62 protein-coding genes and 1 riboswitch (2 of these 63 only partly in view) are annotated in these 57,258 nt (G+C 40.2%); of the genes, 41 read left to right on the plus strand and 21 right to left on the minus strand.

The annotated features are described in order from the left end of the window. Nucleotides 1-635, minus strand: the 5' portion of a protein-coding gene (locus LC040_02235; GenBank protein ID WLR51743.1) for a LysR family transcriptional regulator. 289 nt of this gene lie to the left of the window's left edge; the window shows 635 of its 924 coding nt (coding positions 1-635); it begins with the start codon at nucleotides 633-635; the stop codon falls past the left edge of the window. A gap of 169 nt (nucleotides 636-804) precedes the next feature. Here LC040_02235 and LC040_02240 point away from each other — a divergent pair, with 169 nt between their 5' ends. From LC040_02240 to LC040_02270, 7 genes are all read left to right on the plus strand, one after another. Beyond that, nucleotides 805-2,106 (plus strand): ArgE/DapE family deacylase, encoded by a 1,302-nt coding sequence (locus LC040_02240; GenBank protein WLR51744.1) that lies wholly within the window; start codon nucleotides 805-807, stop codon nucleotides 2,104-2,106. A gap of 15 nt (nucleotides 2,107-2,121) precedes the next feature. Then, entirely contained in the window at nucleotides 2,122-4,101 is a 1,980-nt protein-coding gene (locus LC040_02245) for a TRAP transporter permease (protein WLR51745.1), read from the plus strand. Between the two features lie 33 nt (nucleotides 4,102-4,134). Continuing rightward, nucleotides 4,135-5,187, plus strand: a complete 1,053-nt coding sequence (locus LC040_02250) for a TAXI family TRAP transporter solute-binding subunit (protein WLR51746.1) — start codon at nucleotides 4,135-4,137, stop codon at nucleotides 5,185-5,187. Between the two features lie 200 nt (nucleotides 5,188-5,387). Then, nucleotides 5,388-5,603: a hypothetical protein gene (locus tag LC040_02255; protein ID WLR51747.1), complete on the plus strand. Its 216-nt coding sequence runs from the start codon at nucleotides 5,388-5,390 to the stop codon at nucleotides 5,601-5,603. Between the two features lie 15 nt (nucleotides 5,604-5,618). After that, nucleotides 5,619-5,936 carry a spore coat protein gene (locus tag LC040_02260; protein WLR51748.1) on the plus strand — a complete coding sequence of 106 codons (318 nt, stop codon included), beginning with the start codon at nucleotides 5,619-5,621 and terminating at the stop codon, nucleotides 5,934-5,936. A gap of 136 nt (nucleotides 5,937-6,072) precedes the next feature. Continuing rightward, entirely contained in the window at nucleotides 6,073-6,669 is a 597-nt protein-coding gene (gene wrbA / locus LC040_02265; protein WLR51749.1) for an NAD(P)H:quinone oxidoreductase, read from the plus strand. Between the two features lie 357 nt (nucleotides 6,670-7,026). Continuing rightward, nucleotides 7,027-8,247, plus strand: coding sequence for a S8 family serine peptidase (locus LC040_02270; GenBank protein ID WLR53175.1), 1,221 nt, complete (start codon nucleotides 7,027-7,029; stop codon nucleotides 8,245-8,247). Nucleotides 8,248-8,296: 49 nt separating this feature from the next. Here LC040_02270 and LC040_02275 read toward each other — a convergent pair whose 3' ends face one another. After that, the gene (locus LC040_02275; GenBank protein ID WLR51750.1) at nucleotides 8,297-8,548 is read right to left on the minus strand and encodes a DNA alkylation repair protein; all 252 of its coding nucleotides are present in this window, start codon (nucleotides 8,546-8,548) and stop codon (nucleotides 8,297-8,299) included. 87 nt (nucleotides 8,549-8,635) lie between these two features. On the opposite strand from LC040_02275, the gene LC040_02280 reads away from it, so the two are divergent. Continuing rightward, nucleotides 8,636-9,607 carry an MBL fold metallo-hydrolase gene (locus LC040_02280; GenBank protein WLR51751.1) on the plus strand — a complete coding sequence of 324 codons (972 nt, stop codon included), beginning with the start codon at nucleotides 8,636-8,638 and terminating at the stop codon, nucleotides 9,605-9,607. Nucleotides 9,608-9,672: 65 nt separating this feature from the next. Here the strand turns inward: LC040_02280 and LC040_02285 are convergent, their stop codons facing one another. After that, the gene (locus tag LC040_02285) at nucleotides 9,673-10,407 is read right to left on the minus strand and encodes a sulfite exporter TauE/SafE family protein (GenBank protein ID WLR51752.1); all 735 of its coding nucleotides are present in this window, start codon (nucleotides 10,405-10,407) and stop codon (nucleotides 9,673-9,675) included. Nucleotides 10,408-10,427: 20 nt separating this feature from the next. After that, the gene (locus LC040_02290; GenBank protein ID WLR51753.1) at nucleotides 10,428-11,906 is read right to left on the minus strand and encodes a multicopper oxidase family protein; all 1,479 of its coding nucleotides are present in this window, start codon (nucleotides 11,904-11,906) and stop codon (nucleotides 10,428-10,430) included. Nucleotides 11,907-12,063: 157 nt separating this feature from the next. Here LC040_02290 and LC040_02295 point away from each other — a divergent pair, with 157 nt between their 5' ends. Next, complete coding sequence (locus LC040_02295; GenBank protein ID WLR51754.1) at nucleotides 12,064-12,675, plus strand: methyltransferase domain-containing protein; 612 nt, start codon at nucleotides 12,064-12,066, stop codon at nucleotides 12,673-12,675. Nucleotides 12,676-12,730: 55 nt separating this feature from the next. Here the strand turns inward: LC040_02295 and LC040_02300 are convergent, their stop codons facing one another. Further along, complete coding sequence (locus LC040_02300) at nucleotides 12,731-14,737, minus strand: heavy metal translocating P-type ATPase (protein WLR51755.1); 2,007 nt, start codon at nucleotides 14,735-14,737, stop codon at nucleotides 12,731-12,733. Between the two features lie 262 nt (nucleotides 14,738-14,999). On the opposite strand from LC040_02300, the gene LC040_02305 reads away from it, so the two are divergent. From LC040_02305 to LC040_02330, 6 genes are all read left to right on the plus strand, one after another. Next, complete coding sequence (locus LC040_02305; protein WLR51756.1) at nucleotides 15,000-16,964, plus strand: methyl-accepting chemotaxis protein; 1,965 nt, start codon at nucleotides 15,000-15,002, stop codon at nucleotides 16,962-16,964. 192 nt (nucleotides 16,965-17,156) lie between these two features. Further along, entirely contained in the window at nucleotides 17,157-18,413 is a 1,257-nt protein-coding gene (locus tag LC040_02310; protein ID WLR51757.1) for a S8 family peptidase, read from the plus strand. Between the two features lie 239 nt (nucleotides 18,414-18,652). Beyond that, nucleotides 18,653-19,594: an Rpn family recombination-promoting nuclease/putative transposase gene (locus tag LC040_02315; GenBank protein WLR51758.1), complete on the plus strand. Its 942-nt coding sequence runs from the start codon at nucleotides 18,653-18,655 to the stop codon at nucleotides 19,592-19,594. 22 nt (nucleotides 19,595-19,616) lie between these two features. Next, entirely contained in the window at nucleotides 19,617-19,817 is a 201-nt protein-coding gene (locus LC040_02320; protein WLR51759.1) for an Rpn family recombination-promoting nuclease/putative transposase, read from the plus strand. Between the two features lie 250 nt (nucleotides 19,818-20,067). Continuing rightward, nucleotides 20,068-21,126: an SDR family oxidoreductase gene (locus LC040_02325; GenBank protein WLR51760.1), complete on the plus strand. Its 1,059-nt coding sequence runs from the start codon at nucleotides 20,068-20,070 to the stop codon at nucleotides 21,124-21,126. An 11-nt stretch (nucleotides 21,127-21,137) separates the two neighbouring features. Further along, on the plus strand, nucleotides 21,138-21,938 hold the full coding sequence (locus LC040_02330) for an alpha/beta hydrolase (protein WLR51761.1): 801 nt from the start codon (nucleotides 21,138-21,140) through the stop codon (nucleotides 21,936-21,938). Between the two features lie 90 nt (nucleotides 21,939-22,028). Here LC040_02330 and LC040_02335 read toward each other — a convergent pair whose 3' ends face one another. Together LC040_02335 and LC040_02340 are read right to left on the minus strand one after the other, a co-directional pair. Next, complete coding sequence (locus LC040_02335; GenBank protein WLR51762.1) at nucleotides 22,029-22,961, minus strand: S-layer homology domain-containing protein; 933 nt, start codon at nucleotides 22,959-22,961, stop codon at nucleotides 22,029-22,031. A 74-nt stretch (nucleotides 22,962-23,035) separates the two neighbouring features. Then, a complete protein-coding gene (locus LC040_02340; protein ID WLR51763.1) occupies nucleotides 23,036-23,323 on the minus strand; it encodes a hypothetical protein in 288 nt (95 codons plus the stop codon). Nucleotides 23,324-23,474: 151 nt separating this feature from the next. Between LC040_02340 and LC040_02345 the strand changes: the two genes are divergently transcribed. Beyond that, nucleotides 23,475-23,897 carry an organic hydroperoxide resistance protein gene (locus LC040_02345; protein WLR51764.1) on the plus strand — a complete coding sequence of 141 codons (423 nt, stop codon included), beginning with the start codon at nucleotides 23,475-23,477 and terminating at the stop codon, nucleotides 23,895-23,897. A gap of 111 nt (nucleotides 23,898-24,008) precedes the next feature. Continuing rightward, nucleotides 24,009-24,176: a hypothetical protein gene (locus LC040_02350; GenBank protein WLR51765.1), complete on the plus strand. Its 168-nt coding sequence runs from the start codon at nucleotides 24,009-24,011 to the stop codon at nucleotides 24,174-24,176. A gap of 18 nt (nucleotides 24,177-24,194) precedes the next feature. Here LC040_02350 and LC040_02355 read toward each other — a convergent pair whose 3' ends face one another. Together LC040_02355 and LC040_02360 are read right to left on the minus strand one after the other, a co-directional pair. Continuing rightward, nucleotides 24,195-24,680, minus strand: coding sequence for a hypothetical protein (locus LC040_02355; GenBank protein ID WLR51766.1), 486 nt, complete (start codon nucleotides 24,678-24,680; stop codon nucleotides 24,195-24,197). A gap of 89 nt (nucleotides 24,681-24,769) precedes the next feature. Beyond that, the gene (locus LC040_02360; GenBank protein WLR51767.1) at nucleotides 24,770-26,104 is read right to left on the minus strand and encodes a Na+/H+ antiporter NhaC family protein; all 1,335 of its coding nucleotides are present in this window, start codon (nucleotides 26,102-26,104) and stop codon (nucleotides 24,770-24,772) included. Between the two features lie 295 nt (nucleotides 26,105-26,399). Beyond that, nucleotides 26,400-26,506, minus strand: a riboswitch (SAM riboswitch). A gap of 196 nt (nucleotides 26,507-26,702) precedes the next feature. Here LC040_02360 and LC040_02365 point away from each other — a divergent pair. The 9 genes from LC040_02365 (at nucleotide 26,703) to LC040_02405 (ending at nucleotide 37,954) form a co-directional block, all read left to right on the plus strand. Continuing rightward, entirely contained in the window at nucleotides 26,703-27,029 is a 327-nt protein-coding gene (locus LC040_02365) for a nucleoside triphosphate pyrophosphohydrolase (protein ID WLR51768.1), read from the plus strand. A 338-nt stretch (nucleotides 27,030-27,367) separates the two neighbouring features. Then, the gene (locus LC040_02370) at nucleotides 27,368-29,008 is read left to right on the plus strand and encodes a DEAD/DEAH box helicase (protein WLR51769.1); all 1,641 of its coding nucleotides are present in this window, start codon (nucleotides 27,368-27,370) and stop codon (nucleotides 29,006-29,008) included. Next, the gene (locus tag LC040_02375) at nucleotides 29,005-30,822 is read left to right on the plus strand and encodes an ATP-binding protein (GenBank protein WLR51770.1); all 1,818 of its coding nucleotides are present in this window, start codon (nucleotides 29,005-29,007) and stop codon (nucleotides 30,820-30,822) included. The genes LC040_02370 and LC040_02375 overlap by 4 nt, the downstream gene beginning before the upstream one ends. Nucleotides 30,823-30,825: 3 nt before the next feature. Beyond that, nucleotides 30,826-31,734: a phospholipase D-like domain-containing protein gene (locus LC040_02380; protein WLR51771.1), complete on the plus strand. Its 909-nt coding sequence runs from the start codon at nucleotides 30,826-30,828 to the stop codon at nucleotides 31,732-31,734. 121 nt (nucleotides 31,735-31,855) lie between these two features. Continuing rightward, nucleotides 31,856-32,734: a DUF4007 family protein gene (locus LC040_02385; protein WLR51772.1), complete on the plus strand. Its 879-nt coding sequence runs from the start codon at nucleotides 31,856-31,858 to the stop codon at nucleotides 32,732-32,734. After that, nucleotides 32,731-36,165, plus strand: a complete 3,435-nt coding sequence (locus LC040_02390) for a hypothetical protein (protein WLR51773.1) — start codon at nucleotides 32,731-32,733, stop codon at nucleotides 36,163-36,165. Before LC040_02385 ends, LC040_02390 begins: the two co-directional genes overlap by 4 nt. 13 nt (nucleotides 36,166-36,178) lie before the next feature. Continuing rightward, nucleotides 36,179-36,991 carry a hypothetical protein gene (locus LC040_02395; GenBank protein ID WLR51774.1) on the plus strand — a complete coding sequence of 271 codons (813 nt, stop codon included), beginning with the start codon at nucleotides 36,179-36,181 and terminating at the stop codon, nucleotides 36,989-36,991. A 78-nt stretch (nucleotides 36,992-37,069) separates the two neighbouring features. After that, nucleotides 37,070-37,471: a hypothetical protein gene (locus tag LC040_02400; GenBank protein WLR51775.1), complete on the plus strand. Its 402-nt coding sequence runs from the start codon at nucleotides 37,070-37,072 to the stop codon at nucleotides 37,469-37,471. A 108-nt stretch (nucleotides 37,472-37,579) separates the two neighbouring features. After that, nucleotides 37,580-37,954, plus strand: coding sequence for a DUF3895 domain-containing protein (locus tag LC040_02405; protein ID WLR51776.1), 375 nt, complete (start codon nucleotides 37,580-37,582; stop codon nucleotides 37,952-37,954). Nucleotides 37,955-38,001: 47 nt separating this feature from the next. Here LC040_02405 and LC040_02410 read toward each other — a convergent pair whose 3' ends face one another. Then, nucleotides 38,002-38,778, minus strand: a complete 777-nt coding sequence (locus LC040_02410; GenBank protein WLR51777.1) for an acetoin reductase — start codon at nucleotides 38,776-38,778, stop codon at nucleotides 38,002-38,004. Between the two features lie 298 nt (nucleotides 38,779-39,076). On the opposite strand from LC040_02410, the gene LC040_02415 reads away from it, so the two are divergent. Next, nucleotides 39,077-39,610, plus strand: coding sequence for an N-acetyltransferase (locus LC040_02415; protein WLR51778.1), 534 nt, complete (start codon nucleotides 39,077-39,079; stop codon nucleotides 39,608-39,610). A 128-nt stretch (nucleotides 39,611-39,738) separates the two neighbouring features. Here LC040_02415 and LC040_02420 read toward each other — a convergent pair whose 3' ends face one another. The 3 genes from LC040_02420 to LC040_02430 all read right to left on the minus strand — a co-directional run bounded on the left by LC040_02420 (nucleotide 39,739) and on the right by LC040_02430 (nucleotide 41,653). Continuing rightward, nucleotides 39,739-40,173: an Hsp20/alpha crystallin family protein gene (locus LC040_02420; protein ID WLR51779.1), complete on the minus strand. Its 435-nt coding sequence runs from the start codon at nucleotides 40,171-40,173 to the stop codon at nucleotides 39,739-39,741. Between the two features lie 86 nt (nucleotides 40,174-40,259). Next, entirely contained in the window at nucleotides 40,260-40,553 is a 294-nt protein-coding gene (locus LC040_02425) for a hypothetical protein (protein ID WLR51780.1), read from the minus strand. 155 nt (nucleotides 40,554-40,708) lie between these two features. After that, entirely contained in the window at nucleotides 40,709-41,653 is a 945-nt protein-coding gene (locus LC040_02430; protein ID WLR51781.1) for a hypothetical protein, read from the minus strand. A gap of 233 nt (nucleotides 41,654-41,886) precedes the next feature. On the opposite strand from LC040_02430, the gene LC040_02435 reads away from it, so the two are divergent. The 4 genes from LC040_02435 (at nucleotide 41,887) to LC040_02450 (ending at nucleotide 43,878) form a co-directional block, all read left to right on the plus strand. Continuing rightward, the gene (locus LC040_02435) at nucleotides 41,887-42,399 is read left to right on the plus strand and encodes a hypothetical protein (protein ID WLR51782.1); all 513 of its coding nucleotides are present in this window, start codon (nucleotides 41,887-41,889) and stop codon (nucleotides 42,397-42,399) included. A 170-nt stretch (nucleotides 42,400-42,569) separates the two neighbouring features. Further along, nucleotides 42,570-43,511 carry an Rpn family recombination-promoting nuclease/putative transposase gene (locus LC040_02440; protein WLR51783.1) on the plus strand — a complete coding sequence of 314 codons (942 nt, stop codon included), beginning with the start codon at nucleotides 42,570-42,572 and terminating at the stop codon, nucleotides 43,509-43,511. A 22-nt stretch (nucleotides 43,512-43,533) separates the two neighbouring features. Then, on the plus strand, nucleotides 43,534-43,686 hold the full coding sequence (locus tag LC040_02445; GenBank protein WLR51784.1) for a hypothetical protein: 153 nt from the start codon (nucleotides 43,534-43,536) through the stop codon (nucleotides 43,684-43,686). A gap of 21 nt (nucleotides 43,687-43,707) precedes the next feature. After that, nucleotides 43,708-43,878: a hypothetical protein gene (locus tag LC040_02450; GenBank protein WLR51785.1), complete on the plus strand. Its 171-nt coding sequence runs from the start codon at nucleotides 43,708-43,710 to the stop codon at nucleotides 43,876-43,878. A gap of 153 nt (nucleotides 43,879-44,031) precedes the next feature. Here the strand turns inward: LC040_02450 and LC040_02455 are convergent, their stop codons facing one another. After that, nucleotides 44,032-44,718, minus strand: coding sequence for a hypothetical protein (locus tag LC040_02455; protein ID WLR51786.1), 687 nt, complete (start codon nucleotides 44,716-44,718; stop codon nucleotides 44,032-44,034). Between the two features lie 217 nt (nucleotides 44,719-44,935). On the opposite strand from LC040_02455, the gene LC040_02460 reads away from it, so the two are divergent. Then, nucleotides 44,936-45,229: a hypothetical protein gene (locus LC040_02460; GenBank protein WLR51787.1), complete on the plus strand. Its 294-nt coding sequence runs from the start codon at nucleotides 44,936-44,938 to the stop codon at nucleotides 45,227-45,229. 98 nt (nucleotides 45,230-45,327) lie between these two features. On the opposite strand, the gene LC040_02465 is transcribed toward LC040_02460, so the two are convergent. The 3 genes from LC040_02465 to LC040_02475 are packed head-to-tail and all read right to left on the minus strand — an operon-like array spanning nucleotide 45,328 to nucleotide 48,926. Next, nucleotides 45,328-47,208 (minus strand): fructose-specific PTS transporter subunit EIIC, encoded by a 1,881-nt coding sequence (locus tag LC040_02465; protein WLR51788.1) that lies wholly within the window; start codon nucleotides 47,206-47,208, stop codon nucleotides 45,328-45,330. Nucleotides 47,209-47,262: 54 nt separating this feature from the next. Further along, nucleotides 47,263-48,174, minus strand: coding sequence for a 1-phosphofructokinase (gene pfkB, locus LC040_02470; GenBank protein ID WLR51789.1), 912 nt, complete (start codon nucleotides 48,172-48,174; stop codon nucleotides 47,263-47,265). Beyond that, nucleotides 48,171-48,926, minus strand: a complete 756-nt coding sequence (locus LC040_02475; protein WLR51790.1) for a DeoR/GlpR family DNA-binding transcription regulator — start codon at nucleotides 48,924-48,926, stop codon at nucleotides 48,171-48,173. The genes pfkB and LC040_02475 overlap by 4 nt, the downstream gene beginning before the upstream one ends. Before the next feature lie 201 nt (nucleotides 48,927-49,127). Here LC040_02475 and LC040_02480 point away from each other — a divergent pair, with 201 nt between their 5' ends. Continuing rightward, entirely contained in the window at nucleotides 49,128-49,904 is a 777-nt protein-coding gene (locus tag LC040_02480; GenBank protein WLR51791.1) for a 3-hydroxybutyrate dehydrogenase, read from the plus strand. Between the two features lie 53 nt (nucleotides 49,905-49,957). Here LC040_02480 and LC040_02485 read toward each other — a convergent pair whose 3' ends face one another. Then, complete coding sequence (locus LC040_02485) at nucleotides 49,958-50,944, minus strand: ketoacyl-ACP synthase III (protein ID WLR51792.1); 987 nt, start codon at nucleotides 50,942-50,944, stop codon at nucleotides 49,958-49,960. 299 nt (nucleotides 50,945-51,243) lie between these two features. Here LC040_02485 and LC040_02490 point away from each other — a divergent pair, with 299 nt between their 5' ends. The 6 genes from LC040_02490 (at nucleotide 51,244) to LC040_02515 (ending at nucleotide 54,652) form a co-directional block, all read left to right on the plus strand. Beyond that, nucleotides 51,244-52,542 carry an NCS2 family permease gene (locus tag LC040_02490; protein WLR51793.1) on the plus strand — a complete coding sequence of 433 codons (1,299 nt, stop codon included), beginning with the start codon at nucleotides 51,244-51,246 and terminating at the stop codon, nucleotides 52,540-52,542. A gap of 122 nt (nucleotides 52,543-52,664) precedes the next feature. Then, on the plus strand, nucleotides 52,665-53,198 hold the full coding sequence (locus LC040_02495) for a hypothetical protein (protein ID WLR51794.1): 534 nt from the start codon (nucleotides 52,665-52,667) through the stop codon (nucleotides 53,196-53,198). 44 nt (nucleotides 53,199-53,242) lie between these two features. Beyond that, nucleotides 53,243-53,509, plus strand: a complete 267-nt coding sequence (locus LC040_02500) for a hypothetical protein (protein WLR51795.1) — start codon at nucleotides 53,243-53,245, stop codon at nucleotides 53,507-53,509. After that, nucleotides 53,499-54,218 (plus strand): NAD-dependent deacylase, encoded by a 720-nt coding sequence (locus LC040_02505; protein WLR51796.1) that lies wholly within the window; start codon nucleotides 53,499-53,501, stop codon nucleotides 54,216-54,218. The genes LC040_02500 and LC040_02505 overlap by 11 nt, the downstream gene beginning before the upstream one ends. Nucleotides 54,219-54,224: 6 nt before the next feature. Beyond that, nucleotides 54,225-54,431, plus strand: a complete 207-nt coding sequence (locus LC040_02510; protein WLR51797.1) for a hypothetical protein — start codon at nucleotides 54,225-54,227, stop codon at nucleotides 54,429-54,431. 5 nt (nucleotides 54,432-54,436) lie between these two features. After that, the gene (locus LC040_02515) at nucleotides 54,437-54,652 is read left to right on the plus strand and encodes a hypothetical protein (GenBank protein ID WLR51798.1); all 216 of its coding nucleotides are present in this window, start codon (nucleotides 54,437-54,439) and stop codon (nucleotides 54,650-54,652) included. A 54-nt stretch (nucleotides 54,653-54,706) separates the two neighbouring features. Here LC040_02515 and LC040_02520 read toward each other — a convergent pair whose 3' ends face one another. From LC040_02520 to LC040_02530, 3 genes are all read right to left on the minus strand, one after another. Then, nucleotides 54,707-54,850 (minus strand): hypothetical protein, encoded by a 144-nt coding sequence (locus tag LC040_02520; protein ID WLR51799.1) that lies wholly within the window; start codon nucleotides 54,848-54,850, stop codon nucleotides 54,707-54,709. Nucleotides 54,851-54,903: 53 nt separating this feature from the next. Further along, on the minus strand, nucleotides 54,904-55,053 hold the full coding sequence (locus LC040_02525; GenBank protein WLR51800.1) for a hypothetical protein: 150 nt from the start codon (nucleotides 55,051-55,053) through the stop codon (nucleotides 54,904-54,906). 194 nt (nucleotides 55,054-55,247) lie between these two features. Then, on the minus strand, nucleotides 55,248-55,607 hold the full coding sequence (locus tag LC040_02530; GenBank protein WLR51801.1) for a hypothetical protein: 360 nt from the start codon (nucleotides 55,605-55,607) through the stop codon (nucleotides 55,248-55,250). A 118-nt stretch (nucleotides 55,608-55,725) separates the two neighbouring features. On the opposite strand from LC040_02530, the gene LC040_02535 reads away from it, so the two are divergent. Beyond that, the gene (locus LC040_02535; protein ID WLR51802.1) at nucleotides 55,726-56,016 is read left to right on the plus strand and encodes a hypothetical protein; all 291 of its coding nucleotides are present in this window, start codon (nucleotides 55,726-55,728) and stop codon (nucleotides 56,014-56,016) included. A 178-nt stretch (nucleotides 56,017-56,194) separates the two neighbouring features. Further along, a protein-coding gene (locus LC040_02540; protein WLR51803.1) for a dynamin family protein crosses the window boundary here: on the plus strand, nucleotides 56,195-57,258 show its 5' portion. It continues 2,797 nt past the right edge of the window; the window shows 1,064 of its 3,861 coding nt (coding positions 1-1,064); the start codon lies at nucleotides 56,195-56,197; the stop codon falls past the right edge of the window.

The raw sequence follows: 57,258 nt of genomic DNA on the forward strand, positions 1-57,258 counted from the left end.
TGTTTGCACTTTTCAATTATATAATCTGATAATCCATGGCCGATCGTCGTTGTGGTCAATAAAAATCTTTCATTTGAAAAATCCTCTAAGTATAGCTTTTCTTTTGTTGCTAGTGGGTGGTTATGATGCATACAAGCAACAACAGGTTCAGTAATAATGGAGTACGTTTCGAAAATTTCTTCCCTAAACGTCGTTCGAACAATCGCCACGTCCAGCTGATTATTCAATAATTGATTCGCGATATATTCTGTATTTCCCTCGACTACTTTAATAGTTACATTAGGCATTTCAGCTTGTAATCTCTCCACTACCTTTGGAATGATGATTAGGTTTGCTGCGGTGGAGCACCCAATTTTAATTTCTCCTCTTAGTCCTTTTTGGTGTTCTTTTATTTCTAGAAGCATGTCATCTGTGGAGTTAAGAATATTTTTTGCCCGTTGGTATACGAGCCTGCCTGTTGTAGTGAGGATTAGCCTTTTTCCTTTTCGCTTGAATAACAACGTATCTAATTCTTCCTCAAGGCGTTTAATCATAATGCTCAAAGATGGCTGCGTAATCTTTAATTTTAATGCTGCCTTAGAAATATTCCCTTCATCTACCACTGCAATAAAATAACGAAAACGATTAATATCCATTCATAATTCCTTTCTATATAGATGATCATATATATATTTCATAAAAAATATATATTTTACATTATATGAATTTTGTTTTAAGCTGTAAACAATATTTCGAAAAATTAAAAAATATAGATTTATTGGTTGGAAATTGTAACAAATGGTTAGTGATATTGGAGGCAATCGAATGGATGTAAAGGAACAGATTCAAACCTATATTGAGGAGAACAAAGAAACCTTTTTTAAAACGATTCAAGAGGCGGTGAGAATTGAAAGTGTTGTAGGTAATGAAGTTGCTATGCAAAGCTTTATGAAAAGGAAATATGAAGAGCTTGGGTTGGAGGTGCATGAAGTTCAACCCGAGTATGAGAAGCTCTCGAAGCATGAAGCGTTTGTTGATTCAAAAATTTCTTTTGAAAATAGAAAAAATGTAATTGGTATATTCAGAGGGACAGGTGGCGGACATTCTTTAACATTGCATGGTCATGTAGACGTCGTTTCTCCTGAACCAACAAGAAACTGGACAGTGGAGCCCTGGGGAGGAGAAATGATTCAGAACAAGTTATATGGACGAGGCTCCGCTGATATGAAGGCTGGCCTTATCGCAAACTGGTTTGCCTTAAAGGCTGTCATTGATTTAGGATTCAGCATTAAAGGCGACATTCAACTTCATAGTGTGATTGAGGAAGAAACTGGCGGAGGCGGTGGAGCACTTGCCTGTTTAGAAGAAGGTTATCTAACTGACGGGTATATCTCAACCGAGCCACATGCATTGAATGTCACGATTTCTCATGCTGGGATTCTGTATTTCCGAATTAAGGTGAAAGGAAAAACAGCTCACGGCGGAATGGCTCATATGGGAATAAATGCGATTAGTAAAATGATAAAAATATATACCGCACTTGAGCAGTTAGATGAGAAAAGGGCCAAAGAAGTTCATTTTGAATTATTTGAGAAAGGTTCCGGTCAGGCTGTTCATTTAAATAGAGGAACATTGAATTCTGGAGATTGGGTCTCGACAGTTCCAGGAGAAGCAGTCTTAGAGAGTAGGATTGGATTTATCCCTGGAGAAACAAGAGAGGCAATGAAGGAATTAATAACAAGAACGGTAATGGAAGCGACCAAGGGAGATGAATGGTTAGAAGAAAATCCTCCAGTAATTGAGTGGTTTGGCTGGTCCACTGAGCCTTGGTATCAAGAGCCAAGCGACCCGTTTGTAACATCCTTTGTAGAAACAGCTTCCAATGTCATTGAACAGGAAGTAGAAGTGATTGGTCGAGCCTCTGGAAATGATGCGCGGTTTACACAGTACTACAATAAGCCAGGGATTTGCTTTGGTCCTAAAGGCAATTCCATACACGGACCAGATGAATATGTTGAGTTAGACAGTGTCATTCAGGTAGCAAACGTGTTTGCAAATTATATTGTCAATTGGGCAAATACAGACAAAGACCTAAACGAAGGCAAAACAACATCAACTACTTATTGAATGGGGGGGAAGTCTTTGAATACCAATCAAAACAGTCATAAAGAAGCGCAGCAAGAAGACAAGAAGATCAATATAGAGATTGAAAAGGAACTGACTTATGTTGATCGCTTATGGATGGAACGAAAGGAAGGCTGGAATAGAACGAGGTTACTTATGCTGGTTATTGTCCTCTTAAGTATAGGCCTATCCGTTTTTCATATTTATACAGCTGGTTTTGGGACACTTCCCTCGTGGCACCAGCGAAGTATTCACGTTATTTGGGGTATTTTACTCATTTTTCTACTATTCCCATCGGGTAAAAATGGCAAAATGAATTGGCTTGATATTTTATTAATAATCGTTACGTTAGCCACTTCATTTTATATTTTGACTGGTTATCCGAAAGTTGAAATGAGACAAGGTAATCCAAATAATAACGATATCTTATTTGGTTCAATTCTAATGGTGCTTGTACTAGAAGCAACAAGAAGAACAAACGGCATCTTCATGTCAGCCATCGCCTTGTTTTTTATTCTGTACGTGTTTTTGGGACCTTATTTTCCTGGAGCTTTGGCACATCCGGGTGTTCAATATTCGACAATGATTTCGAATATGTTTAATGGAACAATCGGGATCTTTAGTGCACCGATTTACGTAAGCTCAACCGTTCTCATCTTGTTTGTTATCTTTGGAGCTTTTCTGATTCGTTCTGGAGGTGGACAGGCATTTACTAGTTTTGCTTTTGGTTCATTTGGAAGCAAGACAGGTGGGCCAGCCCTTGCTGGAGTAGGAGCTAGTGCGTTGATGGGAACAATCACAGGAAATGGCTCTTCAAATGCGGCAATTACTGGAGCTTTTACAATTCCGTTAATGAAAAAGCTCGGTTATTCGCCTAAGTTTGCAGGAGCTGTTGAGGCAGTTGCTTCCCAAGGGGGACAAATTATGCCTCCAATTATGGGTGCTTCCGTATTTATAATGGCTGAAACAACCGGTATTCCTTATATCAAGCTTGCCCTATATGGAATTGTACCAGCGGTAATATACTTTCTGATTACAGGGTTTGTCATTTACTTTCATGCCAAATCTTTAAGCCTTGCTGGGATTCCAAAAGAACAGCTGCCAAGTGTAAGAATGGTTTTGTTGAAGCAAGGATACTTATTTCTTCCGATAGTTTTAATTATTGTGATGATGATTCAAGGTTTTAGCCCAATGAAGGCTGGGTTTTATGCCATATTAGCCTCGCTATTTGTGAGCTGGTTAAGAAAAGCAACTAGGATGAATCTTTTAGATATTTTAAGTGCTTTAGAAAAAGGAGCAAAAGGTGCATTAAGTGTGATGGCTGCCTGTGCTGCTGCAGGAATCATTGTAGGGGCGGTCTCGTTAACGGGATTAGGGATGAATTTTTCTCGCTTTATCGTTAATGTTTCTGGTCAAAGCTTATTCTTATTATTAATTTTAACTGCAGTTACTTCTATTATATTAGGAATGGGTATGCCGACTGTATCAGCATATGTCATTTTAGCTGTATTAGGGGTACCGGCATTAATGAACTTAGGAGTTAATGAAGTAGCAGCCCACTTCTTCGTGTTTTACTTTGGCATTATCTCTGGGATAACACCTCCTGTAGCGATTACAGCCTTTATTACAGCAGGCATTGCAAATTCTCCACCGATGAGAACAGCCTTTTACGCATTAAGAGTGGGGTTGGGAGGCTTTATTGTTCCATTTATATTTGTCTACAACCCTGCATTATTGCTTCAAGGGGAATCGCCAATGCACATTGTGTTAGCGATCGTGACAGCCTTAGTAAGTTGCTATGGGTTTGCAATAGCTGTCGAAAATTATTGGCTAGCAAAGCTGACAATTTTTAGCCGAATACTAGTTGCTGCTTCTTCAATTGTTTTAATTATACCGGGAATTTACTCAGATGTTATAGGGATAGGAGGGCTGGCGGTCGCTTATATTTTGCAGAAAAAAATGATTAAAACAACTTTGCGAGAGAGCACAAATATGTAAAAGGTAATTAATCAAACAAAGAGGAGAGATTGGATGAATTTTAAACGAAAAACATTAAGCCTCATGGGCATTATGGTATTGATGCTTGGTATTTTAACAGCTTGTGGAGAGTCACCTGCTTCAAACAAAGAAGCTGGCGGCTCAGCTGAAGCGAAAAATGTATATGAAGCGCCACAGAAATTTTTGCGAATTACCTCAGGACCTATGGGCTCTGGCTGGTATATTTCAACAGCTGGAATTATGGAAGCATGGATGGCTAGCTTTGAGGATTTGAATGTGTCGCAAATTGAAGGTGGAGGCGTAGGAAACTTAAAAATTGTTAATGAGGGCAAAGACGCTCAAGTTGGTGTAAGTTATTCACCTGAATTAAACGAAGCATTAACAGGCACTGGTGCGTTTGAAGGGGATAAAAAGGAAAACATCAGAATCATAGCGTCACTATATCCAGCTGTAAACCATGTTTATACCCTTGCTGAACGTGATGATATTAACTCAATCGAAGATTTGCTAGATAAACGTTTGTTCTTAGGACCTCGTGAATCTGGAGGGGTTATCAGCTTTTGGAAGGTGATGGAGGAATACGGAATTACAGAAGAAACATTTAAAGAAAATGGTGGCGAATTAGTCTACGGTAGCTGGTCTGATGGGGCTACTCAACTAAAGGACGGAATTGTTGATGCTTGGTTTGGTGCAAGCAGCTTGAGATCAGGAAATCCAGCAATGACTGAAATTGATGTAACGAAAAGTGTGAAGATTGTGCCATGGGACGAAGAAATTTTAAAAAGTTTAGAAGAGAAGGAAAATGGAATTGGACAAGGGTATTTGGAAGGTGGAATCTTTAAAGAACACCCTGACAAAGTGAAAGGCTTCATTCTTGACACAGTTTTATTTGTTTCAAAAGATTTAGAAGATGAGTTTGTTTATCATCTAACAAAGTCCTTCTGGGAAAATCAAGATTTAATTAGTAAGCAAGTTCCTGAACGTTCAAAGGACTTCACATTAGAAACTGCCTTAAGCAATGTCAACCCAGAATATCTACATCCAGGAGCAAAGAAATATTACAAAGAAGCAGGCGTGATTGAATAAATAACCAATAACGCAAATGGTACTAGCCACCGATCTTTATCGTTACAAAGACCGGTGGCTTTTTTGTTTATATGCCTGCATACCCAATTTGGTCTTCTGAGCTTCTATACAGCTTCTTCTGGTCATATTTATGTTAGAAAATAGGATGAATGAAACCCTCTTCGTTGTAAACACTATTGTGTGACAAAGGAGGGGATATTATGTCATTGCCATTAACAACAAAGGAAATGGAATACATTGTGGACTCAATGTCTAATGAAGACTTACTAATTAAGCAAACAATTGTAGCCTTTACACATTCGCAAACACCTGCTGTACAGCAGTTATGTCAACAATTATCAGAGCAACACCAGCAGCATTACCAACAGCTTCTAACCACTTTGCAAAATCACGCTTCCATTGCTCCAAAATCATAGGAAGGAGAGACAATTATGATTACAACTCAACAAACACCTGTTATTCAAGAACAAGACCTTGTGTATACATTTTTAGCTGATTTGAAACGCTCAGCAAGAGAATATACAACAGCAGTTACAGAATCAAATTGTCCTGAAGTTCGTCAAATGTTTGAGCAGTTGCTTCAAAATACATTAAAGCTTCAAGAACAGACGTATCAATTAATGGCGCAACAGGGTTGGTATAATACATCCTCTCCTGTTCAAGTACAAGAAATTCATAAACAACTTAACACATATCAACAAACTCAAACGCAAACGAATCAAATGGTTGGCCAAACGTTCAGCTCTTAATTAGACAAAGCTGCTCTAGCAAGGTGAAATGACCTTGCTGGAGCAGCTTTTTTTGTTGGCTTCTGCATATTATGATTTGCCAGGCAGCATTTTCGGGAAAAGGTTTATAGAAATCTTAATATAAGGAGTTGATCGAGTGTCAGTAAAAATAGCGGTTATTTATTATAGTTCAACTGGAACGAATTATCAATTAGCACAATGGGCTGCTGAAGGTGCGAAGGAAGCAGGTGCGGAAGTAAAGGTGGTAAAAGCTCCAGAGATTGCACCAGAAGAAGCCATTAGATCCAATTCGGCATGGAAAGCGCATCTTGAAGAAACGAAGCATGTACCAGAAGTTTCCCTAGAAGATCTGGAGTGGGCAGATGGGTACATTTTCAGTACGCCTACACGGTTTGGGAATGTACCAGCCCAAATGAAACAATTCTTAGATATGACAGGTGAGCTTTGGATGAATGGGAAGCTAATTAACAAGGTCGTAAGCGCAATGTCCTCTGCAAACAATCCACATGGCGGACAAGAACAAACGATTCTTTCATTATATACAACAATGTTTCATTGGGGCGCCATTGTGGTCACGCCAGCATATTCTGATCCATCTACGTTTACAGCTGGCGGAAATCCATATGGAACAAGCGTCACAGTTGACCAAGACGGAAACATGCAAGAAGATGTGAAAGATGCCGTTAAACATCAAGCAAAGCGAACAGCTTCTGTAGCAGAGCGAATGAAGTAAAAGGGTAAGAATATAGAGCTGTAATTCTTTGAAAAGAAGAATTACAGCTCTTTTTGGGTTTTCTACCACTTCTATCCCCCTCAAGAAGCACTACATAATAATGTTATTTACTACCATTACCTCATTATCATTAACAATATAAATTGTTATAATAGTATAAATATTTAAAAAAGGAGGTTAAGAGTTTTTTAGTTGGGCTTCTGTATCATTCTGACTCCATTTCTAACACCCTACCTACGCTTATCCACTGCAATCACTTTCACTAATTGTTTTCAACTGTGTTTACTACATAATAGAAATGAGGTATTGATTTTGAGAAATGTCTACAAATTTGCAGTCCTTCTCTTGGCGTTCGTGATGGTTTTCTCAGCATTTGGCAACGGGGCTTTTGCTGTTACTGAGAAGGGCAGTTCAACGGTTAAAGATTTGCGTGTTTTGATTAAACCTCTAGATACAACTGACAAAGCAAAGCTGAAAGCTACGTATGGTTCGCGGTGGGATTTTGCAGAAAAAGGCTTTACCACTAATGTGAATCAGCATCAATATGAAGCACTTCAACATAACAAAAATGTAAATGTTAGTTTAGTAGAAAAGGTTTCACTTGATGCAAAGCCACCAGCAAAAGCAGATACAGCGCCAAGTGACCAAACACCGTGGGGAATTGAAGCGATGTACAAGGACCCAGATATCTCTGCAACAAGCGGGGGTTCAAATATTCGTGTTGCTGTATTAGATACTGGTGCATACATTGAGCACCCGGATTTAACTAATAATGTTGAACAGTGTAAAGATTTTAGTCAGCATCGAGCGCCAATAATTGAAGGAGCCTGTGATGATAAAAATGGTCATGGGACACATGTATCTGGAACAATCTTGGCTGATGGCGGAAGCGGCTCAGGGGTTTATGGTGTAGCGCCAGATGCGAAGCTTTGGGCCTATAAAGTTCTGGGGAATAGTGGCTCTGGTTATGCAGATGATATTGCCGCAGCTATCCAACATGCGGCGGATGAAGGTCAAGCAAATGGCGTTCATGTCGTAATTTCCATGTCGCTAGGCTCGAGTTCGAAAAGTAGTTTGATAGCTGATGCAGTTACATATGCGATGAATAATGAAGCGCTTGTTGTCGCTGCGGCCGGAAATGACGGGCCTGACCCTGATACAATCGGCTATCCTGGTGGCTTACAAGATGCTGTCGGTGTCGCGGCACTTGAAGATGTGCAAGAAAACGGTACTTATCGTGTAGCAGATTTCTCTTCGCGTGGTAATCCTGATACAGATGGAGATTATATCATTGGAGAGAGAGATGTAGAAGTATCGGCTCCAGGTCGTGCGATTGAATCGACATGGAACGATGGCGGATATAACACGATTAGTGGTACATCAATGGCGACACCGCACGTGTCAGGTCTAGCGGCAAAGATTTGGGCAACGAACCCTTCATTATCAAACCAACAGCTTCGCGAAGAGCTTCAGAGCCGAGCGAAGGCAAATGATATTGAAGGTGGGTTGTACGCTGCACCTGGTGATGACATGGCATCCGGATTTGGCTTCCCAACTGTAAGCTCAACTGATAATTAAGATAATGATGGATCCTTGCATCATGCAGGGATCCATTTTCTCTTGTTTTCTATGACGTTCGCCCATACTTCGCACGCTTTACAAAGACAATTTCATCCTCAATCAGTCCACACGCTCCGCACTGGACACGAATATCAGGGCCATTATAGCGGATATGCATTGGAAGAAGAGTCTCATCCGTATATTCCTCAACAATTTCACCTGTTTGCGGGTCTTTCTTGACAGGCTTTGCTTCCTGTTCAATGATATTAAAACGAGAACGATTTGTTTTGCAGTTTGGATAGAGATAAGGTTCAGTCATTATAGATACCTCCTTTTTCTTAGGATGGTATATTATGTGTAGGTTATTCATACTTGAAGAAATCTAAATGAAAGGGTGTAAGAAGCTTTGAATGATATTCACCAAATGTCATCTGTGATTCCTATTTATTATCCGACCTCGTCTAGCTTAAAATCATATAACTTTTACATATTCGCAGATGAAGGGAATGTAACCCTGATTGATGCTGGGGTTGATTCGGAAGGGTGCTTTAATTATTTGAAAAATGTTTTGAATGAAAATGGGTACAGTCTGAATGACCTTTCCCAAATCATTGTTACCCACAACCACGAAGACCATGTTGGCCTAGTGAATCGTATTGTTTCAAATCAAGATATTCCTGTGTATGTACCAGCTAAATCCATTCATCGTCTTAAACGCGATCCTGATTTTTTTGAGATGAGAATCGAGTTCTTTCAATCGCTCTATGAAGAAATGGGATGTGGGCAGGCTGGAATGCAGCAGGTTGAAAAGTTAAAGCAAACAGCCCGCATTAAGGAAAAGAATAAGATTCAGACGGATCTTTTACCGCTTAAAGAATCAGATAATATCGGACCATTTGAGGTTATTGAAACACCGGGCCATTCTCCAGACCATGTTGTTTATCTAGACCGAGAAAGAAAGCAGCTGTTTTGTGGTGATTTTATTATCAACCATATTTCAAGTAATGCGTTGGTGGAACCAGACCGAGAAGGAAGAAGACTTAAAACCGTTGTTCAGCAGAAGGAATCTTTGCTGAAATGTAGAGACTTAGATGTCAACATTGCTTTCTCAGGGCATGGAGAGCGGATTAACAATTATCATGAATGTATTCAAAAACGATTAACAGGGATTGAAAGAAAGGCAGAACGAATCCTTACATATGTGAATCAAGGTCTGCGAACAGCTGACGAAATTGCTCGTTCGCTATATAAGAATAAATATGAAAGTCTCTTTTCGCTCGTGATGTCTGAAGTGATTGGTCATTTAGATTATTTAGAAACGAATCAACGCGTTCAGAAAAAGATCGAAAATGGGGTTTGGCATTATGAAAGGTGTTAGCGTGTTGTAAGGGTGAAAATGAGAAAGCCATACCTCTTTCTTACCTAGAGGTATGGCTTTTGTCATTAGATTGTCCAATAAGAAATCGTATCAAGCACCCCAAGCAGCAGTAATAGAACGCCAGCACTCTTCTGAACAATTTGGCCAATATGACGGCTTTTCCGTAGGAATCTCCCATCTAGTCCAAGCCAAGAAATAAGCCACACTGCAATCAACAAAGGGAGCGACGTGCCGATTGCAAATACACTCGGTAAGGCCATTCCGTATGAAGTTGACAGAACGAGCGGCATCAGTGTAATGAAAAACAAGACAAACATCGTTGGACAAAAGGCAAGCGAGAAGCTAAAGCCCATTAGAAAGCTTCCGAGTTTCCCTTGCTTGATGAAACGCTCAGGAATGCTTCCAAGCTTCATCGTCCAGTGCATTTTAATCCAGCCAAGCATGAACAAGCCAATAATGATTAATAACGGTCCAATTACTTTTCGAAGGAGTGGAAACAGACCTGTTAGGCTTCGTTGAAACTCTTGGCCAAGCAGCCAAACGAGCAGGCCGAGCCCTGTGAAGACGACAACTTTTCCTAATATAAATGCCCATACGTCGAGCCATGATACTTTCTTTTGTAGGGATTGATTTCCGTAAATCGTCATTGCCCCAAGGTTTCCTGTTAACTGACAAGGAGCAAGTGCCCCTACTATTCCAAGAAATAAGGCCGAAAGTAATGGAAAGGATGTTGTCTGGTTCGCCATATTAAGAAAGGGTCCTGTAAATAGATTGCTAATCTGTGTGAAAACATCATACATTGATTATTTAAGTCACCCCTTTATTCTGGTTCGTTTTCAGAAACTCCACCTAGTTCAAAAGGTGTCGTGTAGCCGTTGTATTTAATAATAGAAACCATTCCTCCGCCTGCATGGACAAGGTCATGACAGTGGAATAACCAATGACCTGGATTGTCTGCCTTAAACAAAATTTCATATTGCTGGTGGGGCTTCACATTAATTAAATCTTTGACGAGCGGCTTATCGAGCTTCTCGCCATTTTTTGAAATGACTTGAAAGTGATGTCCGTGTAGGTGCATCGGATGGTCAAGCATGCTGTTGTTGTTTAACGTTACTTTAATGAGGTCGCCTTTTTCCACTTTTAACGGTGGTGTTTCAGGGAATGTTTCGCCGTTTACTGTGAATGCCATTCCATCGTCATTCATCATCCCCATGCCCATGCCGACACTTAAGTTCATTGTATATTCTATTGTTGGTTTTACATCATCCTTAAAAAGAGGTTTCATTTCGCCGGTTTGTGTGTAATCAATGACTTGTAATTGACTTGGTTCCTTGTGTGAGTTCGTTTCTTTCTCACCTTTGATAATCATCGGGATATCTATGTCTGCTGATATCTTCTCAGGAATAGGACTATAAATCGTCGATTCACCAACAACATCAGCCGTAAATTCAATGTCAATGCGTTCGCCAGGGGCAATTTCAAGTACATCTTGTGTAAGCTCGGAATCTTGGACAGGATTTCCATCATTTCCGACAAGCTTGTACTGCTGCTTCCCTAGATAAAAATAATGCTTTTGATAGCCGGCATTGATGAAGCGGAGTCGGACGTTTTCACCTTTGTTAAATTCAAGAGCAGAAATATGCGGTGCCGATTTTCCATTTATCGTAAAGGTACCGTACTGCTGTTGGGTATCCATCTCACCATAAATACCTGTATTGCTATGCATATTGCCGCCCATTGGTTTAGTTTCACCTATCGGCCATTCATCAACCAGTAATACGGCATCTTTATCATAAGTCTTGTCCTTAGGCTCTACAATAAGTGCCCCATATAGTCCCCTGTCAACTTGATAAGAGCTATGTTGGTGTGAGTGATACCAATATGTGCCTGGTTCTTTTGCTTGAAATTCATAGGTGAAAGTATCACCGGGCTGCACCGCATCTTGGGTGACTCCTGCGACACCATCCATTTGATTTGGCAGAATCATACCATGCCAATGGATTGTAACTGGTTCATCTAGTTTATTCTTTAAATGGACACGTACCCAGTCACCTTCCTGTACACGTATTTCTTCACCAGGAACGCTGCCATTATATGTCCACGCTTCAAAGGTTTGATCTTTGATTTGCCAATCTGTTTTTTGTGCAGTCAGTTCGAATTCTTTCACATTGCTTTCGTCGACTTGCTTAGTCGGGATTTCGAGTATGCTTGTCTCTTTCGCTTGACTTTCCTGTTCAATTGCCTGACATCCAGTAAGCGATAGCACTAATAAAGGTATTAATAGATAGCGCTTGTTCATCTATGGTCCTCCTTTTCTTATACCCCTTAATGGTAAATGATTTATTTGCAAAAGTTGTGCATGAGATGTGATAAAAAATTGTCTTCATTTGCAGGTATATTGCTTCGTTTAAATGAAAAGGAAGAGGGAATGAATTGTTAGGAGGAGGAGTGCTGATATGAAAAATGAGGGTTCGAAAATCATTCAAAAGCGTTATGATCGTGTTTCTCCTATATATGATCTCATGGATCGAATGATTAAGCATCAATGGCGGAGAGAGCTATTGAATAATATAGAAGGTAATGTATTGGAAGTCGGCATTGGAACTGGAGCAAATTTAGCCTATTATCCTGAAGATATCACATTAACTGGGATTGATTTTAGCTCAGGGATGCTAAAGAGAGCCAGGCAAAAAGCAGACACGATGAAGCTCCCGTTTCAAATCACTTTATTGGAAATGGATGCACAACAGATGAATTTTGCGGAAAATTCATTTGATTATGTTGTCGCAACATGTGTGTTTTGTTCAGTTCCTGACCCTATAGCAGGACTGAAAGAAATTAAAAGGGTCTGTAAGCCAAATGGAAAAGTATTATTATTAGAGCATATGAGAAGCGAAAATGAAGCAGTGGGAAAAGTTATGGATGTACTGAATCCACTTGCCGTTAAATTATGGGGGGCAAATATTAACCGAAAGACGTTACAAAACATTGAGCGTGGAGGATTAGAAATAGAGAGAAATGAAGAGTTGTATCGTTCTATTGTCCGAAGGCTTACTTTACATCCATGAGGGGACCGTTTACATATAGAAAGCAGGAGAGGTGATTGCTCTCCTGCTTTTGCTTTTATCCTTTAAATAAGCGAGCATTGATAGCGACGACAACTGTACTGATTGACATAAGCAGGGCACCAACAGCAGGATTTATGACGACGCCAATTGGATAGAGAACACCTGCAGCCAATGGGATCATGATAATATTGTAGCCTGCTGCGTACCAGAGGTTTTGGATCATTTTTTTGTAGGTAGTACGAGATAGGTCAATAATGGAAGTCACATCTTCTGGGTTGCTTTTTACAAGAACGATATCGGCTGTTTCCATTGCAACGTCAGTTCCTGCCCCGATTGCGATACCAAGGTCTGCGTTTGCTAAGGCAGGTGCATCATTGACGCCGTCACCTGTCATTGCAACTTTAAGCCCTTTACCTTTAATTTCTTTTACTTTGTCTGCTTTCTCATCTGGTAGAACTTCAGCATATATTTCATCTAAGCCGAGCTGTCTTGCTACCCAATCTGCTACCCGTTTGTTATCACCTGTAAGCATCATCGCTTGGATATTCATTTCTTTTAAGCGTGAGATGGCATTTTTCGCGCTTTCACGAATTTGGTCAGCGAGGCCAATCATACCGGCCAGTTCATCATCAATGAGAACGAAGACGACGGTTTTACCTTGCTCCGACATTTCGGAGAATTTGTCTTCGTCATATTGGAAGTTGTTATCGTTAATATAGCCTGGACTGACAATTTTGACGTCTCTTCCATTTACTGAGCCTTGAAGTCCTTTTCCTGTCATTGATTCAAAGTCACTTACTTCTGAAAGCTTAATTTGTTCTTTCTGTGCACCCTTTACAATTCCTCGTGCAATCGGATGCTCTGATTGATTTTCGATCGAAGCGGCAAGCTGGAGCACGTCGTTCTGCTCATATCCACTTGTTGTAATGATATCTGTTATTCCGAATTGTCCTTCTGTTAAGGTGCCTGTCTTATCAAAGATGACAGATTCTAAGTGACGAGCCCCTTCAAAGCTTGCTCTGTTGCGGATAAGCAGTCCTTTCTTCGCAGCAATCGCAGTTGATTTTGCTACGACAAGAGGAGCCGCTAAGCCTAAGGCATGAGGACATGCAATAACCATTACTGTTACGGTTCTCTCAAGTGCTGTTTGAAAGTCAGCGCCGATTGCAAGCCAAACGATGAATGTAATTATTCCAGCACCTAATGCGATGTAAAATAACCATTTCGCTGCACGGTTAGAAAGGTCTTGGGTCTTTGATTTTGACTCTTGTGCTTCTTGCACCATATTAACAACTTGGGAGAGATAGCTTTCTTGCCCTGTTTTTTCGACCTCAATTGTAAGAGAACCTTCACCATTTATTGAGCCGCCGATCACTTTATCTTCTGTTCCTTTTTCAACGGGTACAGATTCTCCTGTCAGCATAGATTCATCAATAGCTGATTTTCCTTTTAAAATGACGCCATCGACAGGTACCTTTTCCCCTGGCTTTACGAGTACTTTGTTGCCTTCATTCAGTTCGTCAACACTAACGTCTGTTGTATTCCCGTTTTCATCAACTTTATGCGCTTCCTTTGGCATCATTTTGACAAGCTCTTCTAATGCATTTGAAGCACTCATAACAGATTTCATTTCAATCCAGTGTCCAAGGAGCATCACATCAATTAATGTAGCAAGCTCCCAAAAGAATGAACGACCAGTTAGTACGAAGACTGTTAGCGTACTGTAGATGTATGCAACAAGTATGGCAAGGGAGATGAGCGTCATCATCCCTGGATTTTTGTCCTTCAATTCCCCTGCTGCATGAGTCAAGAAAGGTTTTCCACCATATAAAAAGATAATCGTTGCTAGTCCAAATAAAACGTATTTACTGCCTGGAAACTGAAGTGAATAGCCGAAAATCTCTTGAATCATCGGCGACAGAATAAGAATTGGAAGTGTCAGCAGAACAGAAATATAGAACCGCTTTTTGAAATCCTCAAGCATTGCTCCGTGGTCATGATGGTCATGGTGTCCATGTTCGTGCTCTTCGTGTTCTTCGTGTGAGTGGTGATGATGTTCCATTCTTCGCCTCCTTTATACCGCCTTAAGGCAAGCTGCCTCTGTTTACTAGGGTATTTTAGTATTGGTTGGACAATACCCTCTACCCGTTTAGCTAAACATAGTTAAAGCGAGGGATAGGTGACTCACAAACTAGTAGCAGAGAAGAACTATCCTGCTTTTATTTCCTTGTACTAATCAAAATGTTTCATAAAATTTACAAAATGAGAGAGAAAAATGATATATTAATAATACTTTCATTTTTTTGTTTTATTATATAAGGGAGATGATTTCGATTTTTAAGGATAGTATTCGGAAAAAATTGCTTCTTTCTTTTGCTATTATTCTGCTTATACCGAGCTTATTAATAGGTTATATAGCTTATGAAAGCGCAAAAGCTAAGATTACAGCGAATTATTTGCAAAGCACCTCAGAGAGTATTGGCTTTGTGAATCATACACTGGACCAAATAATGCTTCCGAAGAAAGAAGATATAAATTATTTTGCATCAACGATTTCATTAGACCAGCCAATTTCAGAAATTTTCAAAAAGTTTGAGCAATATCATAAATTAAGAGAAAACGTAAATTTTGTTTATATTGGGACACCCGAGGGGAATATGTATATTTCGCCGAATGCTGATTTAGGTGATGATTATGATCCGCGTGACAGGGTTTGGTACCAAGAAGCAATGGAAGCAAACGATACGATTTTCACAGAGCCGTATGTTGATGCGGCGACTGGTGAGATTGTTGTAACCATTGCCAAGCCATTGCAAAATAAGGCTGGTATTATGGCGATTGACTTTAACCTTGGTGAAATCTCAAATGTCATTAATGATATCCAAATCGGTAAAGAAGGGTATGCGTTTATACTGAGTCAGGAAGAGAAGCTAATTTCTCATCCTGAAAAAGAAATTGGAAATGAAGTAGAAGGAGAATGGGTAAGCAGCCTATTTGCGGATGCTTCTGGTGCATTTAGTTATCATGAAGGCGGACATCAGAAGGAAATGGTATTCCGAACAAATGAGACAACAGGCTGGAAGATTGCCGGTACGCTGAATACAAGTGAAATTTTAAATGAGGCTCGTCCGATTCTCGTTAAGACCCTTCTAGTTGTTATTGCATCCATTATCGTTGGAACAGTGCTTGCACTTGCGATCATTCGCTCGATTACAAATCCGCTTCAAAGTATGAAGGAAGTAGCGGAAAAGGTTACACATGGTGACTTAAGAGAAACTATTCAAATCCGCAGTAAGGATGAACTAGGGAAGCTAAGTGAAGCATTCAATACGATGATTGAATCGCTGCGCTTGATTTTAGCTAATATTAACGGACAAGCTGATTCACTTGCGGCCACTTCGGAAGAATTTACTGCTAATACTGAGCAAACGAGTCATGCGACAAATCAAATTGCAACGAATATTCAAGATGTGACAAAGGGAATTGAGAATCAATCAAATAATATTTTCTCGATTACAAATGTTATTGCCCAGATGGCTTCAGAGATTGAGCAGATTGCGCACAGCTCGAAGCAGGTGACAGAGACAGCAACGGAAGCGACTTCGGCGGCGGATGAAGGTACAAATTCCGTCCAATCCTCTCAACAGCAAATGAATTCTATTTCTGAGAAAATGGAAGCGATGAAACAGTCCGTTCAGCTATTGGGCACACGATCATCGGAAATTGAAAATATTATCGGTGTCATTACCCATATTTCAGAAGAAACGAACCTTCTTGCGTTGAATGCCGCTATTGAAGCTGCGCGTGCCGGAGATGCTGGGAAAGGATTTGCAGTCGTAGCGCAAGAAATTCGCAAGCTGGCAAACCAATCATCAGATTCAGCTGACCAAATCAAAAATCTTATTCAAACGATTCAAGTGGAAGTTGATCAAGCGATTGCCCATACAAAGGAAGGAACAGAAGAAACTGCGAAAGGCTTAGAAATTGTTTCAAAGACGAGTCACTCATTTGAAAACATTAAATCACTATTTGATTCAGTTGCCCTACAAATCAGGCAAGTGTCAGAAGCTTCACAGCACCTTTCAAGCGGATCGATGCAAATCACATCAGCAATTGAGGAAATTCGTGATGTTTCAGAACAAAATTCAGCTAACATTCAAACCGTTTCTGCTTCAACAGAAGAACAGTTAGCTTCAATGGAAGAGATTGCTGCAAGTGCAGATAATTTATCGAAAATGGCCGAAGAATTGCAACAGGCTGTTTACCAGTTTAAGTTTGATAAAGAGTGATTGTTTGTTTTAGGAAAATAACAATTTTATGTCAAACGTTACATTTACCCCTTGGCTAAAGCCAGGGGGTTTTTCGTTTGTTATAATTATGAAACTAAGGTGGATATAGTAATAATCATGTTCGTTTTCGGTGAATGAGTAGAGGTAGAGACGTGAAGGTTAGAGATAGGAAAGGAAGCGTGTGAGGATACCATGAAGGTTTTATCATTATTATTAGCATTCCAATTAGCGGTCGGAAATACAGGTGACACACCAGCACCAACTCATACAAATACATATGAATTGCCACAGATGGAGCATTGGGGACTTAAGGTAAGTAAGATTAAGGAAGCTCACGAGCGAGGCTACAGTGGAAAAGGAGTGAAGATTGCGGTAGTCGATACAGGAATTGACCGCTCGCACCCTGACATTGATCTCTCGGGCGGTGCTTCTTTCGTTGATTATACGGCTGATTATCAAGATGACCAAGGGCACGGTACATATGTGGCTGGATTAATTGCGGCGAATCATAATGATATTGGTGTATTAGGTATTGCACCTGATGCAGAAATTTACGGACTGAAGGCAAATGACAGCCAGCGAAAAGGTCCGATTGCAAACTTTGTCAACGCCGTGAATTGGGCGATTGAACATAATATGGATATTATTCATTTTAGCTGGAGCACAGATGAATACAGCTCTGAGTTAGAGGCAGCGCTGAAACGAGCGTACAAACATAATATCTTAATTGTCGGTTCAGCAGGCAACACACAAAGCGGCGTGCGTTATCCCGCAAAATTCCCGTATGTCATAGCAGTCTCAGCAATCGCCCCAAACCTGCAAAAAGCAGGCTTCTCAAACTTCGGGCCAGAAATTGAGTTCACAGCTCCAGGCACAGGCATGTACAGCTTAAATACGAATCAATCCTATGCAAGAACGAGTGGCACGTCATTAGCTGCGCCGCATGTGACAGGCATTTTAGCCTTAATGAAAGAAGCGTATCCTGAGAAGACGAATATGGAACTGCGGGCAATGCTTCAGGCGCATGCAAAGGATATTGGTGAAGAAGGCAGAGACGACCTGTACGGTTACGGTATTGTGCAAGCGCCGTTAGCCATCCTGCCAAAGAAAGCACCACTGCAAAGAAGCAAGCCTGTCAGACAAATTGAAGTGTTTGATTGGAATATGAAGCAGCACTATGGTAAAAAACTAACCGTCGTGGCGCAGAACAAAGATGAATATACCGTTCTTCCACCTGGCTATACAAAACCGATAAAAATGAAACCGAATAACATTACATTTACAAGCGTTCAAGTGGTTGAGCTTTCAAAAAAACAGACAATCTACGACAAACCAAACGGACGAGCAATCGCCGCAATAGGTCCGCAAAAGCTTTCTGCCTTTCAAAAAAAAGGTGACTGGTATGAGGTTGAAACATGGATCGGAAAGAAATGGATAAAGTTATCATAGACAGCCTAATCGGTTGTCTTTTTTTGTGGAAAAAGGGCGGAGCTACACACGAATGGTAGCTAAACATCTATATTGAAGCAAGCTTAGTTGTGCTTAAAGAGGTTGCAGGATTTTTGCTTGCTATATCGAAAAGAGTAAATACCCCTTTTATTTCCACACTACGCTTCACTTCATTTCCTCACGAGAAGCGATGATTTTTCCGAATTTGTTGTATAATAAGAGAAAGGAGAAGTTGTTTATTGACAACTGTATATCAAGATCATGACCGTTGGTTTAAGGAACTGTTAGGCACGTTTTTTGAAGAGTTCTTCGCTGCGTTCTTTCCGCATGTGTCAGAGGCCGTTGACTTTGAAGCGACCACATTTCTGTCGGAGGAATTGTTTACGGACATTTTAGAAGGAGAAAAGCGCCGTGTAGACTTACTGGCAAAGGTGCGCCTGCGTCAGGATGAGGCAATTGTGATTATTCATGTTGAGCCGCAAAGCTATAAGCAGGAGGCCTTTAATGAGCGGATGTTTGTGTATTTCAGCCGTTTGTACGAAAAGCACCGCAAGCCGATTCTGCCTGTTGCTGTGTTCAGCTATGATGAGAATTACGAAGAGCGGGATACGTTTGAGGTCATCTTTCCGTTTAAAGAGGTGCTGCGCTTTGCTTTTGACAAGCTCGAGCTGCGAAAGCTTAATTGGCGTGACTACTTGAAAGCCCCCAACCCAGCCGCTGCGGCATTGCTTAGTAAAATGAACTACAGTAAGGCTGAACGCGTTCAAGTGAAGAAAGAATTCCTGCGCATGCTTGTTAAAATGGAGCTGGATGACGCAAGAATGACCCTTATTACAGGCTTTTTCGAGCGATATTTGAAGCTCAATCCGCAAGAAGAAACCGAGCTTCAAACCGAAATCACCACCTTACCCGAAGAAGAGGAGGAAGCTGTTATGAAGATAGAAACATCTTGGCATAAGAAAGGAAGAGAGGAAGGGATACAGGAAGGCAGACAGGAAGGAAGACAAGAAGGAAGACAAGAAGGATTGCGAGAAGGTTTGCAGGAAGGAAAGCAAGAAGGGCTGCGAGAAGGAATACAGGCAGTAGCGCGGAAGATGTTGCAAGAAGGTTTCGTTGTTGAGCAGATTATGAAGATAACAGATCTGTCAGAGGAAGAGATTGAAAAGCTTAAGGAGGAATAGCGTCTAGAGGGAGGAAGCTGTTATGAAGATAGAAACATCTTGGCATAAGAAAGGGAGAGAGGAAGGCAGACAGGAAGGAATACAGGAAGGAAGGCAAGAAGGATTGCGAGAAGTAAAGAAAGAAGTAGCGCGGAAGATGTTGCAAGAAGGATTTGCTGTTGAGCAGATTATGAAGATAACAGACCTGTCAGAAGAGGAAGTTGCGAAGCTTAAGGGGGAGTAACGTTTTAAGCTAGTATAAGATGTGGATGATAGGGGGGACGCTTGGGCGATAAGACGCTCAAGCGTTTTTATTTTGCTTTGTTGGGGACAAGGTTCTTCGAATGAGTTCGAAGGATTAAAAAAAGAAATCTAACTATTTTTCGACAATATTTTGACCTCAGCAAAAAATGGTATCGAAAAATGTCATAATCTGATTGGATTTTGTGCTGTTCAATAGTACATTATTAGTAGCACTGAAGGGGAGTTTTGTTATGAATATTTTGATTACTGGCGCAACAGGCTTTGTAGGGACGCGCTTAACGAAAGAATTACTAGAAAAAGGGCACAGCGTGTATGCGTTAGTCCGCACGGAACGTAAAGAGAAAGCGCTTTATTCAAAAATACCTGAGCATCTGCAAGACAGCCTTCACACACTTCGAGGTGATATTTCAACATCGATGCTAGGTATTCCAGCACAACAACTACAACAATTAACGTGGAAAATCGATACGGTTTACCACGCGGCAGCATATTTGTCTTTTGATGAAAGTGAACGAGAGAAGACGTTTCAAATAAATGTAGGCGGCACAAAAAATGTGCTAGAGTTTGCAAGTCAGATTAACGTGAAGAACTTCTTCCATGTGAGTACAGCTTATACGCTCGGAAAACAACTATATGGCAAAGAAGAGTTGCATTCAGTAGAAAATGAGTTTGTGAACACGTATGAAGAAAGTAAATGCCACGCAGAGCATTTGCTGTTTGAATATAGCGATCGATTTAACATTAGTATCTTCAGACCAGCGATTATTATTGGAGATTCGAAAACAGGTGAAGCGGAGTCGAACTTTGCTTTATATGGCGTCTTGCGGAGCTTCTCCTTATTGAAAAAGCGGATGAAGCGAAACAAAGAACTATTCCAGAAGAAGATTAAATTCATGTGCAACCAGCATACACATTCAAACTTTGTACCAGTTGATTATGTAACGAAAGTGTTAGCCGCAGGTGTGATGCATGCTGAACACGGAAAAATCTATCACATTACGAATTCGAACCCGCCTTCACATAAGCTTGTCTTCGAATTAACGAAGGAAGCATTAAATTTGCAAAATGTCGAGATCGTGCCTGTCAATTATCAAGGTGTATTAAGCAAGATGGACAAGTTCTTAAACCAAGCAGCACAAGTCTTCCACCCTTATATGGAGAAGTCCGTAAAGTTCGAAGACACAAATACAAAAGCATTGCTACATGAAGCGAGTGAGCAGCCTCTAGAGATGGATACGGCCATGCTGCGCAATATTATCTTCGCCTTCAACAAGCCAATAAATGCATAAGGAGTCATGCGATGAGCGTTTATTATGAAATACATCAAAGTCACCCCAGCCATGAATGGATTTGTTTCTTTCACGGGTTAGGGGGAAGTCATCGAATGTTCTCGAAGCAAATTGAATCGTTTCGTGATCAGTATAATTTGCTGCTGTTTGACTTGCCTGGTCATGGTGCTTCTGAAGGGCAGGCGGAGTATTCACCTGTTACGTTGGCGTCAACGGTTTTGACGTTAATGAACAAGCTGAATATTAAGAAGGCGCATTTATTAGGTGTGTCACTAGGGACGATGGTTATTCAAGAAATCTGCTATGCGGCACCAGAGCGTGTGCTTTCAGTTATCAATGGAGGTACCGCTGTTTCATTAAGGCGATGGGGTAAAATACTGAGTAAGCTTGTATTTGCACCTTTCTCCAAAGTGGTCATTCCCTATCTATGGAACTATAAAACACTTGCGTATCTGCTAATGCCGAAAAACAACCATAAGCGAAGCCGTCATTTCTTCATTCAAGAAGCAAAAAAGATGAACAAAGAGGATTACTTCAAATGGTGTGACTTTCTTTTGCAGTTTGTTGTCCGTTATAAGAAAATGTACAAAGAATTTCAATTCCATATTCCACAGCTTCATATTATGGGCTCTGAAGACCATATGTTTCTAAAAGGTGTGCGGCGATACTTTCATGAAAAAGACATACGCATTATTGAAAAGTGCGGGCATGTCTGCAATATCGAGAAGCATAAAGAATTCAACCGCCATGTGCTGGAATTTCTGAAAGAGCAGCACGAGAAGAAGAGTAAACTTCTAACAAAAGTAAATTAAATGTGATGAGAGAAGGGAGATGCCTTCTCTTTTTTATTATCAACAGAAAATCCTAGAGCCAGTCCTACGTGGAGCTGGCTCTCATTCGAATTATTCGTTTCGAAAATGTTCATTCATCGCCCTAGCGGTGAAAACAGCAAATTGAGCTCTTGTGACAGCTGCGTCTGGCTTGAACGTACCGTCTGGGAAGCCAGTCGTGATACCATTTGCTGCAAGCTTTGCAACAGCAGCGTTCGATGGTGACACATCAGAGAAAGAATAGCCCTTACCTTCCTCCAGCTGAAACCCATCAGCAAGAATCTCAGCCATTACTTTACGTGTGAGCGGTTCATCCGGATTGTTCGTTAAACTTTCTTGTATTACGATTTCCTTTGCTTTGTCGCTATGATTCAATACGCGTGTCAGCATAATAATTGCTTGAGCATTTGTGATTTCCAGGTTTGGCTTGAAAGAACCATCAGGATAACCGGCGATAATCTCACGGTTAGCTAAATAATCGATTTCATCATAGGCCCAGAAATCAGCTGTGATGTCCTTGAATGACTGCTGCTGTTCAATGCTGAATGTTTTCGTAACCATCCCATTTTGCTCTGGAACATTTAAGAAAAGCTTGATGGAATAGCTGCCAGGCTTCAAGTCTTTAAGAAGAAATTCACGGTTGATTTCTTCAGCCTGCTTTAACGTGATCGTTTCGATAGCCTGTGTGGTCATAACTTCGTTTGAATACTGAGAGATGACCTCTCCTTCTGAATTGGAAAGGATATAGTCAACTTTTAAGCCGTTATGAAATGTGAAATCAAGCTCATATGGTGTTTGGTTTTTCGCTGTGTAGCTTACCTTTACTGTGCCGTCTTCGTTTATTGTGATGTCCGCATTTCCTCCTAATTCACCAGCAACAATACCACTCTCCCTTTTCTCTTCTGAATAGTTGCTTTCTCCTTCTGATGCCACGGCAATGTCACCTCCACTGTACAGAAAAAGCCCTGCCGCAAGCGAGCCCCATATTAAATACTTCCTCTTCATTCTGCGCCCCTCCTATTCTTTAACTATAAAAGATAGACGCTGTTTCGAGATAGAAGGTTTCGCAAATTTTTCCTCTAACTGACTTCTTCTGTGGAAAGGGGTGCTTCGTTTAAACCTAATTGACTGACGACAGTATGCTTGATTTGCTCGATTAATGCAGGGGAATAGAGCCCAATCACACTTTCATAGCGAGAGAAGCGGAAGTTATAGACAGAAACATTTTTCACCGTAAAATTACTAGGATCAAGCTCGATTAAGAAATAGCGACAATACAAGGGTTCGAGTGTATTCAAATAAGTGATCACAAGAGTGTGCTGATTGCTCTTCAGCTTGATGTCATTTATGTATAAGAGTGGCTGCATCGTTTTCTCCTTAAGGTGGACTTTCTTTAGTTGTGTGGAGAATGTGGTTTGTTTATGCAGAAGCGGGTGGGGATGAAAGAGGTTTAATCGCTCTTGTGAAAAGGTACATTACCGATAAGATAACTACTCTTAACAAAGGAGCGATTAAATCTTGGATAAACCATTATATACAGCGAAAGCAACCGCAGTTGGAGGACGTAATGGGTCGGTGAAATCAGATGACGGTGTGGTTGATTACAACTTATCGATGCCGAAATCACTTGGCGGAGATGGCGACCCGAAAGCGACAAATCCTGAGCAGTTATTTGCGGCAGGCTACTCCGCATGCTTTGGCAGTGCACTTGAAATGGCAGCGAAGGAAGAAAAGAAAGACATTGATGCGCGTGTAACCGCAAACGTTAGCATTGGAAAAGATGAGGAAAGCTTCGGGATCAGCGTTGTGATGCATGTAGAAGTAAGTGGTGTGAAGATTGATGAAGCGAAGGAGCTTGTCGCACGCGCTCATGAAGTATGTCCATACTCCAAGGCAACACGCGGTAACATTGATGTGGAATTGAATACAGAATTGATGTAGCTGAAGAAGGCTGGTCCAAGTGAGGGCCAGCCTTTTCTATTGCTTTGAAGGCGAATAAACAAGCAATCTCTTTTCCTTTATATATATTGGTAGTAAAGGAGTGGATGATGTATGTTTATTCTGTTTGTTGACGTGAATAACAGGCGAATCAACGTTCCGCATATAGAAGAAGCGATTGAAAGATTAATAAAAGATGGAGATTTGGTAGTTGAAGGAAAACGATACAAGTATGAGAATCTTGTTATTCAGAACGACCTCTTAGTGATTACCTTGAGATAATTCATTTTTTTAGCTCCCTTATTTAGGCCCCCTTTTGAGCCATTCCTCCACTTTCGTTTTTATTTCATTTTTTAATTTCGAAGCATTTCCTGTCTCACTTAGTGCCTGCCGGGCATATTTCTTAGGAAACATTTCATTAATTGATTCCTTATAATAATCGCCATTCATCGGCTCTATATAGTCTATTACTTGATAGCTGTTTCCGTCCTTTTGTAGCTTAATGAGAAGCGGCATAGAGTGACCTGATTGAGCTTCTGCTTTTGTCTCTCGGTTAAATCCTTGATAGAGGGAGTAGAGGTAGACCGAAATAGTTCCGTTCTCTTCGCTTGCTCCATAGACCTTATGCGCCTCAAATTGCACGTCAGTAGAAGTGTATACGGATTGATTATATTCAAGAATATAAGAGCTGATCGTCTTGTCCATTTCGTTTGTAAACCTGTTTTCTGCCTGACACCCTGAAAGTATGACTACTGTAATCATTGCGAAGAAATAAAGCTTGTTCATAAAGTTCCTCCAAAATTTGTATTGAACATAGTATAGCATGAAAAAATCCGACCCTCCTATAAAAAGAAGAGTCGGATTTTCTTACTTACTTATTTATTTTCATAGCTTTCTTTCATTGTATAAACTTTTTGTCCTTTTGGCTCTGTCTTAAAGCGAGGGAAGCCGATTAGAATCGCAATAGCCCCGGAAATGGCAATTAGGATTGGGTAGAATGTGTATGGCAGGATGCTGACAGGTGAGAGTGATGCAAAGCTTGCTGCTGTCAGCATCTGTGCGCCATATGGAATTAAGCCTTGGACACTGCAAGAGAAGATATCAAGCACACTTGCAGATTTGCGGTTGTCAATTCCGTATTCGTCCGCAATGTTTTTCGCCAATGGTCCGGCTGTAATGATTGAAATGGTATTGTTTGCTGTTGAAAGGTTTGTTAAGCCGACAAGGCCTGCGATGCCGAACTCTGCACCTTTCTTTGTCTTAATATTGCGTGTCAGGCTGTTTAAGATAAATTGAATGCCGCCGTTATGTGTAATCAGCGCTACCATTCCGGCAATTGTCATCGACAATAGAATCAATTCCGACATGCCCGCAATACCTTCAGTAATCTTCGCAAAGAAGCTTGCAATTGTATAGCTTCCGTCAATCAGCCCGATGACTCCTGAAAGAAGTACACCTCCAGCTAAAATCGCCAGCACGTTAAAACCAAGCAACGCCGCAACGAGAACACTCAAGTATGGAAGCATCTTCACCCAGTTGTAGTCACCAGCTGTTACTTCTGATGTGTTCCCAAGTGTAATGGCAATTAAGACGATAACGGTAATCAGTGCTGCTGGTAAGACGATGAAGAAGTTTGTCTTGAACTTGTCCCGCATTTCCGTCTTCTGCGTCCGAACCGCCGCAATTGTTGTATCCGAAATAATTGATAGGTTATCACCGAACATCGCTCCACCGACAATCGCACCCATTACAAGCGCCATTGACAGGTCAGTTTGCTGGCTGATGCCGACACCGATTGGGCCCAGCGCCGCAATCGTTCCCATAGACGTTCCCATTGAAAGAGAAATGAAGCCTCCAATAATGAACAACCCTGCAATAAGCAGATTTTGCGGAAGAACAGTCAACGCAAGGTTTACCGTTGATTCCACCGCGCCCATTCCTTTCGCTGTTGCGGAAAATGCTCCGGCAAGCACGAAGATGAACACCATAATCATAATATCCGGGTTACCGGCACCTTTAGCGAATCGTTCTACCTTTGTCATTAAGGAATCTTGTCTATTCATCGCAAGTGCCACACCAGCCGCAATGATTACTGCAACTAAGATTGGCATCTTGTAGAAATCTCCTGTAATAATGCCTGAGCCGATAAATAAGCCCAAGAAGACTACGAGTGGCAACAATGCAAGCGCATTGCCTTTTGTTTGAGTCATAACTACATCTCTCCAATTTTAATAGAATAGTATTTTGTGCGGTGACGATATAGAAAAAATGAAGCGTTCCTCTTACCTAAGAGTGAAAAAAAGAGTTGAATATGCTGAGCACCAACTTTAATTAAAGAGGTGTGAGCGAAACTAAGCTCATTCATGGACCATGCTTTCTTCCGTAAAAGCTGAAAGCGTGGGTGAAACATCGCATTTAGCGTGAAGCTCCGCCCTTTTTCCACCAAGAAAAAGACCTCTTCCTATGCAAGAAGAGGTCTTATATGTCCATATATAAGAAACACTCTTCTCATCTTCCAGGCATTGCACCTGCTGGATTTGGCACAGCACTCGTCACACGAGTCCGCTGCCGAGACATCATCGGGCCAGTCCCTCAGTCTCTCTTGATAAGAAGATTTATTAAAATAATTTTTCTCTATGAGTCTGTTATACACTTTAAGATGTGCAAGGTGTTTTGTCAATGGAAATTTTATCTGTTTGGTTGGAATTTTTAAAAAGATGAAAATGACAGCGTTAACAAGTGGATGTTTTAAATAAAACGTTTTGTTGGTATGATGAAAAAAGGAAATGATTAGGGGGAGATGAACACATGCCAAAACATAACAAACTGGTCAGAGACAAAATTCTAGAAATAATCGAAGCCGCAGGAAAAGAAGCCAAATGGTCTATTCTCTCAGACGAAGAATACATCATAGAATTAAAAATGAAACTGCATGAAGAAGTAGCTGAATTTGAACAGGAAGAAGACACAGAAAAAGCAGTCGAAGAACTAGCCGACATCCTAGAAGTCGTCTTTGCTCTAAGCAATGCCTATGGTGCCGATGATAAAAGGTTGTTAGATATGATGAAAATCAAAGCCGCTGCACGTGGCGGGTTTGAGAAGAAGGTGTTTTTGGAAGAGGTAGAGGATGAATAAAGCAAGATGTTTTATATAAAAAGTTTTTATTAGAGGTACTTTATGCTAAATAAGGTTTGTTCTAGAATATTAAAGTTGGAAATTTTAAAAAAAGATATGAATACTAAGTTGCATCAGTTAATTCTAATTTTAAAGTAACTGTTTAAATTAAAATATATTTGCTGTGAAAAAGCACACCTCATTTTAATATGTTGAGGTGTGCTTTTTATAGTAACAAAACATTTTTGTTATGAAAGATGACGAATAATGTCGAAAGTATTTAAAAAAATACAATAGATGGTAAAATGTAGTTTAAAATACTCACTTTAATGTAACGAGTTAGTAAAAAGGTATCTGGGGTGGGGCATATAGTTACTCTGAAAGAAGTATTACATAGGGCTGAAGAGTGTATTCTGCAAGAAATATTGGGATCTCAAACAATAAGAATATTAACTACTTTGGATAGTAAATATCGTAGAAGTACGGAAATGAAATCTTTAATTTTTAAGTTGTATAAAGACGAAGAAATATTATTAAACAAAAACCTAAGAAATATAGTGATTGATTTATTAAAAGTTAATGAGGTGCAGCTGCTAGGAAACATTTTAGGCATAAAATTTGAGTGCTCCAATGATTTATATAAAAAGTTAAAAATAACAAATTTTAAAAGAGGATCATCTAACGAAGAAGTATTATTTAATTTTTTTAACATGTATCCACCTAAACAGCAGCAAGACAGTAATGAAAAAGAGGAGGAAAATAAAAATTTAATTGCTAATGGCCATTACAGTCTTTTTACTCACCAAAGGCTTGCGACATTAAAGGTCAAAAAGTTACTAAGTGAACGGCCGTATCGAGCTTTGTTACACATGCCTACTGGTGCTGGTAAAACCAGAACAGCTATGAATATAATTTGTGATTATCTAAGAAACAATGAAAAGTTTCTTATCGTTTGGTTAGCTGCGACGGAAGAATTATGTCAACAAGCTGCTGAAGAGTTTGAAAAAGCTTGGTCTTACTTAGGGGACAGAGAATTAAAGATACATAAATTTTGGGGCTCCAGAGAACTGAATATAGAAGATATTGATGAAGGTATAATAATTGCTGGTCTTCCTAAGATAGTTAGTGTAACAACAAGAAAAAACGGTGTTCAGTTTATTACTAAGCTTGCTAATAAATGTTCACTTATTGTTATAGATGAAGCACATCAAGCAATTGCAAGAACGTATAAACTAGTGTTGGATTTATTATTTTATGGAAGTAAAAGAGGGAAATTATTAGGGTTGAGTGCTACTCCTGGACGTACGTGGGATGATATCGAGGCTGATGAACAATTATCTAAGTTCTTTGCGAAAAGAAAAGTGAAGTTAGAGGTTGAGGGATATAAAAGCCCTGTAGACTATTTAGTTGAACAAGGTTATTTAGCAAAAGCTAACTTTGTTTCTTTAATTAACGAAAAATCTTCTATGTCAGAAAAAGATGCTGAACAAATACAACATTCTAAAGAAATAACATTAGAGGTTTTAAAAAAACTTGGAAAAAACGAAAAACGTAATCTTAAAATTGTACAAAAAACTGAAGAGTTAACTAAAGAACATAATAGGATAATTTTATTTGCTCCTTCTGTTGAATGTTCAAATATGTTGTCAAAAATATTAAGTGCTCGTGGTTATCATTCTTATTCTTTAACAGGAGAAACCTCTAATTCTATAAGAGTAAATATCATAAATGATTTCAAAAATGATGAACCTAAGCCAAAAATTCTTTGCAATTACGGAGTGTTAACAACAGGGTTTGATGCTCCTAAGACTAGCGCAGCAATTATTGGAAGGCCAACTTTATCGTTGGTTCTTTACAGTCAAATGGTCGGTCGTGCTATCAGAGGAATTAAAGCGGGTGGTAATGAAACAGCAACGATTGTAACAATAATTGATCCTGAGTTACCGGGTTTTGGAGATATTTCGGATTCATTTAATAATTGGGAGGATGTATGGGGATGACAACAACAGCAACTGATAATTCATATGTGCCAGCACATTTAGCAATTGAGGCAATGAGAGATAATGGTTATAAAAATACTGCTTATGCAGTAGCTGAATTGATTGACAACTCTATTCAAGCTCAAGCTAATGAAGTTCAACTTATTTGTATGGAGAAAGAAACTTTCTTGAGCAGAAAAACAAAAAAGTTATATCAAATTGGGGTTTTAGATAATGGAGAAGGCATGTCTCCGGAAGTATTACATATGGCTTTACAGTTTGGAAATGGTACAAGGTTAAAAAGAAATCAGCGTACTGGTATGGGACGTTTCGGGATGGGGCTACCAGCGTCTTCAATTTCTCAGTGTAAAAGAGTAGATGTGTGGAGCTGGCAGGATGGTATTGAAAATGCTTATCATACTTATTTAGATATCGAAGAAATAAAAGTAAATAAGAATCATGCTATGCCATTACCTACAAAAAAAAGTATTCCATCAATATGGATACAAACAGCTTCTAAGTTCGGAGATTCTGGTACTTTAGTGGTCTGGTCAGATTTAGATAGATTGATGTGGAGTAAAGGTAAGACTTTAGTAGACCACTCCGAATTTCTTATCGGGAGAATGTACAGGAAGTTTATCCAAAGTGGTGAAACAAAAATTAGGTTAACGGTAAGTGATTTTGATAATCCTACTACCCATGCATTAAATAAATTAGCAATGCCGAATGATCCATGCTATCTAATGGACAAAACTAGCTGTCCAGAGCCTTTTAATGAAACAGCAATGTTTGAGCCTTTTGGGGAGAAATTATCTTTTTCTGTTACGGAGGATGGAGAGGATTATGAAATTACTGTTCAACTTTCTGTGGCTAAATTAGAAGCTAGAGAAGGTCGAAATGCTGGTTCAAAAGCTCATGGTAAGCATGCTGCTAAAAATGTCGGGGTTTCTATTGTAAGAGCAGGGCGAGAGTTAGAATTAGATCAAACCTTAGTTTCTAACGATCCAAGGGATAGATGGTGGGGGATTGAAGTTGAATTCCCACCTGCATTAGATGAACTCATGGGGGTAACAAATAATAAACAAACAGCTAGAAATTTCTCTGATATTTTAGGAATGATTGAAGATATTATTGCACTTCAAGAAAAGGGGAAAGATATTGATGAAATACAACAAGAACTTGAAGAAGAAGGGGACCCAAGAGCTAGGTTAATAGAGGTTTGTGATGCAATTGTTAAACAATACAATAATATGAAAAAACTCATAGAAAATCAAAAGAAAGGAATTGATTCTAGAAAGAGACACAAGACGACAGAAGTAGAAGAGGCAGCTACATCATCTACAGATGAAAGGAAAAAATTAGGCCACGTTGGTGCGAGTGATGAAGGAGAGACAAAAGAGCTTGAAGAAAGAGTTCGCGAAATTCAAGAAGGATTTATGGATTGTGGGTATGAGGAAGAAGAAGCAAAAGAAAAAGCAACTGAAACGGTAACTAAAAATTTGAAATACTGCTTTACACATAAAGCGTTTGAAAGTGATGCTTTTTTTACTGTTCAACCAAGAGGGGGAGCTTTGGATATCACACTTAATACTCAGCACCCAGCATATGATAACTTATTAGAAGTATTAGATGAAGAAGTAGAAGAGCTGAATGAGGAAAAATTAAGTCAAAGATTAGTTAAAGCAAGTGCCGGACTTAAATTATTGTTGGCAGCTTGGGCTAGGTATGAAGATGAGATTCCAGAGAGTGAAAGAAAAGACTATATTCAAGATATAAGGAAAGATTGGGGAAGAATCGCGAGGAATTTTCTGAAAAATTACAAAAAAGGAATTTAAGAAATGATAACAAGTAACATCGTATATCAAGGAGATATAAAAAAAGAAATTGCTGGTTACTTAAAAAATGTTACTCATAGTATTTCAATCATTTCTGCATATACAAAGATATCAGCATTAGAGTACATAGATTCAAAGCTTGGCTCTAATGTTCAAAACAAAAAGTTAATGGTTAGATTTAATCTAAATGATATTTTAATGGGTAGTACTGACTTTGAGATTATAAGTTATTGTGCTTTAAATGGATGGGAACTATATTTTAACGAATTATTGCACGCAAAAATCTTTATATACGACGATGCTCTTTTTACTATTGGAAGTGCCAATTTAACCTCGAGAGGCTTGGGGCTTTGTAATAACGCTAATTTAGAGAGCATAGTTTCTGGAAAGTTAAGTAATGAGGACAGTAAAAAAATTAACCAAATGTTCTTATGCTCAACTCTAGTAAATGAGCATTTAGTAAAGGAAATGAGAAGACAATTAGAAAATATTGGTTACTCTTCAAATGAACCAAAAATAAAATGGAATTCCAATATAGCTTTTATGTTAGAGAATTCACCAATATATCTCTTTTCCACAGAAATGTTATATAGTTCCTCACCAGTAGATGTTTGTAGTCATGATTTATTACTTTTAGGACTTAAGCGTTCTCAATTAATACAGCAAGATCACGTTAGAAGTGTATTCCTTTCTACCAAAGTATTTAAATGGTTTAATTCAGTAATTGAAGAGCAAATTTATTTTGGGGAACTAACTGCAAAATTACATGATGCGTTAATTGATGATCCTCCACTCTATAGAAAAGATGTAAAACTATTACTATCTAATTTGCTTAATTGGTTAGCTGAATTAGAGGTTCAAAATTTCAAAGTTGACAGACCAAATTATTCACAGCGGATTAGAAGGGTTTAGAGTATAAAAGTCATTTAGCATCTAGAGTTATTCTAGATGCCTCCTTTTCGACTTTTACGATTACTGGATAAAGCCTTCCAACAGAAACAGAGCATTGATTATTTGAAAAAGAGGGATATCTATGGCATATGGTCAACATCAAAGTTTTTACTTACGTGACCGATGGTTAAGTAAAGCTTTTAGACATATAGAGAAAGATGAACGGTTTTTTTATGATGATGAAGCCTTTGAAAAAATTGGGCTTGGTAAAAATATGGTAAAGTCTTTGCGTTTTTGGGTGGTAGCTACAAATGTAGTTTCAGAGTCTTATAATGAACAACGAAAAAAAGTACATAGTATTACGAATTTTGGATACTTAGTAGAAAAGCATGATAAGTTTATTCAATTTAATGAAACAGCAGCTGTTCTGCATTATCATCTTGCAAAAGAAAAAGAGCCTGGGACCGTTTGGTATTGGTTTTTTAATATATTGAATGAAACGATGACCACGAAAGAAGAATTACATAACCTCTTTAAATACTGGGTGAATTTAAACGAAGAAAAAAAGGTTTCAGATAACTCTTTGAAACGTGATATTGATTGTTTGATAAAACTCTATACCTCTGGGAGTAGCTTGGATGATCCTGAAGAAGTAATTAGGAGTCCTCTTCAAAAGCTGGGTTTTATAAAAGAAAGAAAAGGTGTTATATATAAGCAAACTATTCGTAGTGAAGATATCGGGCTTTCTGCATTAATGTATGTATTGCTTGATTATCAAAGTAATAATGAAGTTGAGACAATAACTGTAGATGAAATTGCGTCTTCAGAAGGTTTATGGGGAAAAGTATTTTCAATGGACCGGAGCTCAATTATTGATGGGTTAAATCAGCTTGCAAAGCATCCTAAGTACCCGCTAGTATTTACGCGGACAAATAATTTGGATACAGTGCGTTTGCCTGAAATTAGTGCGCTTGGCTTTTTAGAAAGTGAATACATACGAAAGGTTGAAACGTTGATATGAGTTTTAAATCGAGTATAAATATTAAATTTGATTTAGGGAAAAGAGAATTTTTCGATCGTTATCTTCCTACTCCGGCACATGCAGAAGCACTGCAAGGTATATTGTCAGGGTTTAACAATAACGAAAGAAAAGCGCATATCATTTCAGGTCCATATGGTACAGGGAAATCTTTGTTGGGAACATTAATCTCAAGTATGACTTCTCAAACTATTGATGAGCAAGGGTTTGAGATACTGATTGATAAATTTAATAATGTTGATGATGCAATTTTTGATGAGCTGGTTAAAATAAGTGGAAGCAAACGAAATCACCTTCCAATTATCTTAAATGGAAATGAAGGAGATTTCCGAGAAGCTATATTATCTGCAATTATGAAAGCGATCTATCAACACGACTTAGACATTGTGATGCCTGGCGTTGCAAATAAAATATTAACTACGATTGAATTGTGGGAAGAACAATATCCTAAAACTTATAAACTTTTCTTAGCAAAGCTTAAAGAGCAAGGTAAAGATATCGCGGTATGGAGAGTTAATATTTTAAACCATGAAAGAAGTGAAATTGATTGGTTTAAGGATATTTTTCCTGAGCTAACTTCAGGTGCAGAGTTTGTAGCATCTCACTTAGAAAATAATTTTATTGAACAATTAGAATATGTTGTCAGTGAATTAAATCATTATAATATGGGGTTATTTATTGTTTATGATGAATTTGGTAGGTTTTTACAAAGTATTGAAGCAAATCAAGTTCATCAAACAATGCAAGATTTACAAGATATAGCAGAGTTAGCGGATCATACTACAACAAATAGCTTGCATATTATGCTTATTACACACCGAAATTTACGTCAATACTTTGCGAATTTTAATGAAGAGTTACAAAATGAGTTTCAAAGAATTGAAAAGCGATACCGTCTTTATTATATAGATAGTGATAATTCTACTTTTATAAGGTTGACTGAATCAATTCTTAAAAATTTAAAAATTAAAACACCTGAAGAAGTTAAAAACGAAATGAAGGTTTGGCTTCGAAAGTATCCTCTTTTTTCTGAGTTAAACCAGGTAGAAGTTGAAAAGCTTGTTATTAATGGAACATACCCTATTCATCCAGTTACATTGCATTTATTGCCTTATTTATCAAACATATTTGCTCAAAATGAACGTACGCTATTTACTTTTCTTGAAAGTAAGGGTTCTGGTGGATTAATGAATCATATTGAGAAAAGTGAAGGTTATTATTTACCGTATCAATTATTCACATACTTTTTTAACAGTATTGATGAATTTCTTAGCGATAATGATAACTCAGCAGAAATTTTAAAATTGTATCAAAGAGTTACAAACAGAGTTCCAAGCTTAAATGGAAAAAACAACGTGTCATTAAATCTACTTCGATTTATGACTTTATGGCAAGTTACTGGGATGCAATCAAGAATTAAGGTTACAGAAGAGTTTTTAAGTTTTGCATTGGAAAAAAGCATTGAAGAAATTCAAAGAAGCTTAAAGAATCTGATGGAGTATAAAGCTGTTAGGTTCAATCACACACTTGGATATTGGGAGCTCTTTGAGGGTAGCAGTGTCAATTTGGATGAGATAATACTTGAGCGTTTAAAGGATTATGAGCTTTCCACAGAGAACCGTCGAGTAATTTTAGAATCACTGTTAAATACAAAATACTTTTTGGCTAATCAATATAATGATGAGAAAAGTATAACAAGGTTTGCAGAAGTTAGAATAGTTTTTAGTCAAGAATTAAAAGAGGATACATTCAATCAAACAATTAGTAAAGATAAATTAAAAAGTGACGCTGTTATTTATTACGTGTTATGTGACTCTCATGATGAGGTTGCTACTCTACAAAATTTAATAAAGCATTACAGTGATGAACGTGTTTTCTTTAGTTTTACCAAAGCTCTGACATATGAGCAAATAAGTGAGCAAGTAAGAAATTATGAAATTCTAAGTTTTATGTTAGAAGATGAAGAGTTATTAAAGCAAGATAAACGAATTAAAGAAGAAATTCATTTGAAAATGGAAGATTTACGACATCAACTAAAGAAGTATTTGAGTGTTTATGAATCTTTCCACGGTGAATTAACTTGGATGCACAAAGGAAAACAAAAGAAGATAGAAAATCCTTTTGTTATGGAAAAAAAATTATCGGTATTAATGAATGAACTTTACCCATTAACTCCAGAGATTCGTAATGACTCTTTCAACCGTAGAACAATTAATAAGGTACAGCAAAAAGCTGGCTATAAAATAGTTGATTTTCTATTAAATAATTATAGGTTAGAAAACATCGGGATTACAGGAAACGGTCCTGAATATTTAATCTATGCTACTACTTTCAAAAACAATGGCGTGGATATAAATAATTTAGATTCTATCAAGTGTGTAGAGTTAGTAGAACTGCGAAAAAAATTATTGGGAATAATTGAAAATCAACCTTCAGGATCACTTGAAGACTTAGTGAGAGTGCTAGAAGATAAACCATTTGGTATAAGAAGACCGTTGGTTCCTATATTGCTTGTAGGATTAATTCGAGATAAGTGGGATCAGTTGCTTTTCTATAGAAATGATATGTATGTGACAGGGTTAAATGGCGAAACATTGTATCGACTTGTGGATGAAGCGACTGAATATCAATATCAATATTTTAAGTTTGATGAAAAATATATGTCTTTCTTTGAAAAGTTAGAAGAACAGTTCTCTTCTTATATTCATGAGTCAGTTATGGGAAGGCCAAAGGTTATACAACTAAGTAGTGCATTGTTAAGTTGGTTACGCAGCCTTCCGAGATTTACTCAAACAACCGAAAAGGCAAGAGAATCAGCTGTCGAATTTAAGAACATTGTTCGTTATACAGAGATTAATCCCCAAAAGGCAATGAGCGATTTGTTTGATTTATATCAATATGACTTTGGGGTGTTAATAGAAGAGAAGAATTATCTCGAAAACTATTTAGTTTATTTAAAAAATGAACTAGAAATAGAAATAATGCAAAATGCTCAGGTTGATAATTTTGTAGCATTTGTTAATTGGGCTGAAAATCAACCTTCTTTACAGCGTAAAAAGAGTCATTTGTTAACATCAATCCTCCAAGCTAATGAAGATACTTGGATTGATCTTACAGCTTATAATTTTGTAGGGGTCGGAATTGCTGAATGGTCAGACACAACTTTTGAGATGTTTAAGGAACAGTTATTAAGTGAATTTCAAGCAATTACAAAAGCAGATGATGAGGACGATAACTATATTAGACTTGCATTAGGGGATAAAGAAAAGTCTATTGCTAAAGTAGAATTATCTACAAAGTCGCAAACAATCTATAAAAATGTCCAGCGTATTATTAAAAATGCTGGAAGGACAGTTCCTAAAGATGAAGTTGAATATTTGATTTACTCTCTAATAGAGGAATTTGTAGAGTAGGAAGGTGTAAGTATTGGCTGAAGTTCAAGAAAGAAAACAAGTCCATATTGCTATGTTTAGTGGTGGAGCAGCAAGTGCCTATGTGGCGTATAAAATGGTTCAGACATATGGAAAGGAAAACTGCATTCTCTTTTTCACAAATACATTGTGGGAAGATGAGGATAACTATCGCTTTATGGACGAAGTTACTGAATATATTGGCGTTGAGATTACAGAGGTCATTGATGGGCGGACGCCAGAAGAAGTGTTTTATGACTATGGGTATCTTGGCAATTCTCGAGTAGCAAAGTGCTCAGAGGAATTAAAGGTATATCAAACCCTTGTGTTTCTTGAAGAATTAAGAGATAAGAAGAATTTAGAGCCCATTTTGTATTTCGGAATTGGTCCGCATGAAACACATCGTCGTGATAATTTAACAAACTTTTATGAGCATTATCCAATCGAACCAATCGAAACAAGGTTTCCATTGATTGACCAATTTAGAACGGATGTTGATTTAAAGGCGATTATTGAAAATGAATGGAAAATCAAACTACCACGTATGTATGACCTAGGCTTTTCACATGCAAACTGTGGAGGCAGATGCGTTCGTGGCGGTTATGGGCATTATGCTAGATTATATAGGGTTTGGCCTGAGCGTTATAAAGAACAAGAAGAAATGGAAGAACGTTTTCGTCAGCACTTTGATAAGAATGTTTCTATTTTGGAGAAGAACGGAAAATCATTCACACTAAAGGAATATCGTGAGCAAATGGAGAGAGAAGGCGTAGACAAGTATATCGATATTGTTGATAAGAAAATGCCATGTGTATGTTCGTTCTCATAAACAAGTAGCTTTTTTGACATAATTTTTGCGAATAAGGGAATGCTATTCACAAAATCTATGTCAAAAGGTGAAGCAAACATGATCCAACCCCGAAACGGACAAGCACCCAAAATCGGTCAAAGGGTACGTGTGTACAAGAATCTTCATAAGAATGTTTTCTCTATTCAAGATGCGAAGACGCGGCGTGTGATTGCGTATGGTGATGCGTTTTTGTTACGTGATGTGGAGATGAAGGTCAGTAAGGCAGGACAAGCCCGGGTAAGGCGAGAGAAGCGGAAGAACGTTCATGCGGTTTTAGTTGGGAGCTTTGCAGGAGAGGTCAGCGAACGGAGATTAGAGGTTGACGCGTTGTACTACAACCCTTATCGCACAGATTTATTTATAGAAGAAAAGTCGGGAAAACCCGTCCTCGGCGCAGAGTGCTGCCTGGCAGAGAACGGAAAGTGCTATGTTTCAGGGAAGGTTCACTATGCACAGTAATAGGCCTTTTCATACATTTGCGTATGAAGAGGTCTATTTTTATCTCGGGGCACTCTCTGTTAAACTATCATTAGAATCTAACGTTAAAGATAACAGGAGTGCTTTTGTGTGTTAACAACGAAAGAAATGTTTCTAATCAATGAGTATGTCCAGTCTCGGAATGGTGAGTCGTTTTCCTTAATGGCATTATGTGATTATTTGATCGGGAAAGGCTCAAGCAAGAAAAGCTATTCAACAGGCAAGCCGGTTTTGTATGGATATGTGGCGGTTTATTTAGAGGGACTGAGGAAGAAGTTTCGAACAGCTGAAGTGAAAGAGGATGAGCAGAAGCGGGATATTACGTATTTGTTTGAAGGGCAGCTTGAAGAGCTGCATATTCAGCATCCAGATGAACCACTTCGTCCTAAGGGTAAGCATAGCGAAGAGAAGAAGGAAGAAGCTGAGAAGGACGAACCAGAGGAAGGACAGCTATCGTTATTTTAAACAAAGAGAAGGCGAGAGGGGTGACCTTCGCCTTCTCTTTGTGCATCTTATGAAAATTCGATTCCGCCGTCGATCATGACAGATTGTCCTGTCATATAGTCTGAATCAGAAGATGCTAAGTACGAGACAAAGTTCGCGACATCTTCTGGTTCTTCTGTTCGGCCGAGTGTAATGCCTTCTGCGAATTTGTTGAATGCTTCGCCTGGCTTAAGGTCCATATATTCAACCATTTTGGCATCGATTCTGTCCCACATTGAAGTCCCGACGATACCAGGGCAGTAGGCGTTGACGTTAATATCAAATTGGGCAAGCTCCTGTGCGGCTGTTTGGGTTAGTCCGCGAACAGCAAATTTTGTAGAGGAGTAGGCGCCAAGCAGGCTATAGCCTTTATGGCCTGCAATGCTGCATGCATTAATGATCTTTCCACGTCCGTCTTGTTTCTTCATTTGTTCTGCGGCTGCTTGAAGGCCGTATAAGGTACCGAAGACGTTAATCTTGTAGATTGTTTCAAGGTCTTTCTCAGTTACTTCTAATAGCGGAGCTACTTGGTCAATTCCTGCGTTATTGACAAATACATCGACACGTCCGTATTTGTCGACGGTTTGTTTGACAAGTGAGAATTGATCATCTCTGTTGCTGACGTCTCCTTGAACGGCGAAGCTTTCTTTTCCTTGGTCTTGCAGTTCCTTTGCGGTCGCTTCTGCTGTTTCTTGATTGACGTCATTAATCACAATCGCAAAGCCATCATTGGCAAGTCTTTGTGCGATCCCTTTGCCGATACCTTGTCCTGAACCTGTGATAATTGCAACTTTCTTATCTGTCATTCTCCACCATTCCTTTCAATCAAAGATTCCACAAGAAAATCTTCCCGTCTTAAAAAGGTGTAAAACATAACGGTGGAACAGCTTTATTTGAATAAAAAAGAAAGTAATATACTAGAGGTTGAAGACTACGAAATAACATCTTAAAATAAACACATATTAAAAAATGGAGGTTTTTTGTTTGTTAAACTTATGTTTGGAGCTGGTTGAGTAACACTTTCTTAATGGACTTTGTTCATAAAGAAAGTGCCATTTATAGGGTCAATAAAGATAAGATTATTAGAAGAAAAGGAGACTATAAATGGATATATTGATTCGGCAAGAACGCAATACAGAAGATAATAAGACTGAGGAAATAATTAGAAGAGCGTTTCTAAATGAAGAATTTAGCGACCAGCAAGAACATCTACTTGTTAAGAGAATTAGAAAGTCAGATGCATTCATTCCTGAACTGTCCTTAGTCGCATTAACTCAAGACAAAGAGATTATTGGTCATGTCCTTCTGTCTAAAATAAAAATTGGTGACGCTGCGCATAAAGTTGATTCTTTGGCACTGGCCCCAGTTTCTGTTGCTCCTGAACATCAGAACAAAGGGATTGGAAGCAAATTAATTCAGACTGCCTTACAAAAAGCAACAGACCTTGGGTATCATTCAGTCATTGTTTTAGGGCATGAAGGTTACTATCCTAAGTTTGGGTTTAAACCCGCTAGCTTATGGAAGATCCAAGCCCCATTTGAGGTGCCTGATGAAGCATTTATGGCTCTAGAATTAACAGAGGGTGCTCTTGAAAATGTGCAAGGTGTCGTTTATTATTCCGAAGCTTTCTTAGAGTAAACGTTTCTAAAATAACAAAATGTCATGAAAAAGAGGTGGTCGTGAAAATGGTTTTATCACATTTTCTGCTGACCGCCTCTTTTTCTTGAATATCATATCCTCTTGTTCAGAAGCTTCCTTTCCTCTTTTTAGTTAAATTCCACATCAATTTTCTTCTTCGTATCAGGTGTGAGCTTAGGCATGCGTACTTCGAGGACGCCGTTTTTGTATGTTGCTTTGACGCCGTCTTGTGAGACAGGACTCGGCAGGGAAAGGGAACGCTGGAAGCTGCCGGCGTAGCGTTCTTTGCGGTACATGTTATTTTCGTTTGTTTCGGTTGTGCGGTTAACGGAACCGCTGATGCTTAAGGTATGATTGTCGACATTAATATGGACGTCTTCTTTCTTCTCCAGGCCTGGGATGTCGCATTTGGCGATGACTTCCTTTTCTGTTTCGTGGACATCGACACGGATACTGCCGAGGTGATTGTCACCCCAAGCTTGTGGAAGCTCTGAAAAGAATCGTTCAAAGTCCTTGCGCATATTGGCCCATTGTTTGAACGGATCGTACGGTGTTAGTGTCATCTTCATAACCTCCTGTTTATGTAATGCGAGGTTATTTTTTGCAATTAGAGGTGGATTATGCAAGTACCTGTGTCGCTCAAGAACTTCTATGTGGCAAAGACTTGCGGCATGAAGACGAACATAATCATGAGAATAATAAAGGTAATAGAAATAATTAAGCTAATAATGGCAAGTGGCTTCTTTTCTTGGCTGTTAAAGAGTGCGATTGAGCTGATGATAACGCTTGCAGGAGCCCCGACGAGAAAGAAGATGCGCATCATCATCATAAGCCAGCTCACTTGCGGAAGTGTCGGCAGGATGAACAGAAATACAATGAGAAGAATACTAAGCGTAAGGGCAGTATAGCTCAGCCAAGAATAGCGTTTTGTAGAAAAGAACATTGAATCACCTTCTTTTGTAGAAATCTCCTATACCATTCGTATGAAAGGGAGGAAGAACGGCTATACCGTCATAATCCCCAGAAAGAGGAAGAGTATTTATTGAGTAAAAAAATACCAGGCTGAATAAGGGCATTCAGCCTGGTATAGTGCTTGCATTATTGAGCTGTTTCGACTTCTGGCTCAGCTGGTTGTTCTTGTGGTTGTGCAGGTTGTTGTTGTGATTGGCCTGGCTGTGCAGGCTGTTGTGGAACTTCGATTTCTTGTGCGTTATTCTTCACTTCTTCTGGAATGCTTAAGTCTTCCACTTCGTTAATGTTCTTAATGTTTGATGTCATATGCTGGTTAATCTTCATTGTTTGGTCGTTTTGTGTGACAGACATTGTCATATCCATTTCAAAGCTTTCCGGTTGGAATGTTTCTTTGTTCAATGCATAAGAGTATTTGATTTCTTCAAAGTTCATTTGCTGCATCATTTGTTCGAAGTCTACTCCAGATGCGCCGCCTGGATTCATTTCTTTGACAAGGTCAACAAGCTTATCGCCGTTTCCAGTAATCTTAAGTACGTATGTGTCATCTGTTTCTTCAAGTGTCATTTCATCTGCGAATTGCTTCAGCATTTCAAGGTTTTGCACAGGGCTCATTGATTTTTGCTGCTCCATCATATCCTTCATGAAGCCTTGCTGTGCTTGTTTCATCTTAAGCCATTGACCTGACTGGGCATCTTTCATATACATGTACTCATCTGTCATGTACATTTCCATCTTTGGAATTTCCATTTCAGCTGATTGTGCGTCTGATTCCATTGTTTGATGGATAAGAAGCGGGTCAAGCTGAGATTTCGAGTTAATCTTCATGTTCATTTCTTGTGTTTCTTCACCAAACGTCATCTTCATATCCATTGAGCCGTCTAGCTCGAAGTTCTTCATATCCTGTGACTTTTCAGTTGCTTTCTTATATACATCTTCAGCTGTTAGTTTTTCTTCTTCTTTAGCCGCATTTTCTTCTCCAGCATTCTCAGAGCTATCTGTTCCTGCTTCCTGTCCACAGCCTGCTAGAAGAAGTGCAAATGCAATGCTAAATAATAAAGCCCATTTTTTCATGTTGCTCATTTCTCCTCTCAATACAAAATTTACCACTTCAAACATACTACTATAGATATCACATACTGCCCAGACCTAAACCCCTTTTTAAGAAAAAGGTCCTTTTTTTCAAGACTAGTCTTTGTTTGGCCTATAATAATGTAACGAACGAGTCGCATATAAAGTTTCATTTCTCTCCAGATTTCTGTAGAATCGTTAAATAGAAACAATGTTAGAAGAATTGAGGGATAAGGATGAAGAAACTGCTCATAGTGATGCTGGCAGGCTTATTCGTGCTTGCTGGATGTCAAAATAATGAGGATCAAACATTTAAAGAAAAATTATGTGTGCTCGTTTCACACATTGATGATTCGTGTGATGAAGCCTACCACTTTGATGCAGATGTACCGCTTGTTTTTTATAAAAATGAAAAGAAGGCATTGAACTTTGCGGTGCTGAATGAAGACGGGAATAAAGCATTGAAAACAGCCGGATTTCCAAAGGCTTTTCAAAGCATTGAAAGCGGAAAGTCCTTCGTATGGGATGAAAGTAATGTTGAAGAGCCAAATGTGTCAGTTGTGTTCGGCTTAGCTGATGATTCAGTGCATGGAATTGTCGTGGACAGTGAAGGCGGCATTCAGGCAAACCGTATTCGAATCAAAGAAAATTTATCACTGTGGTATGTCGTGAAGAAAGGCGAAGAGATGAATAGGCCAATCAAAGTCAAGGCGTTCGACCAGAACGGAGACGTGATTGAAGAGAGTTAAGCACAGCAGCTCGCTGTGCTTTTTCAACGTTGTAAAAGGATTTCTAAGCGAGAAGTCGAACATTATAAAAGAACCCCCTTTTATTTCCACACCTACGCTTCATTCACTTCCTTCAGAAGCGATGATTTTCCCGAATTTGTTGTATAATAAGAGAAAGGAGAAGTTGTTTATTGACAACTGTATATCAAGATCATGACCGTTGGTTTAAGGAACTGTTAGGCACGTTTTTTGAAGAGTTCTTCGCTGCGTTTTTTCCGCATGTGTCAGAGGCCGTTGACTTTGAAGCGACCACATTTCTGTCGGAGGAATTGTTTACGGACATACTAGAAGGAGAAAAGCGCCGTGTAGACTTATTAGCAAAGGTGCGCCTGCATCAGGATGAGGCAATTGTGATTATTCATGTTGAGCCGCAAAGCTATAAGCAGGAGGCCTTTAATGAGCGGATGTTTGTATATTTCAGCCGCTTGTACGAAAAGCACCGCAAGCCGATTCTGCCAGTTGCTGTGTTCAGCTATGATGAGAATTACGAAGAGCGGGATACGTTTGAGGTCATCTTTCCATTTAAAGAGGTGCTGCGCTTTGCTTTTGATAAACTGGAGCTGCGAAAGCTTAATTGGCGCGACTACTTGAAAGCCCCCAACCCAGCCGCGGCGGCATTGCTTAGTAAAATGAACTACAGTAAGGCTGAACGCGTTCAAGTGAAGAAAGAATTCCTGCGCATGCTTGTTAAAATGGAGCTGGATGACGCAAGAATGACACTCATTACAGGCTTTTTCGAGCGATATTTGAAGCTCAATCCGCAAGAAGAAACCGAGCTTCAAACCGAAATCACCACCTTACCCGAAGAAGAGGAGGAAGCTGTTATGAAGATTGAAACATCTTGGCATAAGAAAGGGAGAGAGGAAGGGATACAGGAAGGCAGACAGGAAGGAAGACAAGAAGGAAGACAAGAAGGATTGCGAGAAGGTTTGCAGGAAGGAAAGCAAGAAGGGCTGCGAGAAGGAATACAGGCAGTAGCGCGGAAGATGTTGCAAGAAGGTTTCGTTGTTGAGCAGATTATGAAGATAACAGATCTGTCAGAGGAAGAGATTGAAAAGCTTAAGGAGGAATAGCGTCTAGAGGGAGGAAGCTGTTATGAAGATTGAAACATCTTGGCATAAGAAAGGGAGAGAGGAAAGCCTACAAGAAGTAGCGCGGAAGATGTTGCAAAAGGGTTTGACAGTAGAAGAAATTAAGGAATTTATTGATTTGCCAAAAGAAGAGCTTAAGAAGCTTAAGGAGGAATAGCGTCTAGAGGAGGAAGCTGTTATGAAGATTGAAACGTCTTGGCATAAGAAAGGGAGAGAGGAAGGAAAGCAAGAAGGGCTGCGAGAAGGAATACAGGTAATGGCGCAGAAGATGTTGCAAGAAGGCTTTGCTGTTGAGTTGATTAAAGAAATAACAGACCTGTCAGAAGAGGAAATTGCGAAGCTGAAATAAGAAGGGGACGTTAAGAAGCACGCTTAGGCAATGAGAAGCTTAAGCGTGCTTCTTGTTTGGGCTTGTCGCCCCTGAACGAGCCGCCTCCGCTTTCGACGCACAGGATGTGCTAGTGCAGGCGTTGTCACAGGACGTGACGTCTTAGCCAGCGATTCATCTTTTTTTCTTTAGGTAGAGGATTGTGATGGTTGATAGTAGTAGGACGAATAGGATGAGGAAGCCGATTGTTTTGGTTTTCCATAGGTTGAGTTCGAGATGAATGTTGTTTGGTTCATTGAGTTGAAGTTTCCATGTATACGTGTTTCCGTCGATGCTGTCGGCATTGTGTTGTTTTGGTTTGAGTGGCAAGGTTGCAGAGAAAGAAAGGTCCATGCTGTCTTTGATTGAATTGCCGAGAAAGCCGTTTAAGGCATCGCCAGTTGTAGAGCTGAAGTCTAGATTGCCATCAATGATAATTGTTTGTTTGAATAAGCCGTTTTTTTCTTTGAATGAAAACGAATCATAGAGCGAGGAAGCTTGCTTTTCGCCTGTGGGGAAGGCTCCTGTTGTCTCTAATTCTTTCAAGCTCGCGAATGTCCGGGTCATCTGATAGCCCATGTATGCATCATCCTCAAACGGTTCGACTTTATAGCCGTCTTCTCGCATCTTCGCAATATCTGCTTCTGAGAACATATCGTTGTTTTCTCCAGCCAGTGCGAGCATCTCTTTCGTAACCCCGATTGTTTGCTTTAAATTAAGGCTTCCATCTTTGTTGACGGTAATGTGGGTGTTGAATTTGACACAGCCTGTTAGTAAAGCAAGCATTATGCTTGTTATAAGAAGTAGAATGAGTTTCTTCACGATAATTGCGCTCCTTTTTTTCTTTGTTTGTCCTTAATCAACTATATCGCATCTTATTCCAAATTATGTGTTATTTTCGCCTTTGTAGAAATGTGTTGAAATGGCTAAAGGTTTGTAAATTCCTATCAGACGTGAAGGATTTTCGGAAAAGTAGTGGAATAAAGCATGTACATTAGTACGGGGTTAAGGCTAAGTAATCGAAATGAGGTGAAATGTGATGCGAACAATCCGCACGCGGAAAGATATTGAGGCGTTGCTGTTACAATTTGAAACGGTTGCTGAGTACGACTCGGAAAAGGGAAAATGGTATTTTGTATTTCGCGACCTTGAGCGAAATGGGGAATGGACATTAATGAAGCGAGAAAAGCAATGGACACTTCATGGAAAAGGTGAAACATACTGCGACCTATATGAGGTTGAAATGGAGCGGGAAAAGGTTTGCCGCTTTCTATGGAAGAGTCGAAAGGCAGTGAATGAAGAGCTGCGTCAACGAGTGCTTGTTGAGCAATAAGAGGAAGACCCTAAAGGAGTGAAACCTTTAGGGTCTTTTCTTTTTGAACGTACAAGAAAAGCGGCTGTCCTCGAGCTAGGACAACCGCTTAATTATGTCTATTTGTGAGCTGGCTTTTTCAAAAAGCCGACAAGTAATGCTGTGACTGCTGCACCGATTAAGATAGCAAGAAGGTAAAGGAAGGGGTTACCTGTAACGATTGGAATAACGAAAATTCCGCCGTGTGGTGCCGGCAGTCCGATTCCGAATAACATTGCTAGTGCACCTGCAACTGCAGAGCCGGCAATACAAGATGGGATGACACGGGCAGGGTCAGCTGCGGCAAATGGAATCGCACCTTCTGTAATGAATGAAATTCCCATTGCGTAGCATGTTTTACCTGCTTCACGTTCTTGTTGATTGAATTTATTTTTGAAAATCGTTGTTGCAAGCGCAAGACCTAATGGTGGAACCATACCGCCTGCCATAATCGCTGCGTGTGGTGCATAGTTTCCTGCGTCAATCATGGCAATACCGAATGTGAAGGCAGCCTTGTTAATTGGACCACCCATATCAACAGCCATCATGCCGCCAAGCACTAAGCCAAGAAGGACAAGGTTCCCTGTACCTAAGCCATTTAACCAATTTTGTAGACCCGTATTAATCCAGCTGATCGGCCCAGCCACGCCATACATAACAAGACCAGTAATAAAGATACCGAACAATGGATAAATAAGAACAGGCTTTAAGCCATCTAGAGATTCAGGTAATCCTTTAAAGAGACGCTTAATCAATAGCATTAAATAACCTGCAAAGAAACCAGCAATAAGACCGCCTAAGAAACCAGCTTGCGTACTATAGGCAATCAAACCACCGACCATACCAGGAGCGAAGCCAGGACGGTCTGCAATCGATTGGGCGATAAATGCTGCAAGGACTGGAACCATCAGCATGAAGGCATTTTCGCCGCCAATTTTCCCTAATAGCTGTGCGAATGGGTTGTCTGTTTCAATTCCCCAGAAGAAGGAAATCGCAATCAATAAGCCGCCGCCGACAACGAATGGAAGCATGTTGGATACACCGCTCATTAAGTGCTTATAGAAGCCGGTACGCTTTTCACCGCTGCTGTTGTCCGTTGACTGCTGTGCTTCACTGCCGCCTTGGAAGATTTGTGCATCTTGTTGTAAGGCGCGTTCAATCAGCTGTTGAGGCTTATGAATACCGTCTGCAACAGGTACTTGGATGACATGCTTGCCTTTGAAGCGCTCCATTTCAACCTGTTTGTCAGCTGCAACGATAATCGCTGTCGCTTGTTCGATGTCTTTGGATGTTAAGACATTTTTCGCACCGCTTGACCCGTTCGTTTCGACCTTTAAGTCGACATCCATTTCTTTTGCCTTTTCTTCAAGTGCTTTTGCAGCCATGAAGGTATGGGCAATACCTGTCGGGCAGGCTGTAACAGCTAGAATTTTAGCTGAATCCGCAGCAGCTGGTTCTTCTTCAGGCTGTTCCTGGTTATCTTCTGTTTCTTCTTCTCCGAACTCTTCCTTTTCCTTCTCTTCGATTGCTTGCAAAATCGCTTCTGTTGACTCAGCTTTCAGCAATGTTTGACGAAATCCAGTATCCATTAAAATGGTAGAAAGTCGTGAAAGTGTTTCAAGGTGCTCATTGTTTGCGCCTTCACTAGCGGCAATCATGAAGAACAGGTGGCTTACCTGTCCATCTAATGCTTCATAATCCACACCTTCTTGTGAACGAGCGAAAGCAATTGCAGGTGTTTTTACAGCGCTTACTTTCGCATGCGGGATTGCTACACCTTCACCAATACCTGTGGAGCTTTGTGATTCACGGGTAAGAATCGCTTCTTTGAACTGTTCCCGGTCATTTAGCCGGCCTGCTTTATCTAGCTTCTCGACTAACTCATCAATTGCCTCTGCTTTTGTTGAGGCTTGGAGCTCGAGAATCATTGTATCTTGTTTCAATAAATCCGTAATTTTCATCTTGTTTCCCTCCTATTAAAAAGGTGAAGAATCTATCCTAATGATGCACTGTTTCTATAGGGAAGTGACGTTTACTTGATTGATATATTGTTCAATTAATTCCGCTGTACAGAATCCTGTGGAAAATGCGGAAGCACTTCCTGCTGTGACCCCGTAACGGAATGCCTCTTGCACAGCCTGTCCTTTGCTGTATGCTGCGATAAAGCCAGCGACAACTGAATCTCCTGCACCGACTGAGTTTTGGACTTTGCCGTTTGGTACGTTCGCAAAGTAGACGCCGTCTTTCGTGAAGAGCAGGGCTCCATCTCCAGCCATCGAGACAATCACATTTTGAGCACCAAGCTCAATTAGCTTCTTACCATAAGGTACGGCTTGCTCTGCTGCTTCAATCGTGACACCAAAGAGCTCGCCTAATTCATGATGGTTCGGCTTAATGAGAAAGGGGTGATGCGGAAGAACACTTTTAAGCGCTTTCTTTGTCGCATCTACAACAACCTTTACATGTTGAGCTGTCAGCCTCTTCGTTAAATCTTCATATAAGTTGTCTGGCAAGGAGGAAGGGATGCTTCCTGCTAAGACGAGAATGTCATCTGCTTGTAATGAGTCAAGCTTCTGAAATAGTTGTTGAAGGTTTTCCTCATTAATACGAGGGCCTTGTCCATTTACTTCTGTTTCTTCAATGCCTTGAAATTTTATATTAATTCGTGAATCATCACGAACCTTGACAAAGTCAGCCTCAATTTGCTCACTTCTTAATTCACTTTCAATAAAATCTCCTGTAAAACCACCGAGAAATCCGGTTGCTTTGTTGGCGATGCCGAGACGCGTAAGGACACGAGAGACGTTAATTCCTTTTCCGCCGGGTACTTTCTTATCTGCGTTCATGCGATTCACTTCACCGATATTTAATGAATCAAGCTGTACGAAATAATCAATGGAAGGGTTCAGTGTGCATGTTGTAATCATGATGTCACAACCTTTATTTGAGTTTCTTTCTCGTAGATAGAGCGGTGCTCCTCATCAAGTGTGCTTGTTAGAATCGTTGCTTCGTTCAGGTCGTTAATTTTTGCAAACGCAATTTCTCCAAACTTCGATGAATCTGCTAGCATATAGCGTTCACGTGATAGACGCATTGCATCTGCTTTAATTGCAGCTTCTTCAGGGTCTGGGGTTGTATAGCCGTATTCTGGGTGAATGCCGTTCGTTCCCATGAAGCATTTATCGAAACGGAAGGTATTCAACGATTCCGAGGCTGAGGCACCAACCATGGCCTTCGTGCGCGGCTTAACAAATCCACCAATTGTATATACTTCAATGTTTGCGTTAATTAATGGTTCAACTAAGCTTAAGCCGTTTGTTACGACGGTAAGGTGTTCTTTCGATGGAAGCAGCTCAATCATTTGCCGCGTTGTTGTTCCTGCATCTAGGAAAATAGAGTCGCCATCTTCGATTAGAGAGACTGCAAGCTCAGCAATTTGCCGCTTTTCTTCAAGAGCGTATGCTTCCTTTTCTGAAATGCTTGGCTCAATCCGCTTGCCTTGGAGCAATGATGCTCCGCCATGAACACGCTTTAAAAATTTGGTTTGTTCCAGATGATTTAAATCTCTTCGTATTGTTGATTCGCTTGCACCTGTTGCATCAACAAGCTCTTGCAGCTTCACAACTTCCTGCTTCTTCAGTAAGGACAAAATAATGTGGTGACGTTCTGTTGTCAGCATCGCCCCACCTCCTATGACTTTTGTACCTCCAGTATAATCAACAAAACATTCAAAATCAATCATAAACATTCAATTACAATCATTAATTGAGTGGGAATCTTTCAAAAACATGTATGAAACTCTACGATCTGTATTGTTTAAGGTTTTAGTAAAACTATTTGCGGAAAGTATGTTAGTAGATTAGAAGGAGGATGATTGTTCATGGTACAAAATAAAGTCGTTCTGATTACTGGAGGGGCACGTGGAATCGGCTATGAAGTTGGTGAGAAGTTCGCCAAAGAAGGCGCAAAAGTCGTCCTTGCTGATATTAATGAAGACGGCGTGAAGGAAGCAGCTGATGAAATGAAGAAAAACGGCTATGAGGCATTGGGAATAGCAGTTGATGTGACGAAGGATGCTGATATTCAAGCTGCATTTGATAAAGTGAAGGACCATTATGGCTCATTAGATATTCTGGTAAACAACGCCGGTATTCAGCATGTTGCACCACTTGAGGATTTCCCGACGGAAAAGTTCGAACAGCTTGTACAGATTATGCTGACAGCGCCGTTTATTGCAACGAAGCTTGCCTTTCCAATCATGAAAGAACAAGGCTATGGCCGCATTATAAATATGGCATCTGTGAATGGTTTAATTGGTTTTGCAGGGAAAGCAGGCTACAACAGTGCAAAGCATGGTGTGATCGGGCTTACAAAAGTTGCGGCGCTTGAAGGTGCAGAGCACGGGGTGACGGTTAATGCCCTTTGCCCAGGTTATGTCGACACGCCGCTTGTCCGTAATCAGCTTGAAGACTTAGCTGAGACGCGCGGTGTAACGAAGGAAGAGGTGCTAGAAGATGTGATTTATCCGATGGTACCACAGAAACGTCTGCTTCAAGTAGAAGAAATCGCGGATTATGCCTTGTTTCTTGCAAGTGATAAAGCGAAAAGCATTACAGGCCAAGCAGTTGTGATTGATGGCGGGTATACAGCGCAATAAGAAAAAACAGAAAACGCCTATCTCTTCTAAGAGAGGATAGGCGTTTCTTCATGCTATATATTCCATTTTAATAAATGTCCCATGTGAGTCAGTCCGCCGCCGAACCCGTAAATTAAGAGGGTATCGCCGTTTTGAACTCTTCCTTCCTTAATTCCTTCATGTAGTGCTAACGGAATGGAAGCGGATGATGTATTCCCCATGTATTGCATGCTTGTTAATGTTCGGTCAAGTGAAATGCCGGCTTTGTCGCAGATCGATTCAATCATGCGCATGTTTGCACTGTGTGGAACGAACCAATCCAGATCATCTGTTGTTCGTTCAGCTTTTTCAAGTAATTGATCGATTCCAACTGGTAGTGTACGGGCTGCCCATTTGTAGACTTCACGCCCGTTTTGGACCATTTTTTCACTTTCGTTTAATGGTTCGCCGTCCATAGTTGGAGCTAGTGTTTTGCGGTAGACGTGTCGTCCGCCTTCACCATTTGTCCCCATATGAGTTGAAATAAAGCTTGGGTTCTCTTCGTCATATTCCACTAAGACAGCGCCAGCACCGTCGCCAAATAAAATGCAAGTCGTTCGGTCTGTATAATCTGTAACTTTTGTTAATGTTTCCGTCGCAACGACGAGAATCTTTTTGTGTGCCCCGGTTGTTACGAGGTTGTTCGCTAAATGCAATCCATATGCAAAGCCTGCACACGTCGCATTCAAATCAAATGCGCCTGTTGTCTCAGGAATGTTAAAATGGTTTTGGATTCGGCATGCCACGCTTGGAAACGCATAATCTGGTGTTGTCGTGGCTACGATAATGCAGTCAACGTCGTGTAAATCTTTGCCATACTTGTCAGCAAGGTTTTGAGTTGCTTTAATCGCCAAGGAAGAGGAGAATTCATCTTCTGCTGCCATTCTTCTTTCCTTAATTCCTGTTCGCTTGGTGATCCATTCATCGTTCGTGTCGACCATTCTTTCTAAGTCTTCGTTCAATAACCTCTTTTCAGGAACATATGTCCCAATTGCTGTAAGACGAGCTTTCGATTTAAACATTTTATTACCACCTCAAATTCCATTTTAAGCTATTTTGGAACTAAGTGCTAGCAGTAGGTCTTAAATATTGAAAGAGGAGAGGACATCATGCTGAAAAAAATCATTCGATGCCAAGTAAGTCCTAGGAGAATCGCGAAGCTTCCGGACAGCTGGTTTGAAATTTGTATAAATGGTTGAAAGAGGTCTGATATCCTGCTTGCCAAGATGTCAGACCTCTTTTATAATGAAGTCTTGTGGTCACATAGAAGAATTTCTATGAGGACGGGTAGGGAGAGGGCTATATTTTTGTGAGGTAAGCGATGAAACGATTTATCGGACAACAGTTCCGTTTGTCGGATCATGAAACAAGCTTTAAGAAAGAAGTAATCGCAGGAACGGTTTCCTTCTTCACGATTGTCTATATCATTGCGGTCAATGGGGCGATTCTTGCTGAGGCAGGTATTCCGCTTCAAGCAGGGATGATTGCGACGATTCTTGCTTCATTAGCAGGCTGCTTAATCATAGGCTTTGGAGCAAACGCGCCGCTTATTCTCGTTCCGGGGATGGGTGTGAACGCGTTGTTTGCGTACACGATTGTCCAATCACTCGGCTTGTCATGGCAGGAAGCACTTGGGGCAGTGTTCCTCTCTGGTGTGTTCTTTGCGTTGATTGCCTTCTCACGGTTACAGGCAGTCTTGAAGGAAGCGATTCCGCAGTCATTGAAGGAAGCGATTACCGTTGGGCTCGGTTTGTTTCTAACATTAATCGGTCTTGAAAAAGGCGGCATCGTTACAAGAGGAGAGCAGTCATTAATCGAAATGGGAAGCTTAAGCGATGCTCACGTCATTGCTACCCTGTTAACGCTTGTGATTGCGGTTATCTTGTTTATCCGAATGGTGCCGGCGAATTTCTTAATTAGCATGGCAATCGGGACAGGAATTGCGACGTTATTTGGCATTGTGAATGTCAATGAAATGAATGGAAATGGTGTGCAGTTTGCAGAATACGGTGAACTATTTGCGGCCTTTTCATTTGCACGCATCTTCTCTGTGACGTTCTGGATAGCGGTCTTTTCGTTGACGATGGTGCTTGTCTTTGAAAATATCGGCTTGATTCACGGTCAGCTTGCACAAGCACGTTCCCCCGAGAAATATAAGAGCGCTTTGCGGGCAACATCTGTCTCAGCTGTTCTATGTGGGGTGTTCGGCACAAGTCCGACCGTGTCTACTGTTGAATCGAGTGCAGGCATTACATCTGGCGGGCGAACAGGCTTAACCGCTGTCGTGTGCGGAGCTTTGTTTGGGCTGACGCTTTTCTTCATTCCGATTATTGGCATGATTCCGAGCACGGCGATTGCGCCTGTGTTAATCATTATCGGTTCGCTAATGATGCAGCAGGTGAAGCACATTGATTTTCAAGATTTGACAGAAGGGTTTCCTGCCTTTCTTGTCATTGTGATGATTCCTTTTACGTTTAGCATCGCCGATGGAATTGCCTTTGGGTTTGTTACCTATCCAATTTTAAAATTGGCGCTCGGCAGAACGAAAGAAGTGTCATTGCCATTATTGCTTGTGGCAGGGTTGTTTCTCGGAAACTTTTTATTGCAAAGTTTTTCATAAATGAGGTGAAGGCATGCTCATATTGGGCATGTCTTTTTTTGTTCCGCTCATACTGTATAGATTGATGGATTTTGAAACTTTTTTCCAGGAAGTCCCGTATTAGTAGGTAAGAGGTGTTCGGGATGAATCACTTAAGAAAGAGATTTTTTGTGTGGCAGCAGGTTATCACGGTTTTGCTCCTTGTAAGTTTATTCTTGCTTATTAAGGGTGGATTTCAAATTCGAACTTTTATTGTGTTCGTTGCCGTCTTTTTAGTCGTTGAGATGGTGTTGAACTTGCTAGGGAAGGCTTCTGCTATTTATCATATTTTCCCTCGCTATAAGGGGTTATGGCAGGAGGAACAAGAAAAGCTTGGTCACCAGGTACAGAAGGTTAATCGAAGAAACGTATATGGGATTATGATGGCCTGCATCTTTTTATTGTTATTATTATTTTTGCCTAAGCCGCCAGAGGACGTAGGCTGGAGTTTTTTTGTCCCGATGGTGACTACTTGGATTGGTTCAGGAGTTGGGCAATATAGGAGATATGTGAGGATTGAAGGAGAATCGGATGAGGAGTTTCAACAAGCAGAAGTTAGAAGAGTAAACGTTGCATTGGTTATTAGCATTTGTTTTGTTCTCATCATTAGTGTATTTCTTCTGCTTCATGCTTTGTAGAAAGGATTGTGTCATTAACTTAAAAAAATGACGGGGTGAGTGAGATGAAAGGCCTTCGTAGAATCGTTGTGTTTGGACTTATCTATACAGTGGGTTACTTTGTATGGGAGCTTGCTAGAGGTTTGTGGCTGACCGCGGCGTATACACCAGAGACGAGTGCTCAATGGGAAAATGTCAGCTATTTGCAAAATGAAGTAGCGTTTGGGAGGACGGTTGGTGGATTTCCATTCCTCCCCTTTTTCGTTATACTAAGCTTAGCAATTGCTTCTAGTTTGATCTGGAGAAAGCGGGGGATAAAGCGTGCTTCATAAGTGGCTGGATGAATCGAATTATACGGTTGTCATGACAGGAGCTGGCATGAGTACAGAAAGCGGGTTGCCTGATTTTCGGTCAAAGGAAGGGCTTTGGAAGCAGAAAGACCCGATGACACTAGCGAATACCGAAGCGATGGTGAATAATCGCGATGAATTTTTGGAGTTTTACACGTTTCGAATTAACGGCTTAATTGGGCGGGAGCCGCATCGCGGGCATCAGCTGCTTGCGAAATGGGAGGAAGAAGGGCTCGTTCAATCGATCATTACCCAGAATGTCGATGACTTCCATCATAAGGCTGGCAATAAGCGAGTTGCGGAATTGCATGGGACATTGCGGACGGTGCGCTGTCATACATGCCATACAGCATATCCAAACTCGTATTTTGCCCAAGCGAAATATGATTGTGACTGTGGCGGAATGCTGAGGCCGTCTGTTGTCTTATTTGGCGAAATGCTGCCGATGGAGGCGATTGAAATGGCTTATGAAGAAGCAAGTAAGGCCGAGCTGTTCATCGTGCTCGGTTCATCGCTTCAAGTATCGCCAGCGAACAGCTTTCCGGCACAGGCAAAGAAAAATGGGGCGAAGCTTGTCATTATTAATATGGAAGAAACAGCGATGGACCAGCTTGCCGATGAAGTCATTCATGGCCGAAAGATTGGTGACGTGTTAGCAGAGGTGGAACAGAACCGCAGTGTTCAGAGGTGATAAGTGATGAGCATAAATGTTGGTGATATGATTTTTCAACTTTTTAACTTTCTTATCTTATTGGCAATCCCGCTCCTTATTGTATACGGGGTACGGCGCATTCGGAAAGAACGCCAAATAAGCAGAGAGCAGATGGAACGCCTGACAGAAACCGTAGAACGAATGGAAAAAAGGATGGAGGAATGGCAGAAGAAAAACGATAAGAAGGAGTGAATAAGATGGATGCAATGGTAGTGGTTGTCGTTTTTGTTGTTTTTTTCACAGCGATTTTATTGTCAACAAAGCCCTGGGAAAGCAATGCCCGGAGACGTCGTGGAGGGAGCGGCAGTGATGGTGGCTTTCCGTTCTTTATTAGTTCCGATGATTCCTCTGATGGTTCAGGCGGAGATGGCGGAGGCTTTGGTGGTGGAGACGGCGGCGGAGGCGGCGACTAACTCCCTGCGCACAAATGAAAAAGCAGCGAAAAGCGTCATAGCTTTCGCTGCTTTTTATTCGTAAAATCCACTGAAATCAAGCTTTGTTGGCGGAGTTTGTTTATATTGCTGAGAAACGCGTTCTTCTTTTATTAAGCCTGTCATAGGGTCTTCAATAGTAATATTCTCTTCTTCTTCAAAAGAAAGATATTCTCTCATGATAAATGACCTCCTTAATTAAAGCGTTTCCATTTTCGTATAAAAGCATGCACCTATTGGCTGACATGCTTTAATTGCTGTAAACGATTCTTGTGAAATTGAAGTCTGGACTGAATGGCTTGCTTCACGCCTGCACAATAGTCCTTTTGAAGCTCGTCTTCCAAACGGTTAACAATTTTTTCGTAAAGCTGCATTTCAGCCATAAGACTCATCCCTTTCATTTGTGAACATTTTATGAACGACTTATTAAATAAATTATACCATGAGAATTTTTTGAATAGTATAGACAAATGAAAAAATGGTCCTATTGCTTATGTACAAAACTTATGCATTATCTAAACATAATTATTAATTAGGTAATATGAACTAAAAATACGTCTTCCGAAAAGACGTATTTTCACCACCTCATTGTCAGAACAACATCGCTCCAACGGCTGCTGTTAGAAGGCTGTAGTAAAATATGAATGGTATCAGGTGTATAAGAGGTTTTCCAAAGGTCAACGATGCCGGCCGAACGAATTAAACGGTGAACTTCTTTTTCTTCTCCTCGCTGAGCCGCTTCTTTTATCTGTGTTCTTAACTTCTTACTTTCTGTAATTTGATAGACGAAGGCTTCAGCCTGTTTGAGCATCGGTGTTAATTGCTTAGCTGATTTGCGAAAGCGTTCCACTTCAACAGGGGGGTATGAAGGATTAGGAAGACGGTAAGCAGGGATACTCGGATAGAATCGATAATAAGGTGGATACCAGCCATACATTGTAGTTGCTCCTTCCATTGTTAAATAGGCATAAAATAACTTATGCAATCAATAGAGAAAGCGGGCGTGTCTGTTCTGAAAGAAAATACCAATAAAAAACGCGTTTAGGAGAAAAGACTTGCGGGAATTTAATACATACAAACAGACAATTCAATTAGCAAACCGCAAAAGGGGTGTTTGGATGGAATATTCGTTGAATTGCAAAAATAGCGCATTGCCCTGTCAAGTCATCGCAGACGAAGACAACGGACGGTTCATGCTGCGTAATGCAGATACAAGTGGTGAATACTTCAATTCCGCTGAAGAAATGATGCTTTGGATCAAGAACAATTGGCGGGACGAAGATTTCAATGATCCGCAGGAACTGGAAAAAGTAATAAACGAACTAAAGCAATACTCGACACAATAATGCGCGCGAAAGGGGTGTCCCGAAAGTTGATTCTAACTTTGAGGGATACCCCTTTTTTTGGGATGTTGAGCATTGTTCGACACGTTGAAGCATGACCAATCGCCTTTTTTCTACTACACTAGAAGGAGAGGATTTTCGAGAAAAGCTTGAGCTGCGATTTGAAAAGGGGGAATGTTTCGTGAGGAGAGAGAAAGAACGGGAACACCTTGAACAGTGGCTGCGTGAACAGAATCCAAGTAGAGAAAGCCTATTAGAAGGTCTGCGCTTGCTGCATGAACATTTTGTAGAAGAGGAGGACCACGTTCGTGCGCATAAATGTGAAGGCTTAATTGCTAAGCTTGATGCAGAAGAGCTTATTTTTGCATTTTGCGGGCATTTCTCAGCGGGGAAATCAACAATGATTAATGCGCTTGTTGGAGAAGAGCTGCTTCCATCTAACCCAATTCCGACGAGCGCCAATGTCGTGAAAGTAAAAACAGGGGAACCGAAAGCTCTCGTAGGCTTCAAAGAAAAAGGAGACGTGACGTTTCCGTATCCATATGACTTAGCTGAAATTCAGCAGTACTGCACAGACGGTGATGCGGTTGATTATGTTGAGATTTCTCATCCGTCAGGCAAGCTTCCAGACCATACAGCGATATTGGACACACCTGGAATTGATTCAAACGATGACGCTCATCGTGTTGCAGCGCAATCTCGTTTGCATACAGCTGATCTTGTCATTTATGTGATGGACTATCATCATGTGCAGTCACGGGTGAATTTAGAGTTTATTAAGGAGCTTCAAGCTGAAGCAAAGCCGACATATCTTGTTGTAAATCAAATTGATAAGCACTTATCCGAAGAAATTGATTTTATGATTTTTAGAAAACGGATTGAAGATGCGTTTGCGGATGCTGGTGCTTCATATGACCACCTTTTCTTTACTTCAATGAGGGAGGCATCCACGCCGCATAATGAATTAGATTATTTGAAGGCGAAGCTTGCGGAAATGATGCAGCAGAGAAAAGCAGTTGTGTTAAAGACAGTATTGCGCGAGAGCAGGCTGTTAATCGAACAGCATATAAATTGGAAAAAAGACAATCATCAAGATGAAATTGATATGCTGATTGAATCACTCGGTGCGTTTCATACAGTTGACCAAGTGAAGGGACTGCTTGATGAGCTGCGTGAACGCTACATTTCCCCACGCGCGAAACGAGAGGAGTTCGAAGAGACATTTCAAGAGCGGATGGAACGCTT

This window comes from Bacillus tianshenii (genome assembly GCA_020524525.2).
GTDB lineage: Bacteria > Bacillota > Bacilli > Bacillales > Bacillaceae_N > Bacillus_AV.

Coding starts and splice junctions, on each gene's coding strand:
- LC040_02240 (WLR51744.1), top strand. CDS start 805: ATGGATGTAAAGGAACAGATTCAAACCTATATTGAGGAGAACAAAGAA.
- LC040_02250 (WLR51746.1), top strand. CDS start 4,135: ATGAATTTTAAACGAAAAACATTAAGCCTCATGGGCATTATGGTATTG.
- LC040_02255 (WLR51747.1), top strand. CDS start 5,388: ATGTCATTGCCATTAACAACAAAGGAAATGGAATACATTGTGGACTCA.
- LC040_02260 (WLR51748.1), top strand. CDS start 5,619: ATGATTACAACTCAACAAACACCTGTTATTCAAGAACAAGACCTTGTG.
- LC040_02270 (WLR53175.1), top strand. CDS start 7,027: ATGGTTTTCTCAGCATTTGGCAACGGGGCTTTTGCTGTTACTGAGAAG.
- LC040_02275 (WLR51750.1), bottom strand. CDS start 8,548: ATGACTGAACCTTATCTCTATCCAAACTGCAAAACAAATCGTTCTCGT.
- LC040_02285 (WLR51752.1), bottom strand. CDS start 10,407: ATGTATGATGTTTTCACACAGATTAGCAATCTATTTACAGGACCCTTT.
- LC040_02290 (WLR51753.1), bottom strand. CDS start 11,906: ATGAACAAGCGCTATCTATTAATACCTTTATTAGTGCTATCGCTTACT.
- LC040_02295 (WLR51754.1), top strand. CDS start 12,064: ATGAAAAATGAGGGTTCGAAAATCATTCAAAAGCGTTATGATCGTGTT.
- LC040_02300 (WLR51755.1), bottom strand. CDS start 14,737: ATGGAACATCATCACCACTCACACGAAGAACACGAAGAGCACGAACAT.
- LC040_02305 (WLR51756.1), top strand. CDS start 15,000: ATGATTTCGATTTTTAAGGATAGTATTCGGAAAAAATTGCTTCTTTCT.
- LC040_02310 (WLR51757.1), top strand. CDS start 17,157: ATGAAGGTTTTATCATTATTATTAGCATTCCAATTAGCGGTCGGAAAT.
- LC040_02320 (WLR51759.1), top strand. CDS start 19,617: ATGAAGATAGAAACATCTTGGCATAAGAAAGGGAGAGAGGAAGGCAGA.
- LC040_02325 (WLR51760.1), top strand. CDS start 20,068: ATGAATATTTTGATTACTGGCGCAACAGGCTTTGTAGGGACGCGCTTA.
- LC040_02330 (WLR51761.1), top strand. CDS start 21,138: ATGAGCGTTTATTATGAAATACATCAAAGTCACCCCAGCCATGAATGG.
- LC040_02335 (WLR51762.1), bottom strand. CDS start 22,961: ATGAAGAGGAAGTATTTAATATGGGGCTCGCTTGCGGCAGGGCTTTTT.
- LC040_02340 (WLR51763.1), bottom strand. CDS start 23,323: ATGCAGCCACTCTTATACATAAATGACATCAAGCTGAAGAGCAATCAG.
- LC040_02350 (WLR51765.1), top strand. CDS start 24,009: ATGTTTATTCTGTTTGTTGACGTGAATAACAGGCGAATCAACGTTCCG.
- LC040_02355 (WLR51766.1), bottom strand. CDS start 24,680: ATGAACAAGCTTTATTTCTTCGCAATGATTACAGTAGTCATACTTTCA.
- LC040_02360 (WLR51767.1), bottom strand. CDS start 26,104: ATGACTCAAACAAAAGGCAATGCGCTTGCATTGTTGCCACTCGTAGTC.
- LC040_02365 (WLR51768.1), top strand. CDS start 26,703: ATGCCAAAACATAACAAACTGGTCAGAGACAAAATTCTAGAAATAATC.
- LC040_02375 (WLR51770.1), top strand. CDS start 29,005: ATGACAACAACAGCAACTGATAATTCATATGTGCCAGCACATTTAGCA.
- LC040_02380 (WLR51771.1), top strand. CDS start 30,826: ATGATAACAAGTAACATCGTATATCAAGGAGATATAAAAAAAGAAATT.
- LC040_02385 (WLR51772.1), top strand. CDS start 31,856: ATGGCATATGGTCAACATCAAAGTTTTTACTTACGTGACCGATGGTTA.
- LC040_02390 (WLR51773.1), top strand. CDS start 32,731: ATGAGTTTTAAATCGAGTATAAATATTAAATTTGATTTAGGGAAAAGA.
- LC040_02400 (WLR51775.1), top strand. CDS start 37,070: ATGATCCAACCCCGAAACGGACAAGCACCCAAAATCGGTCAAAGGGTA.
- LC040_02410 (WLR51777.1), bottom strand. CDS start 38,778: ATGACAGATAAGAAAGTTGCAATTATCACAGGTTCAGGACAAGGTATC.
- LC040_02415 (WLR51778.1), top strand. CDS start 39,077: ATGGATATATTGATTCGGCAAGAACGCAATACAGAAGATAATAAGACT.
- LC040_02420 (WLR51779.1), bottom strand. CDS start 40,173: ATGACACTAACACCGTACGATCCGTTCAAACAATGGGCCAATATGCGC.
- LC040_02425 (WLR51780.1), bottom strand. CDS start 40,553: ATGTTCTTTTCTACAAAACGCTATTCTTGGCTGAGCTATACTGCCCTT.
- LC040_02430 (WLR51781.1), bottom strand. CDS start 41,653: ATGAAAAAATGGGCTTTATTATTTAGCATTGCATTTGCACTTCTTCTA.
- LC040_02435 (WLR51782.1), top strand. CDS start 41,887: ATGAAGAAACTGCTCATAGTGATGCTGGCAGGCTTATTCGTGCTTGCT.
- LC040_02445 (WLR51784.1), top strand. CDS start 43,534: ATGAAGATTGAAACATCTTGGCATAAGAAAGGGAGAGAGGAAAGCCTA.
- LC040_02450 (WLR51785.1), top strand. CDS start 43,708: ATGAAGATTGAAACGTCTTGGCATAAGAAAGGGAGAGAGGAAGGAAAG.
- LC040_02460 (WLR51787.1), top strand. CDS start 44,936: ATGCGAACAATCCGCACGCGGAAAGATATTGAGGCGTTGCTGTTACAA.
- LC040_02465 (WLR51788.1), bottom strand. CDS start 47,208: ATGAAAATTACGGATTTATTGAAACAAGATACAATGATTCTCGAGCTC.
- pfkB (WLR51789.1), bottom strand. CDS start 48,174: ATGATTACAACATGCACACTGAACCCTTCCATTGATTATTTCGTACAG.
- LC040_02475 (WLR51790.1), bottom strand. CDS start 48,926: ATGCTGACAACAGAACGTCACCACATTATTTTGTCCTTACTGAAGAAG.
- LC040_02480 (WLR51791.1), top strand. CDS start 49,128: ATGGTACAAAATAAAGTCGTTCTGATTACTGGAGGGGCACGTGGAATC.
- LC040_02485 (WLR51792.1), bottom strand. CDS start 50,944: ATGTTTAAATCGAAAGCTCGTCTTACAGCAATTGGGACATATGTTCCT.
- LC040_02490 (WLR51793.1), top strand. CDS start 51,244: ATGAAACGATTTATCGGACAACAGTTCCGTTTGTCGGATCATGAAACA.
- LC040_02495 (WLR51794.1), top strand. CDS start 52,665: ATGAATCACTTAAGAAAGAGATTTTTTGTGTGGCAGCAGGTTATCACG.
- LC040_02500 (WLR51795.1), top strand. CDS start 53,243: ATGAAAGGCCTTCGTAGAATCGTTGTGTTTGGACTTATCTATACAGTG.
- LC040_02510 (WLR51797.1), top strand. CDS start 54,225: ATGAGCATAAATGTTGGTGATATGATTTTTCAACTTTTTAACTTTCTT.
- LC040_02515 (WLR51798.1), top strand. CDS start 54,437: ATGGATGCAATGGTAGTGGTTGTCGTTTTTGTTGTTTTTTTCACAGCG.
- LC040_02520 (WLR51799.1), bottom strand. CDS start 54,850: ATGAGAGAATATCTTTCTTTTGAAGAAGAAGAGAATATTACTATTGAA.
- LC040_02525 (WLR51800.1), bottom strand. CDS start 55,053: ATGGCTGAAATGCAGCTTTACGAAAAAATTGTTAACCGTTTGGAAGAC.
- LC040_02530 (WLR51801.1), bottom strand. CDS start 55,607: ATGTATGGCTGGTATCCACCTTATTATCGATTCTATCCGAGTATCCCT.